At 70.3% G+C, this 45,789-nt stretch carries 41 protein-coding genes, 1 tRNA gene, 1 pseudogene and 2 riboswitches; of the genes and pseudogenes, 23 read left to right on the forward strand and 20 right to left on the reverse strand.

Annotated features, from left to right (window positions below; translation table 11 throughout):
• Window positions 1–144: 144 nt before the first annotated feature.
• Complete coding sequence (locus ABT130_RS30545) at window positions 145–1,092, forward strand: PLP-dependent cysteine synthase family protein (RefSeq protein WP_343975498.1); 948 nt, start codon at window positions 145–147, stop codon at window positions 1,090–1,092.
• A gap of 237 nt (window positions 1,093–1,329) precedes the next feature.
• Here the strand turns inward: ABT130_RS30545 and ABT130_RS30550 are convergent, their stop codons facing one another.
• Window positions 1,330–3,180, reverse strand: coding sequence for a DUF3352 domain-containing protein (locus tag ABT130_RS30550; protein WP_350961127.1), 1,851 nt, complete (start codon window positions 3,178–3,180; stop codon window positions 1,330–1,332).
• A gap of 376 nt (window positions 3,181–3,556) precedes the next feature.
• On the opposite strand from ABT130_RS30550, the gene ABT130_RS30555 reads away from it, so the two are divergent.
• The 6 genes from ABT130_RS30555 (at window position 3,557) to ABT130_RS30580 (ending at window position 9,526) form a co-directional block, all read left to right on the forward strand.
• Window positions 3,557–4,348, forward strand: a complete 792-nt coding sequence (locus tag ABT130_RS30555) for a thioesterase family protein (protein WP_350924795.1) — start codon at window positions 3,557–3,559, stop codon at window positions 4,346–4,348.
• A gap of 188 nt (window positions 4,349–4,536) precedes the next feature.
• A complete protein-coding gene (gene murI / locus ABT130_RS30560; RefSeq protein ID WP_451935711.1) occupies window positions 4,537–5,283 on the forward strand; it encodes a glutamate racemase in 747 nt (248 codons plus the stop codon).
• 105 nt (window positions 5,284–5,388) lie between these two features.
• Entirely contained in the window at window positions 5,389–6,141 is a 753-nt protein-coding gene (locus ABT130_RS30565; protein WP_350924800.1) for an MBL fold metallo-hydrolase, read from the forward strand.
• A gap of 5 nt (window positions 6,142–6,146) precedes the next feature.
• On the forward strand, window positions 6,147–6,863 hold the full coding sequence (rph, locus tag ABT130_RS30570; RefSeq protein WP_350924802.1) for a ribonuclease PH: 717 nt from the start codon (window positions 6,147–6,149) through the stop codon (window positions 6,861–6,863).
• Window positions 6,864–6,919: 56 nt separating this feature from the next.
• The gene (gene rdgB / locus ABT130_RS30575) at window positions 6,920–7,558 is read left to right on the forward strand and encodes an RdgB/HAM1 family non-canonical purine NTP pyrophosphatase (RefSeq protein ID WP_350961132.1); all 639 of its coding nucleotides are present in this window, start codon (window positions 6,920–6,922) and stop codon (window positions 7,556–7,558) included.
• Between the two features lie 258 nt (window positions 7,559–7,816).
• Entirely contained in the window at window positions 7,817–9,526 is a 1,710-nt protein-coding gene (locus ABT130_RS30580; protein ID WP_350961135.1) for a molybdopterin-dependent oxidoreductase, read from the forward strand.
• 420 nt (window positions 9,527–9,946) lie between these two features.
• On the opposite strand, the gene ABT130_RS30585 is transcribed toward ABT130_RS30580, so the two are convergent.
• Complete coding sequence (locus ABT130_RS30585) at window positions 9,947–11,350, reverse strand: serine hydrolase domain-containing protein (RefSeq protein WP_350961137.1); 1,404 nt, start codon at window positions 11,348–11,350, stop codon at window positions 9,947–9,949.
• A 630-nt stretch (window positions 11,351–11,980) separates the two neighbouring features.
• Here ABT130_RS30585 and ABT130_RS30590 point away from each other — a divergent pair.
• The 4 genes from ABT130_RS30590 to ABT130_RS30605 all read left to right on the forward strand — a co-directional run bounded on the left by ABT130_RS30590 (window position 11,981) and on the right by ABT130_RS30605 (window position 14,488).
• Entirely contained in the window at window positions 11,981–12,526 is a 546-nt protein-coding gene (locus ABT130_RS30590) for a hypothetical protein (RefSeq protein ID WP_350961139.1), read from the forward strand.
• A gap of 86 nt (window positions 12,527–12,612) precedes the next feature.
• Window positions 12,613–12,996, forward strand: coding sequence for a hypothetical protein (locus ABT130_RS30595; RefSeq protein WP_350924813.1), 384 nt, complete (start codon window positions 12,613–12,615; stop codon window positions 12,994–12,996).
• A 479-nt stretch (window positions 12,997–13,475) separates the two neighbouring features.
• Complete coding sequence (locus tag ABT130_RS30600; RefSeq protein ID WP_350924815.1) at window positions 13,476–14,222, forward strand: toxin glutamine deamidase domain-containing protein; 747 nt, start codon at window positions 13,476–13,478, stop codon at window positions 14,220–14,222.
• Window positions 14,219–14,488 carry an SUKH-4 family immunity protein gene (locus tag ABT130_RS30605; RefSeq protein WP_350924817.1) on the forward strand — a complete coding sequence of 90 codons (270 nt, stop codon included), beginning with the start codon at window positions 14,219–14,221 and terminating at the stop codon, window positions 14,486–14,488. Before ABT130_RS30600 ends, ABT130_RS30605 begins: the two co-directional genes overlap by 4 nt.
• Before the next feature lie 268 nt (window positions 14,489–14,756).
• Here ABT130_RS30605 and ABT130_RS30610 read toward each other — a convergent pair whose 3' ends face one another.
• The 8 genes and pseudogenes from ABT130_RS30610 to bcp all read right to left on the reverse strand — a co-directional run bounded on the left by ABT130_RS30610 (window position 14,757) and on the right by bcp (window position 22,576).
• Window positions 14,757–17,267 (reverse strand): ABC transporter permease, encoded by a 2,511-nt coding sequence (locus ABT130_RS30610; protein WP_350961141.1) that lies wholly within the window; start codon window positions 17,265–17,267, stop codon window positions 14,757–14,759.
• A gap of 1 nt (window position 17,268) precedes the next feature.
• Window positions 17,269–18,036: an ABC transporter ATP-binding protein gene (locus ABT130_RS30615; RefSeq protein WP_451935086.1), complete on the reverse strand. Its 768-nt coding sequence runs from the start codon at window positions 18,034–18,036 to the stop codon at window positions 17,269–17,271.
• A 246-nt stretch (window positions 18,037–18,282) separates the two neighbouring features.
• On the reverse strand, window positions 18,283–18,837 hold the full coding sequence (locus tag ABT130_RS30620) for a DUF1707 SHOCT-like domain-containing protein (protein WP_350924824.1): 555 nt from the start codon (window positions 18,835–18,837) through the stop codon (window positions 18,283–18,285).
• 9 nt (window positions 18,838–18,846) lie between these two features.
• Window positions 18,847–19,512, reverse strand: coding sequence for a response regulator (locus tag ABT130_RS30625; protein WP_350961187.1), 666 nt, complete (start codon window positions 19,510–19,512; stop codon window positions 18,847–18,849).
• 106 nt (window positions 19,513–19,618) lie between these two features.
• The gene (locus tag ABT130_RS30630; protein ID WP_350961147.1) at window positions 19,619–20,815 is read right to left on the reverse strand and encodes a sensor histidine kinase; all 1,197 of its coding nucleotides are present in this window, start codon (window positions 20,813–20,815) and stop codon (window positions 19,619–19,621) included.
• Window positions 20,816–21,497: 682 nt separating this feature from the next.
• Window positions 21,498–21,570 (reverse strand) — tRNA-Leu (locus ABT130_RS30635).
• Window positions 21,571–21,598: 28 nt separating this feature from the next.
• Window positions 21,599–22,006 (reverse strand): annotated as a pseudogene (locus ABT130_RS30640) (HNH endonuclease signature motif containing protein); the annotation flags it as partial.
• A gap of 105 nt (window positions 22,007–22,111) precedes the next feature.
• Window positions 22,112–22,576: a thioredoxin-dependent thiol peroxidase gene (gene bcp, locus ABT130_RS30645; protein ID WP_350924828.1), complete on the reverse strand. Its 465-nt coding sequence runs from the start codon at window positions 22,574–22,576 to the stop codon at window positions 22,112–22,114.
• Window positions 22,577–22,687: 111 nt separating this feature from the next.
• On the opposite strand from bcp, the gene ABT130_RS30650 reads away from it, so the two are divergent.
• Complete coding sequence (locus tag ABT130_RS30650) at window positions 22,688–23,020, forward strand: DUF3618 domain-containing protein (RefSeq protein WP_350924830.1); 333 nt, start codon at window positions 22,688–22,690, stop codon at window positions 23,018–23,020.
• 90 nt (window positions 23,021–23,110) lie between these two features.
• A complete protein-coding gene (locus ABT130_RS30655; protein ID WP_350961150.1) occupies window positions 23,111–23,587 on the forward strand; it encodes a hypothetical protein in 477 nt (158 codons plus the stop codon).
• A 138-nt stretch (window positions 23,588–23,725) separates the two neighbouring features.
• Here ABT130_RS30655 and ABT130_RS30660 read toward each other — a convergent pair whose 3' ends face one another.
• Window positions 23,726–24,919 carry an amino acid deaminase/aldolase gene (locus tag ABT130_RS30660; RefSeq protein ID WP_350924834.1) on the reverse strand — a complete coding sequence of 398 codons (1,194 nt, stop codon included), beginning with the start codon at window positions 24,917–24,919 and terminating at the stop codon, window positions 23,726–23,728.
• Between the two features lie 149 nt (window positions 24,920–25,068).
• Between ABT130_RS30660 and ABT130_RS30665 the strand changes: the two genes are divergently transcribed.
• On the forward strand, window positions 25,069–25,707 hold the full coding sequence (locus ABT130_RS30665; protein WP_350961152.1) for a DUF6286 domain-containing protein: 639 nt from the start codon (window positions 25,069–25,071) through the stop codon (window positions 25,705–25,707).
• 224 nt (window positions 25,708–25,931) lie between these two features.
• On the opposite strand, the gene ABT130_RS30670 is transcribed toward ABT130_RS30665, so the two are convergent.
• The 5 genes from ABT130_RS30670 to ABT130_RS30690 all read right to left on the reverse strand — a co-directional run bounded on the left by ABT130_RS30670 (window position 25,932) and on the right by ABT130_RS30690 (window position 31,671).
• A complete protein-coding gene (locus tag ABT130_RS30670; protein ID WP_350961155.1) occupies window positions 25,932–27,725 on the reverse strand; it encodes a hypothetical protein in 1,794 nt (597 codons plus the stop codon).
• A gap of 137 nt (window positions 27,726–27,862) precedes the next feature.
• Window positions 27,863–29,239 (reverse strand): L-serine ammonia-lyase, encoded by a 1,377-nt coding sequence (locus ABT130_RS30675; RefSeq protein WP_350924841.1) that lies wholly within the window; start codon window positions 29,237–29,239, stop codon window positions 27,863–27,865.
• 70 nt (window positions 29,240–29,309) lie between these two features.
• Entirely contained in the window at window positions 29,310–29,699 is a 390-nt protein-coding gene (gcvH, locus tag ABT130_RS30680) for a glycine cleavage system protein GcvH (RefSeq protein ID WP_030906360.1), read from the reverse strand.
• Window positions 29,696–30,787: a glycine cleavage system aminomethyltransferase GcvT gene (gcvT, locus tag ABT130_RS30685; RefSeq protein ID WP_350961158.1), complete on the reverse strand. Its 1,092-nt coding sequence runs from the start codon at window positions 30,785–30,787 to the stop codon at window positions 29,696–29,698. Before gcvT ends, gcvH begins: the two co-directional genes overlap by 4 nt.
• Before the next feature lie 40 nt (window positions 30,788–30,827).
• Window positions 30,828–30,912, reverse strand: a riboswitch (glycine riboswitch).
• Between the two features lie 2 nt (window positions 30,913–30,914).
• Window positions 30,915–31,013: riboswitch (glycine riboswitch) on the reverse strand.
• 70 nt (window positions 31,014–31,083) lie between these two features.
• Window positions 31,084–31,671, reverse strand: coding sequence for a PadR family transcriptional regulator (locus ABT130_RS30690; protein ID WP_350961161.1), 588 nt, complete (start codon window positions 31,669–31,671; stop codon window positions 31,084–31,086).
• Window positions 31,672–31,736: 65 nt separating this feature from the next.
• On the opposite strand from ABT130_RS30690, the gene ABT130_RS30695 reads away from it, so the two are divergent.
• Both ABT130_RS30695 and ABT130_RS30700 read left to right on the forward strand, forming a co-directional pair.
• Complete coding sequence (locus ABT130_RS30695; RefSeq protein WP_350961163.1) at window positions 31,737–32,447, forward strand: ABC transporter ATP-binding protein; 711 nt, start codon at window positions 31,737–31,739, stop codon at window positions 32,445–32,447.
• Entirely contained in the window at window positions 32,444–35,224 is a 2,781-nt protein-coding gene (locus tag ABT130_RS30700; RefSeq protein WP_350961166.1) for an FtsX-like permease family protein, read from the forward strand. The genes ABT130_RS30695 and ABT130_RS30700 overlap by 4 nt, the downstream gene beginning before the upstream one ends.
• Before the next feature lie 39 nt (window positions 35,225–35,263).
• On the opposite strand, the gene ABT130_RS30705 is transcribed toward ABT130_RS30700, so the two are convergent.
• The 4 genes from ABT130_RS30705 to ABT130_RS30720 all read right to left on the reverse strand — a co-directional run bounded on the left by ABT130_RS30705 (window position 35,264) and on the right by ABT130_RS30720 (window position 39,585).
• Window positions 35,264–35,959, reverse strand: a complete 696-nt coding sequence (locus tag ABT130_RS30705; protein ID WP_350961168.1) for a gamma-glutamyl-gamma-aminobutyrate hydrolase family protein — start codon at window positions 35,957–35,959, stop codon at window positions 35,264–35,266.
• A gap of 139 nt (window positions 35,960–36,098) precedes the next feature.
• Window positions 36,099–36,863: a 3-oxoacyl-ACP reductase gene (locus ABT130_RS30710; RefSeq protein WP_350924856.1), complete on the reverse strand. Its 765-nt coding sequence runs from the start codon at window positions 36,861–36,863 to the stop codon at window positions 36,099–36,101.
• A 5-nt stretch (window positions 36,864–36,868) separates the two neighbouring features.
• Window positions 36,869–38,221 (reverse strand): aldehyde dehydrogenase family protein, encoded by a 1,353-nt coding sequence (locus ABT130_RS30715; protein WP_350961170.1) that lies wholly within the window; start codon window positions 38,219–38,221, stop codon window positions 36,869–36,871.
• Entirely contained in the window at window positions 38,218–39,585 is a 1,368-nt protein-coding gene (locus ABT130_RS30720; RefSeq protein ID WP_451935332.1) for a glutamine synthetase family protein, read from the reverse strand. Before ABT130_RS30720 ends, ABT130_RS30715 begins: the two co-directional genes overlap by 4 nt.
• A 64-nt stretch (window positions 39,586–39,649) precedes the next feature.
• Between ABT130_RS30720 and ABT130_RS30725 the strand changes: the two genes are divergently transcribed.
• From ABT130_RS30725 to ABT130_RS30755, 7 genes are all read left to right on the forward strand, one after another.
• Window positions 39,650–40,369, forward strand: coding sequence for a FadR/GntR family transcriptional regulator (locus ABT130_RS30725; RefSeq protein WP_350961175.1), 720 nt, complete (start codon window positions 39,650–39,652; stop codon window positions 40,367–40,369).
• A 39-nt stretch (window positions 40,370–40,408) separates the two neighbouring features.
• Window positions 40,409–41,161 carry a hypothetical protein gene (locus tag ABT130_RS30730; protein ID WP_350924864.1) on the forward strand — a complete coding sequence of 251 codons (753 nt, stop codon included), beginning with the start codon at window positions 40,409–40,411 and terminating at the stop codon, window positions 41,159–41,161.
• Window positions 41,124–41,525 carry a hypothetical protein gene (locus tag ABT130_RS30735; protein WP_350961177.1) on the forward strand — a complete coding sequence of 134 codons (402 nt, stop codon included), beginning with the start codon at window positions 41,124–41,126 and terminating at the stop codon, window positions 41,523–41,525. The genes ABT130_RS30730 and ABT130_RS30735 overlap by 38 nt, the downstream gene beginning before the upstream one ends.
• A 74-nt stretch (window positions 41,526–41,599) precedes the next feature.
• The gene (locus ABT130_RS30740; protein WP_350961180.1) at window positions 41,600–41,830 is read left to right on the forward strand and encodes a hypothetical protein; all 231 of its coding nucleotides are present in this window, start codon (window positions 41,600–41,602) and stop codon (window positions 41,828–41,830) included.
• 252 nt (window positions 41,831–42,082) lie between these two features.
• Window positions 42,083–42,331 carry an acyl carrier protein gene (locus ABT130_RS30745; RefSeq protein ID WP_084195145.1) on the forward strand — a complete coding sequence of 83 codons (249 nt, stop codon included), beginning with the start codon at window positions 42,083–42,085 and terminating at the stop codon, window positions 42,329–42,331.
• On the forward strand, window positions 42,328–43,548 hold the full coding sequence (locus tag ABT130_RS30750) for a beta-ketoacyl-[acyl-carrier-protein] synthase family protein (RefSeq protein ID WP_350961182.1): 1,221 nt from the start codon (window positions 42,328–42,330) through the stop codon (window positions 43,546–43,548). Before ABT130_RS30745 ends, ABT130_RS30750 begins: the two co-directional genes overlap by 4 nt.
• A 209-nt stretch (window positions 43,549–43,757) precedes the next feature.
• Window positions 43,758–45,485 (forward strand): ABC transporter ATP-binding protein, encoded by a 1,728-nt coding sequence (locus tag ABT130_RS30755; RefSeq protein WP_350961185.1) that lies wholly within the window; start codon window positions 43,758–43,760, stop codon window positions 45,483–45,485.
• The last annotated feature ends 304 nt before the right edge of the window (window positions 45,486–45,789 follow it).

Here is a 45,789-nt window from a genome sequence, read left to right on the forward strand (position 1 = left end):
TTCTGTTATTGTTTTTCTTTGTTTTGAACTTCGTGGCCGGCGGCTCCCGCTAGTGCGCGGTGCCGCCCGCCTCGCGAGATCTCGCGAGGCGGGCGGCACACCTCGCTGTCGTTGGTAGGACTACAGAGGCGGAAGCCGTACACCATGCGCTTTGACTCACTGATCGACTCGGTAGGCCGGACCCCGATGGTCGGCCTGCCCAGGCTCTCGCCCTCGGAGGACGTGCGGATCTGGGCCAAGCTCGAAGACCGCAACCCGACAGGTTCGATCAAGGACCGTCCGGCGCTGTGGATGATCGAGCAGGCGGAGAAGGACGGGCTCCTCTCACCGGGCTGCACCATCCTCGAACCCACGAGCGGCAACACCGGCATCTCGCTGGCGATGTCCGCCCGGCTCAAGGGTTACCAGCTGATCTGCGTGATGCCGGAGAACACCTCCGAGGAGCGCCGCCAGCTGCTGCGCATGTGGGGGGCGCAGATCATCTCCTCGCCCGCGGCGGGCGGCTCCAACGAGGCGGTCAGGGTCGCCAAGGGGCTGGCCGCCGAGAACCCCGACTGGGTGATGCTCTACCAGTACGGCAACCCGGCCAACTGGCGCTCGCACTACGAGTCGACCGGGCCGGAGATCCTGGAGGACCTGCCCTCCGTCACCCACTTCGTGGCCGGTCTGGGCACCACGGGCACCCTGATGGGCGTCGGCCGGTTCCTGCGCGAGCACGTCCCCGACGTGAAGATCGTCGCCGCCGAGCCGCGTTACGGCGAGCTGGTGTACGGCCTGCGCAACGTCGACGAGGGCTTCATCCCCGAGCTGTACGACGCCGAGGTCCTGACCACGCGCTTCTCCGTCTCCTCCGCCGACGCGCTGCGGCGCACCCGGGAGTTGCTGGCCGCAGAGGGCATCTTCGCCGGGGTCTCCACCGGAGCCGCGTTGCACGCCGCGCTCGGCATGGCGGCCAAGGCCGTCAAGGCGGGGGAACGGGCCGACATCGTCTTCGTGGTCGCGGACGGCGGCTGGAAGTACCTGTCCACCGGTGCCTACGAGGGGACGCTGGACGAGGCCGAGGAGCGGCTCGAAGGCCAGCTCTGGGCCTGATGTGAGGTTTCCGCGACGGGTCGGGGCGGCGGGTTCCGTGAGGCCTGTGGCGGGAACGGCACCGGGGCCGGTGGGTACGGGGCCGGGCTGAGGCCTGTCTCGGGAATCGGATCGGCGGGCGCGGGGCCGGATGACAGGTGAACGATGAAGGGCGGGCGTCCCGGTGGGACGCCCGCCCTTCATCGTCCCCGAGGGGAACCGGTTCCCGGCGGGAGCCCGCCGGGAACCGAGGGAGAGCTACTCGTTGAGCAGGAGCCGCAGCGAGAAGGTCGCCTCGCTGCCCGACTGGGTGCCGCTCACGCCCACGCCGCGCAGCACCTGGAGGTTGGCCTTCTCGTCGCCCTGCAGGCCTTCGAGATAGAGCTTCTCAATCTTGTCCAGGTCGACGAAGACGGCGAAGGTCGCCTCGTCGGCGTTGGGGATCGCGAGCTGGAAGGTCTCGCTGTCGCCCAGGGCGCCGTCCTTGTCGAGCTCGGCGGCGTACTCCTGCGAGCTGGCCAGGACGAAGGTGCCGTCACCGGGGACCTTGGCGAGCTGCGGGACGGCCGTCCCGGTGGCGGCAAGGTACTTCTCGATCTTGCCGACGACCTCCTGCGCCTTGGCCGGGTCGGTGACGACCTTCGCGCCGAACTTCGGCTGGTCGCCGTCGAGGCCGCCTGCGTCCAGCGCGAAGGTGATGTTCTTGCCGAGCAGCGTCACCAGATCGTCGGGGAGCGACAGTCCGGCCTGCTGCTTGGCCTGGTCGACGAACTGCTGCACGCCGCCGCCACCGGCCGCGTCGGCCGACTTCATGAGCTGCGTCCACTGCTTGCCGATCACCTCGCCGAGACCGGAGATCGAGACCGCGCCGGCGGTGGAGGCCGGAAGCGTGCTGATCCGGGAGGCCTCGGGGGTGCCCATGTCCAGATTCTGGGCACCGCGGCTGATGCCCGCGAGCTCGATGTACCCGCTGTCGAAGCGGAGGGCGCCGGCCACCCGGACGTTCTTGATCTGGGCGAGGGTGGCGGGGTCCTGGGACGCCACTTCGGGAGTCAGCTGGGCGATCTTGCCGGCGTCCGCCCAGAAGGAGAGGACGCCGGTCTCGCCGAGGGCGCTCAGGTCCTCGGAGAAGGTGGCGTTCTCCGACAGCGGCGCGGCGGCCGCGGCCTGGTCGGCCTCCGCCTGGGTGGGGCTGAGCAGCGCGTAGTCGTCGCGGAAGGCGATGCCGTACTTCTCCTTGCCCATCAGCTTGGCGATGCCGGCCTTGGCCTTGTCCTGGTCGGTGACCTGGACGGCCACCACGGCACTGGGCTCCTTGGCACCCTTGGCGGCCGGCACCGCGGCCACGCCGACGCGGACGCCGAGCCACGGCTCGATGTCGGTGGCGTAGTTCACCTTGCCGAGGCTGCCGGACTCCTTCTTCAGCAGGTCGAAGATGGCCTGGCGCGGGTCGTCGCCGGTGAAGGAGTCCTTGGTGACGGTGAACTTCCTGGCGATGCCGAACAGCGCCAGCTTCTGGTTCGCGGCCGGGTCGAGGTCAAGGCGTACGTAGCCGATGGCGTTGGCGGGCAGCACGTCGTGCGGCTGCGTGCCGCCGCCGCTGAGCAGGCTGACCGCGAAGACGCCGCCGCCGCCCACGAGGACCACGACCAGCGCGGCGATCGCCGCGAGCAGCCAGCCCTTACCGCCCTTGCGGGGCGGGGTTCCGGTCGGCTGTCCCGGGCCCAGGAAGTCGGGGCCCTGCTGCCAGTTCCCCGCCTGCTGCGGATAGGTCTGCTGGCCGTAGTTCTGCTGCTGATAGCCGGGCTGCTGCTGGCCATAGGACTGGCCGGCCGGCTGTCCGTAGTTCTGCTGGCCGGCCGGCTGTCCGTAGTTCTGCTGGCCGTACGCCTGCTGGGGGTTCTGCTGGGGCTGGCCCTGCTGCGGGTAGGGCTGCCCCTGCTGGTAACCCTGCTGGGGCTGGGGGTATCCGGGCTGGCCGTTCTGGGGGTAGACCTGCGTGTGCGGTTGGTCGCTTCGCTGCGCGCCCTCGTTCCAACGGTAGGCGATCGTCCTGTCGGGCTGCTGATCCGGCGTGGGCGACTGGTCTGGGGGATTGTTGGCAGGCATGATCACTCACAATGTGGACTTCGTGGATATGGAGAAGTTAGTGCACTTTGCTAGCAAGCCGCTTGCATTGAACTAACCATGTGATTGGTGCATCTAAGCGGGATTGAGCTCGCTTGCTAGGGATTCGTCAGGTCTTACCACGCTGTTTCCGCAGGTGATCGTCATGTCCTTCTCCCTGTGGGCTTCGACCTTTCCGCCGCCCTGGGCGGCTCGGGAAACCGCGGGGAATCTTGCGACTCGGGTGCCCTCGGCCTTATTTCGGGCCCGGGTCCGGCTCGGGTCCGGCCCAGGTGGTGGAGCGTCCGGGGGGCCGGGGAGGCGAAGGCGGCGGGGAGTAGGTAAAGTGAGCCGTCTAGAACAAGGTTCGGGAGCGTGCATGACGAAGTTCGACGAGGCGACAGGGGCCATTCGGGTGGACGAGACCACCTACGACGTGTGTCTCGACCCCGGATACTCGATCGGCGGCCCACTCAACGGCGGCTACCTGATGGCCGTGCTGCTGCGCGCGGTCGTGGACGCCTCCCCCCATGAGCACCCGGTGACCACCAGTGCCCAGTTCCTGCGCGCCGCCGTCCCCGGCCCCGCGCAGGTGCGCCTGGAGCAGATCAAGACCGGCCGCACCGCCACGATGACCCGGGCCAGCCTGGTCAGGGACGGCGACTCCATCATCGAGTGCCTCGTCACGACCGCGACCCTCGGCGGCGCCGCCCCCGACTGGACGGACGGCCCCTCGGTGGCGATGCCGCCGATGGAGCAGTGCCTCCGGCTGCCCGCCCCCAAGACCGAGTCGAACATGACGCTCAACGCCCAGATGGACCTGGCGTTCGACCCTCCGACCATCGGCTGGCTCGACGGCAGGCCCAGTGGCCGCCCCGAGGCCCGCGCCTACTTCCGGATGGCCGAGCCGCAGGATCCCGATCCGTACGTGCTGGCGCTGGCCGTGGACTGCCTGCCGCCGGTGGTCTTCTCCGCCGGAGAGCGCGGCTGGGCCCCCACCGTCGACCTCACCTGGCACCTGCGCGCCCTGCCCGCTCCCGGCTGGCTGACCCTCATCGCCGGAGGCAGGCTGATCAGCGACGGCTGGTTCGACGAGGACGTCGAGGTCTGGGACTCCACCGGCCGCCTGGTCGCCCAGTCCCGCCAGCTGGCCCGGGTCGGGCGGGGCTGACCCTCGCGGAGCCGGTCGGGCGAGATCGGAAAAGTACCCGGCCGAGTCGGCAATCGGCGGTGTGAGGATTCTTACCGTGTTCGATCGACCCAGGTCGCCTAGCCTTGGGAACTGTGTCGCAAGCAAGCGTTGGAATCTTTGACAGTGGTGTCGGCGGCCTCACGGTGGCTCGGGCGATCATCGATCAGTTGCCCAACGAGTCGGTCCTCTACGTGGCGGACACGGCGAGGCAGCCGTACGGCCCCAAGACCATCGCGCAGGTCCGCGCCTACGCGCTGGAGGTGATGGATCACCTCGTCGAGCACGACGTGAAGATGCTGGTGATCGCGTGCAACAGCGCCAGCGCCGCGGTGCTCCGCGACGCCCGCGAGCGCTACGACGTGCCGGTCGTCGAGGTGATCCAGCCGGCCACCCGCCGTGCCGTACGCGCCACCCGCAACGGCAGGGTCGGGGTGATCGGGACCAGGGCCACCATCGAGTCGATGGCGTACCACGACGCGTTCGCCGCGGCCCCCGACGTCCGGCTGACCGGGGTGGCGGCGCCGCGCCTGGTGGAGTTCGTCGAGCGCGGGGAGACCATGAGCGAGGAGCTCATCGCCGTCATCCGCGAGTATCTGGAGCCGGTGCTCGCCGACCGGTGCGACACGTTGATCCTGGGATGCACGCACTACCCGCTCCTCGTCGGGCCGATCTCCTACGTGGTGGGGGACGGCGTCACGCTGGTGTCCAGCGCCGACGAGACGGCCAAGGACGTGTACCGCATCCTGCACGACCGGGGTCTGGCCGCCGTAGGGGGCGCGCCCAGACACCGTTTCCGCGCCACCGGAGACGCGGACCTCTTCGCCGACCTCGGACGACGGTTCCTCGGACCGGAGATCGAGGCGGTCGAGGCGGCGTTGGTGGGGGATGTTTCAAACAACGGGCATCGTGCGTGACGGTGCTCCGGCGCTCCGTAGGGGGAGCGCCGGAGAGGGGCGGGGCGGCCATCGGCGCCCGCGCCGTGCCGCGCGGCGCCGCAACGTGAATCGTAGGAGGCCGCCGTGAAACTGACGATCATTGGATGCTCGGGGAGTTTTCCCGGTCCTGACAGCCCCTCCTCCTGCTACCTGCTGGAGGCGGAGGGGTTCCGCATGCTGCTGGACTTCGGAAACGGCGCGCTCGGCGCACTCCAGAGGTACATCGGCCTGTACGACGTGGACGCGATCTGCCTGTCGCACCTGCACGCCGACCACTGCCTTGACATGTGCCCGTACCACGTGGTCCGCACCTACTCGCCCGAGGGGCCGCTGCCCAGGGTGCCGGTGTACGCGCCCGCCGACGCGCGCCGGCGCCTGAACTCGGCCTACGCGATGCCGGACGAGCCGCTGCTGGAGTCGGCCTTCGACTTCGTGGGGCTGACGCCGGGAACGTTCGAGGTCGGCCCGTTCGAGGTGACGGCCGCGCTGATGAACCACCCGGTGGAGACCTACGGCTTCAGGGTCTCCTACGGCGGGCGCTCGGTGGCCTACTCGGGCGACACCGGTGAGAGCGCCGAACTGGTCAAGCTCGCCTCGGGGGTCGACGTGTTCCTGTGTGAGGCGTCACACCTCGACCGGCCAGGACTCCCCGTCGACCTGCACCTGAGCGGCCGCCAGGCGGCCGAGCACGCGGCCAGGGCGGACGTGGAGACCCTGGTACTGACCCACCTGGTGCCCTGGAACGACCACGACCGGGTCAGGGAGGACGCCTCTCGCGGCGGGTTCGGCGGGCGGATGGAACTCGCACGAAGCGGGGTCCGGTATGACCTAGGGTGAACTGCATGGCTCGTGCAGATGGACGTTCTCCCGATCAGCTCCGCCCCGTCACCATCACCCGCGACTGGATCACGCACGCCGAGGGTTCGGTGCTCGTCGAGTTCGGCGGCACCAGGGTGCTCTGTGCCGCCTCCGTGCAGGACAGCGTGCCGCGCTGGCGCCGGGGCAGCGGTCAGGGCTGGATCACCGCCGAGTACGCCATGCTGCCGCGCGCCACGAACACCCGCAACGACCGCGAGTCGGTACGCGGCAAGATCGGCGGCCGTACGCACGAGATCTCCCGTCTGATCGGCCGCTCGCTGCGCGCCTGCGTCGACTACAAGGTCCTCGGCGAGAACTCGATCGTCATCGACTGCGACGTGCTCCAGGCGGACGGCGGCACCCGCACCGCCGCCATCACCGGCGCGTACGTGGCGCTGGTCGACGCGATCGCCTGGATGCGCAAGCGGAAGATGTGCGGCGCCGACCCGCTGGTCGACTCGGTCGCGGCGGTCTCCGTCGGCGTCGTCGGCTCGACGCCGCTGCTCGACCTCTGCTACACCGAGGACGTCGCCGCCGAGACGGACATGAACGTGGTGATGACCGGCTCCGGCGAGTTCGTCGAGGTCCAGGGCACCGCCGAGGGCAAGCCGTTCAACCGCGCCGCCCTCGACGAGCTGCTCGACCTCGGCGCGGCCGGCTGCGCGGAGCTCACCCGCCTGCAGCGGGAGGCCCTGGCATAAGCGTTTTCCGCCTGGGTGGGTAGGGTGTGACCGAATTCGAGGCAAGGGGATTGGTCATGAGCGGGGCCGTTATGCACGAGAGCGATACGGGCAGGCCCCGCGTGGTCCTCGCCACCCGGAACGCCGGGAAGATCGCTGAGCTGCGCCGGATCCTGGCCGACGCCGAGGTCCCGGTGGAGATCGTCGGTCTTGAGGAGTTCCCCGAGATCGGCGACGTCGCCGAGACCGGCCTGACCTTCGCGGAGAACGCCCTGCTCAAGGCCCACGCGGTCGCTCGGCAGTCCGGCCTGCCCGCGATCGCCGACGACTCGGGCCTCTGCGTCGACGCGCTGAACGGCATGCCGGGCATCTTCTCCGCCCGCTGGTCCGGAAAGCACGGCGACGACCTGGCCAACCTCGACCTGCTGCTCGCCCAGGTCTCCGACGTGCCCGCCGAGCACCGGGGCGCGCACTTCGCCTGCGCCGCCGCGCTGGCGCTCCCCTCCGGAGAGGAGCGGGTGACCGAGGGCGCGCTGCACGGCGTGATCATCGACACCCCGCGCGGCGTCAACGGCTTCGGCTACGACCCGATCCTGCTGCCCGAGGGCGAGACCCGGACCACCGCCGAGCTGTCCGCCGCGGAGAAGGACGCCATCAGCCACCGGGGCCGCGCCTTCCGCGCCCTGGCCCCCATCCTCGCCGAGATGCTCGTCTGACGCTCCTTCGCTGAAGCCCGCACCGGAAAGAGCTGCGGCTTCAGTGAGGCTCGTGCTGGGGCCCCTGGCGGAGCCCGTACGAGAGAGCCGCGACGACGATCTCGTGGTTCGCGGCGCGGCTCACGCTGGGGGCGACGATCTCGTGCTCCTCGGCGGAGCCCGTCCGGGGAGCAGACGATGACCAGGGGCGACTGTTCGAGTCGGCCTGTAATCGTGGCGTAAGATCCCCCGCTCGCCGATGGGCGTAGCGTCGGAGGTATGCAGAGCAACAGGCGCATGCCCTCGTGGGCCGCGGCGCTGATCGGCCTGGTGTCCGGTGCGGTGGCGGTCGGGGTCTCCCTGCTCGTCGCGGGCCTGGTGAACCCCTCCGCCTTCCCGATCGTCGCGGTGGGCAACGCGGCGGTCGACCTCACCCCGGCCGTGCTCAAGGAGTGGGCGATCCGCACCTTCGGCGAGAACGACAAGGTCGTGCTGCTCGGCGGGATCTTCGTGGTCATGGCGTTCATCGCCGCCGCGCTGGGCATCGCCGCCGCCCGCGACGTCCGGTACGGCCTGGCGGGCCTGGCCGCCTTCGGCCTCGTCGGAGTCGTCGCCGTGCTGACCCGGCCGGAGGCCGGGCTCGCGGACGTCCTGCCGACCGTGGTCGGCGTCGGTGCGGGCATGTTCGCCCTGAGACGGATCATCCGCCGCTCCCTCGTGCCCGTCGAAGAGCTCGCCGGCGCCTCGACCGGTCCGTACGGCGACCGGGGGCACCCGACGCCCGGCGGCGCCGCGGGCGCGGCGGGGGCCGCGCACGGCGCCGGACCGTGGGAGATCACGCCGGGTTCATCGCCGGAATCCGAGGAGCGGCCCGAGGCGCCCATGCCGCCGGTCATGCGGGCCGGGAACGACCTGCGCGCGTTCGACCGCCGGGGCCTGCTGACCGGTGTGCTCGGCGGCGTCGCCGTCGCCGGAGTGGCCGGGGTCGCCGGGCGGATGCTGTCCGGGCGGGCCGAGGTGAGCGTGGCGCGCAACGGCATCACGCTGCCCAGGCCCGCGACCCCCCTCGCGCCGCTGCCCGCCGGGGTCGACCTCAGGATCAAGGGTCTGTCGCCGTTCGTCACCCCGAACAGCGACTTCTACCGGGTCGACACCGCCCTGGTCGTCCCCCAGGTGGACCCGAGCAGCTGGACCCTCAAGATCCATGGCATGGTCGACCGCCCGGTCGAGCTCACCTTCGCCGACCTGATGAAGCGCACCGTGGTCGAGGCCGACGTCACGCTCTGCTGCGTCTCCAACGAGGTCGGCGGCCCCTACATCGGCAACGCCCGCTGGCTGGGCGTCAGCCTGGCCGACGTGCTGCGCGACGCGGGCGTCCACAAGAACGCCGACATGCTGCTCAGCACCTCCGCCGACGGCTGGACCGCCGGAACCCCGGTCGACGTCGTCCTCGACGGCCGCGACGCCCTGCTGGCCTTCGGTGTGAACGGCGAGGCGCTCCCCGTCGACCACGGCTTCCCGGTCCGCCAGGTCGTTCCCGGCCTGTACGGCTACGTCTCGGCCACCAAGTGGGTCACCGATATCAGGGTCACCCGCTTCGACGAGGACGAGGCCTACTGGACGCCCAGGGGCTGGTCCGCCAAGGGGCCGATCAAGACCGAGTCCCGCATCGACCTGCCCAGGGACGGCGCGAGCATTTCCGCAGGCCGCACTGTCGTCGCGGGCGTCGCCTGGGCGCAGCACAAGGGCGTGGACGCGGTCGAGGTCCGCGTCGACCGGGGCCAGTGGCGTCAGGCCCGCCTCGCCGAGGCCCCCACCGCCGACACCTGGCGCCAGTGGGTCCTCGACGACTGGGACGCCACCCCCGGCGACCACACCATCGAGGTCCGCGCCACCGACGCCACCGGCTACACCCAGACCGCCGACCGCGCCCCGGTAGCCCCGGACGGCGCCACCGGCTGGCACACCATCCAGGTACGGGTCGGCTGACTCAGGCCGTATTCAAACCATCTCGGTGGTTCTCAATCGTTGACAGGGGTGGCTCGTTATCGTGGAGACGCCGCGCAGTCGCGAGGAAGGCACCGAGATGACCGGGCAGGACTGGAATCCCGGCCTGACGTACGCCGAGCGTAGCGAGCACGCTGGGGAGCGGATAGCCGGGGCGCGGAAGCTCCAGAACCTTACCCGGGAAGGCTTGGCAGGGCTCGCGAATGCCTCTCGGTGAACCGCCCCAGCGAAGACATGGATCTGTTCACTTCCAACGTCCGGAACGATTTCGCCGACTGGCGCACAGCGCTTGCCCCGGCCCGGCCTGTCCGGACGGTGGCAAGGATCAACCGCGGAGCGTTCTGTCCTGGCTCGGGTGGGTACTTCCGCTCGCAGGTGGACAGGAAGGGAATGCCGGTCAGGTCAGGGCCGCCGGAGCGAGGCGGGCCAGACGACGATGTCGGGCTGCAGGGGGTGGTCGGCGTTCTGGAGGCCGATGGCCGCGAGACCGCCCGCGAGTTCCGTCGCCGTCGTACGGTGCAGCCAGAGGGCCGGGGCGTGCGGTCGTGCGGCCAGGTCCGGGGTGTCGACCAGGCCGTCGAGCTCCACGGTGACGGAGGAGGCGGTGACGCGCAGCCCGGTGATCGCATGTTCGGTGGAGTTCCACCTGGCGGTGCCGGAGGCGTCCGGGGCGATCGACAGGAACAGCGGCACCGCCCCCGAGGGCAGGTCGAGGCTCCCCGACCACTCGCCGCCGACCTCGGTGGCCGGTGCGGAGAGCAGGTCGCCGTCGGGTGAACCGTCGGCGCGTGTCAGCGGGGTGAAACCCGGCAGCAGGGCGGACAGGATGTCGTTGGCCACCGAGATCAGCAGTTCCCTGCCGCTCTGCACGTTGGCCAGGGCCGCGATCACGATCCCCGCGGTGGGGACCGCGACCAGGTAGGCGGCCACCCCGCCCATGCTGCCGCCGTGGAAGGCGAGGGACAGATCACCGTGGCGCCGCACGCCCCAGCCGATCCCGTAGCCGTCGGCGCCGGGCCACGGCGCGGTGGGACGGTGGCTCGCGGCAAGCGCCTCGGCGGGCAGGGCGCTCGTGCCGCCCGCGTGCGCGAGCCCGAAACGGAGCAGGTCCCGGACGCTGCACCAGGCCTCCTCCGCCGCGCCGTGCCCGGTGACGTAGGGCGGGTACGCCGAGCCCGACGAGGTGTGGCGCCGGGCGGCGCCGAGGCCGCCGTCCGGCTCACCGAACCGGGCCGACCGCATCTCCAACGGTTCGAAGACCAGCTCGGACAGCGCGTCCGCCAGCGGAGAGCCGGTGACCTCCTCGATGATCGCGCCGAGCAGCTCGTAGCCGACGTTCGAGTACGTCTGCCGGACTCCCGGTGGGAACACGACGCGGGCGTAGGCTCGCAGCAGGTCGTTCTTGCTCGGCGCCCGATCGATCTCGTCGCCGTAGAAGAACCTGAGGAACGTCGGGAAACCGCCGGTGTGGTTGGCGACCTGCCGGAGGGTGGGGACCGTTCCGTGGCCGGGCGGCGGCCGGTAACGCGACACCGGGGCGTCCAGATCGAGCACGCCACGTTCGGCCAGGACGGCCAGTGCGGTGCCGACCATGGGCTTGGTGACGGAGGCCAGGCTGAAGGGGGTGTCGACCGTGGCGGCAACGCCGTCCTCGACCGACGCCAGCCCGAACGCGGCTTCGAGCACGGTCGTCCCACCGGCCGCGACGGCGAGCGCGGCTCCGGGTACCTCGCCCGAGTCGCAGGCATCGCTCAGCCGGCGAGATGCCTGAAGGACGAGGGCGCTGATCCGGTCATCGGGTGTCATCGTCTCCCGTTCCTGCGTTGCGGCCCGTGTCAGGGCGACATCGGGCAAACCAACCTATCGATCTACCCGGTCGGTCTTGTGGGCCGGTCCGTTCGATCGCGAAACGCGGCGCCGGGGAGCCGGTCACGATCGAAGAGCGCGGCGTCTGACTCCGCCTCACACCGGTCGCGTTCGCGGGTTCACCGGCGGGCAAGAAGCTGTTGTTGCGGCGGCGACCCGCCAGGTCCGCCGGGCGTTGCGCAGGGCAGCGGATGGATGGGATACCCGGCACGACGGGGCAGGGGATGACCCTCCACGTGGGAGGGGAACAGGTGGTCGTGCGGTGGAGCTACGCCTCGGCCCACTTCATCCGTGACGCCGTGAAACACCACTCCGAGGGAGACGCGTACATAAAATCCCGACCACGATGCTTTCAATGCAACACGAATAAGACATTCTTGTTGCTATTTTTAGGTCCACTTTTACGCTCATCTTGGCGATGCAATAAAATGGGATTGATATAGCAAAACGGCAGGTCGGGCGGCATCTAAAAGGTTCGGTTTCGCGAATATGGCCCATTGGGCGTGGGTACGGCTCGTATGGCTCTTACGAAAACGGTGCGCGCACCGCAAACGCTGAAGGGGAAACCATATGACGACAACCACGGAGCGCCCCGCACCCACCGAGGCACCCGAGCGCGAGGGCGAAGAGCGCGCCTTCGGGGCGCTCCTGCTCGCCGCACTCATGCGCCGCCGCGAAGAGGTGGAGGAAGGCGGCCTCGACCACCCGCTCCTGCTTGCCGCGCTCATGCGCCGCCGCGAAGGGGGCGAAGAGGGCATCATCGATAATCCGCTCCTGCTCGCGACGTTGATGCGTCGCCGCGAGGAGGGCGGGGAAGGCGGCCTCGACCACCCGCTCCTGCTTGCCGCGCTCATGCGCCGCCGCGAAGGGGGCGAAGAGGGCATCATCGATAATCCGCTCCTGCTCGCGACGTTGATGCGTCGCCGCGAGGAGGGCGGGGAAGGCGGCATCGGTCACCCGCTCCTGCTCGCGATGTTGATGCGTCGCCGGAGGCAACACGGTAGGAGTCTGATTGGCCACCCGCTCCTGCTTGCCGCGCTCATGCGCCGCCGCGAAGGGGGCGAAGAGGGCATCATCGACAACCCGCTCCTGCTCGCCGCTCTCGCGTGCCGGTAGCGGTCACAGGTAAGGACACCGTCCCCCAGTCGCCGGCGAAACCGGCAACTGGGGGACGGTTCACATCAACCGCAAAGGAGCACACCATGGCGACGGAGGACGCTGACAAGTCAGCCGGACATGAGCCGGTGGAGTCATTGATCGACGACCTCATCCGCGACATATTCAGCGAGGCCGGCCAGTCCACGAAGGCCCGCGTACTCGGCGGGGACTCCATGGCGACCCTGATCGAAACGGCTATCGCGTCGGCACCGCGCACGATGCCGATGGCGTCGATCGTCGAAAGACTCCTGGTCACCCAGGCTCTCGCGTCCGCCTTGGCCGATGCTCTGGCGCCCGCGCTGGCAGAGGCACTGGCTCCCGAGATCATGAAAGCCTTGGAGAACTATCCCACTGGAGAGCGAGCCAGTGGTGAGATGACCCCGGCAGGCAGGCAAGCCCAGCCCAGAGCCGGCAGAAGAAAGGCATGAAATATTCATCGCGCGGTCAGAACAATGCCTCCGGCGGGGGCGCTCTGGCTCCGGGATGAGAAGGAGTGCGCGGCGCGCGGATTTGATGGTGGCTGGGGTAGGGGAAAGACGCGCGGGAAGAATGTGCCATCTGCCCCGGCCGTCACACCGAGCAGGAGCAGGGAAAACCACGCGGGCCACTGGCCCGTGTATGGCCCGCCGCTGGTCGGCGTTGGTGATCCACAGCGAGACGCCGTGAAACAGTCCCCTCAAAGGCGAAATCGTATTTCGCCAGGTCAGAGCATGAATCAGCCCCCTGGCCTGCGAGTGTCCCGGGGGAAGCTACGTTCTCTGGGGGATTTAGCACGCTGTCAGCGTGCTAAATCCCCCAGAGGACAGAAAGTCCTTGGTCGCCGCCCCTGTAAATGGTCAACTCCGCCGTGCCGTGTTGGGAGTCGCTCTACTATCTGGCTCCCAGGGGTTGGGGGACGGGGGAGCCGGTGAGTGAGTGGAGTTTGGCCTCGGGGATGTACAACCCCGTGGTGACCGTGGACGGGCAGCGGTGGCGGGACTTCGAGCTGGAGTTTCAGGTGCCGGCGGCGGCGGTGCCCCGGGAGCGGGAGCGGATGCGCTGGGGGCCGGCCCGGCTGGACCAGTGCCGGCCGTACGGGGTGGCGGGCGGCCTGGCCAGGCCCGACCCGCAGACCGAGGAGGACATGCTGCGGGCCGTCCCCCTCACCGAGCAGGGCACCCCGCGCCGCTTCCCCGACCCGCGCGGCATGTGGATCAGGCTGATCAACGGGACCGGGCCGGCCGACGACCCGTTCCGGGCCACCAATGCGATCGACTGCGCGCTGTCGGTGCTCTCCACCTGGTACGGAGCCCCGGCGGTGGCCGCGCCCCGGCGGCCCGAGTACGACCGGGTCGGCAGGCCGCTGCTCAGCGGCGAGGCCGGGGGAGTGGCCAGGGCGGAGCGGTGGCTGGGACAGCGCTTCCAGTACGTGGGGCAGGGGCGCCACGCCTACCTCCCGATCGCGCAGGCGCTGCTGGCCGGGGGGCACGGCTCCTCGGCCATGGTCGTCAACCGCTGGCCGGCCGGGGGCAGCCACGCATGGAACGCGGTGAACTTCGACGGCGAGGTGATCTGGATCGACGGGCAGCGGGGGCACATGGCGGTGGAGCCGCCGTACGAGTCGGTGACCGGTGTGTTCTGCGTCGTGATCGACAGGGAGGGGCGGCGGCTGTGAACCCGGACCAGGCCAGGGCGGTGGCGGAGGAGTACTTCAACGGCGTCCGTAGCGCGGGCGCCGCCGTCGAAATCAGGATTTATGCCTTTCAAGAGGGCTATGTCGCCTGGGCGAATGAGCCCGACTCCGACGATCCCAGCGTGCTGCCCGACACCGTCGGCTCCGGGTGCGTGGTCATCGACCGGGCCACCGGCGAGATCGTCATCCGGCCGCTGCTCAACCCCGAGACGGTGGCGGAGCAGTGGCCGGGACGCCGCCCCCGATAACGAAGACGTCCCGGCCACCATGCTCACCCCGTCCTGCCACGCCGGGCCGGATGAGGGAGTGTCGGGCTCGGCTCATCCGGCTCAGGCTGCCCGGTAGCGCTCCGGGCTCACCCTGTCCTGCCACGCCGGGCCGGATGAGGGAGTGTTCGGTTCGGTTCATCCGGCTCAGGCTGCCCGGTAGCGCTCCGGGCTCACCCTGTCCTGCCACGCCGGGCCGGACCGGAAAGCGCACTGTTCGGCTCATCCGGCCCGGGTCGCCCGGCCGCGCTCAGCCGCTCGCGAGCGAGCCCACCACCGAGGCGCGGGCCGCGCGCCGGGCGGGCAGGACCGCGGCGAGCACCCCGGCCAGGCCGGACAGCGCCACGAACGACAGGATCTGCGGCACCGGCAGCTGGAAGATGACGTTTTCGGTCATCGTCCGCGCGGCGGCCCAGCCGAACCCGATGCCCAGCACCACGCCGACCAGCGCGCCGATGAGCCCCAGGACCAGCGCCTCGACCGAGAGCATCCGCCGCAGCTGGGGTCTGGTCAGGCCGAGCGCCCGCAGCAGCGCTGACTCGCGGGTGCGCTCGTGGACCGACAACGAGAGCGTGTTGGCGATGCCCAGCAGGGAGATGAGCACCGCCAGGCCGAGCAGCCCCGTGATGATCATCAGCATCATGTCGAGCGCCTCGTCGAACTCGCCCCGCACCTCCGTCGAGCTGGCGACCTTCGCCGTCGGGTACGGCCGCGTCGCCGCCTCGACGGCCAGCAGCGCCCGGTCGGGATCCACGCTGTCGGAGCGGTTGACGATCACCCGGCTGTCGCCCACCTCGCCGAAGTAGCGGTCGAACTCCCGCTCCGGCACCGTCACGCCGGAAAGGCCCGACTCCCGGTTGGAGACGCCCACGATCGACAGCTCGACCGCACCCGCCTTCGCCGTCCGCACGGTGACCCGGTCACCGACCCCGACCTTGAGCCGCTCGGCGACGTGGTCCGCGACCAGCGCCGTACCCGGCACGAGCCGGCCGACCGAGCCCGCGTCCAGCTTCGGGACGAAACCCGGAGCCGGGGTGAACGTGCCCACCTCGTATTTCTCGTCCCCGGTCGCGAGCCTGGCGGTGCTTGACCGGAACGCGACGACCGCGGTCAGCTCCGGCCTGGTCCGCAGGTCCTCGGCGATCGCCCGGGGCAGCTCCGAACTGCGATCCTGGCTCTGCACCAGGTAGTCGACCGGGAACTGCTCGTCGAGCTGATGGGCGTAGGTCACCCGGATGGTGCCGGTGAGGACGGAGATGACGGTCATCAGCGTCACGCCCACGGTGAGCGCCACCGTGGTGGTCGCCGACCGCTTCGGATTACGCCGGGAGTTGTCCACGGCCAGCCTGCCCGGCACCCCGAAGAGCCTGGCCGGAACCCAGCCCGCGAAGGCGGACAGCGGCTTCACGATCACCGGGCCGAGGGTCAGCACCGCCAGGAAGATGAGCGAGCAGCCGGCCATGACCACGACGAGCGCGGTCTCGCCGGGCTCCATGGCCATTCCCGCCGCGGTGATCCCCGCGCCCGAGACCAGGAAGAGCGCCGCGAAGATCATCCGTACCAGGCCGGCCCTGAAGGTCTGCTCCTCGGCCTGCGAGCGCAGCGCCGCGATCGGCGCCACCCGCGTCGCCGACCTGGCGGGCAACAGCGCCGCGCCGACCGTGACGGTCAGGCCGATGACCAGACCCAGGACGATCGTACGAGGCGTCAGGGAGGCCGCGACCGACGGCAGCGGCGCGCCGACCGCGGTGAGCACGGCCAGCGCCCCCGCCCCCATCCCGTAGCCGAGCAGCAGGCCCAGCACCGACGACAGCAGGCCGACCACCGCCGACTCCAGCACGATCGAGCCGAAGACCTGTCCGCGCGTCGCCCCGATACAGCGCAGCAGCGCCATCTCACGGGTCCGCTGGGCCACCAGGATGTTGAAGGTGTTGTAGATGACCAGCGCGGCCACGAACATCGCCACCACGCCGAACAGCAGCAGACCCAGGGTGAGGAACTCGCTGCTGGCACCGTTGGCCTTGGCCAGGTCCGCCGCGTACCGCTCACCGGTCTTGACCTGGTGACCCGTCCCCACGACCGCCGCGACCGAGGCGCGCAGCGTCTCCTTGGAGACGCCCTCGGCGGCGGCGACGTCGACCTCCCGGAACCCCTGCTGCCCGGTCATCTTCCTGGCCGTGTCGGTGGTGTAGCCGACCGCGCCGCTGTACCCGATCTCCTGGTCCAGGCCGATGTCGAACAGGCCCACCAGGGTGAACTCGTGCCTGACGTTCTCCGAGTCGAGCACCGCGATGGTGTCGCCGACCTTGAAACCACGAGTCCTGGCCGTACCCTCGTCGAGCACCGCCTCCTTCGCGGTCCTCGGCGCCGCGCCGCTGACGATCGAGGTACGGTTCAGCGCGCCCTCGGGCAGGGAGATCCCCACCGTGGGATAGTCACCGGCCGCCTTGCCGTCCTTGCCGATCAGGGCGGACGTGCCCCGCACCAGCCCCTGGGCGTCGGCGACACCTTCCGTGGCGCGGATCCTCTCCAGGGTCGCGTCGGAGACGACCGGTGCCTCACCGCCCTTGTCCGGCAGCGGGAGCACCGCGACGTCGATCCGGTCGGCCGCCGCCGCGAACTTCTGGGTGAAACCCGCCTCGATGGTGTCGGTCAGTACGAACGTCCCCGCGATGAAGCCCACCCCCAGCGCGATCGCCAGCGACGTCAGCATCAGGCGCAGCCGGTGCGCGCGCAACCCGGCCAGCGTCGTCCTCAGCACCTCACGCCTCCAGCTTCATCAGCGTGTCCAGCACCGACTGCGGCGTCGGCCCCACCAGCTCACTGACCAGCAGGCCGTCACGGAGGAAGACCACCCGGTCGGCGTAGGAGGCCGCCACCGGGTCATGGGTGACCATCACGATCGTCTGGTCGAGCTCACGCACCGACGTACGCAGGAACGACAGCACCTCGGCGCCGCTCCGCGAGTCCAGGTTGCCGGTGGGCTCGTCGGCGAAGATGACCTGCGGCCCGCTGATCAGGGCGCGGGCGACCGCGACCCGCTGCTGCTGGCCGCCGGACAGCTCGGCGGGCTTGTGCCCCAGCCGGTCGCGCAGCCCCACGGTCGCCACGACCAGGTCGAACAGCTCCGGGTCGGCCAGCCGCCCGGCGATCTCCAGCGGGAGCCGGATGTTCTGCTCGGCGGTCAGCGTCGGCAGCAGGTTGAACGCCTGGAAGACGAAGCCGATCCGCTCGCGGCGGAGCAGGGTGAGCTGCCTGTCGTTGAGACCGGTGAGCTCCACGTCCCCGATGCGCACCTGCCCGCCGCTCACCGTGTCCAGCCCGGCCAGACAGTGCATCAGCGTGGACTTACCCGACCCCGAGGGCCCCATGATCGCGGTGAAGGCGCCGGACGAGAACGAGACGTCCACGCCGCGCAACGCGTGCACGGCGGTGTCCCCCCGGCCGTACACCTTCGTGAGACCCCTGGCCGTCACGGCCGGCTCCGCGCCTTTTCCAGGCGCGCCCCACGCGCCGACCTCTCCGGTGATGGTCACGGCAGTTCTCCTCAACAACGTATGGCGTTATGACGCACCAAACGCTATTGGTGGGGAAAGTGGGATCCATCAGGCTTTAGGCCTGACCTGCGGTGCGGTGAAGGGCGTCCAGAGGGGGACATGCGCCACCTTTGTCGTAGTACGACCTCGGCCATTCGGCCGAGACGACCGGGGCCTCACGCGTGCCCGAGATCACTTCCATCGGGGCCCGCCCACGCCGGAGGTCGTTTCCGTTGACGGTTACTTCCGCGGGTATCTGATCTTGAAGCTGCCCAGGCCGACCTTGCCGGTGACGCGCAGCGTCGGCGCGTCCGGAAGGCCCGGATCGGTGGCCTTGTTGCTGATCGTGCCCATGTTCGTCGCCAGCGTGTCGACCCACACGGTCCACCCGCGCGGCACGATCACCCGGATCTCACCCATCCCGCAGGTCACCTCCAGCAGCACCTCACGGTGCGAGCACACCGCCCCGGTGAAGTCGATCTTCACCCTGCCCGAAGCGCAACTCGCCACGATGTGCGCGGGCACCACCCAGTGACCCGTCCGCTGCGCCAATCCGTGCTTCGTCCGCAGCTCCAGAACCCCGCTGACACCCGGTACGGCAGGCGACGAGTCTCCCGGCAGATCCGAGGTCAGCGCCCTCAGGTCGTCGTACGTCCTGGCGGACTGCGCCTGCTCGATCCGCTCCTCCAGCTCCTCCAGCGTGAGCCGCCCGTCTCCCGCGGCCACGCGTAACCGCTCGATGACCGCGTCACGGTCGGCATGCGATGCGCGGAGCCGACCATTGAGATCCGTCATGTGACGATGCTAGTCGGCCGAATGTGGAGTTACGAGCCCGGACTCATAGGCATACACAACGACCTGTGCCCGATCCCGCAGGCCCAGCTTGGCCAGCACCCGGCCCAGATGCGTCTTGACGGTCGCCTCCGCCAACTCCAGCCGACCGGCGATCTCCATGTTCGACAACCCCCTCGCCACCAGCACCAGCACCTCACGCTCCCGCGCCGTCAACCCCGACAGCACGGCCGGCTCGGCCACCCCCGCCGAGGGAAGATGCACCGCGAACCGCTCCAGCAACCGCCGCGTCGTGCTCGGCGCCACCACCGCGTCCCCGCTGTGCACCGAATGGATCGCACTCACCAGATCAGCGGGCGGCACATCCTTCAGCAGGAACCCCGACGCCCCCGCTTTCAACGCCGCGAACGCGTACTCGTCCAGATCGAACGTGGTCAGGATCAGCACCCGAGGCCCCCCGGCCATCGAACAGATCAACCGCGTCGCCTCCACCCCGTCCATGACCGGCATCCGCACATCCATCAGCACCACGTCGACCTCGACCGCCCGCACCGCCTCCACCGCGGCGGCCCCGTTGCCCGCCTCCGCGACGACCTCGATACCGGGATGGGCACCGAGCACCATCCGGAACCCGGTACGCAGCAACTCCTGATCGTCGACCAGCATCACCCGAATCACCCGGTCGCTCACCGCTCCACACCCGTCCTGCTCTCCACGGGACACGCCCGGCCGTTCTCCACCGAACGCACCCGACCGCCACCACACCCGACCCGGACGCCCACTCTCAAGCCGCCCGACCCGTCCCGGCCTCACCGATCGGCAGCCGCGCCACCACCCGGAAACCGCCACCGGGACCGGGCCTCGCCTCCACACTCCCACCGAACAGCGCGACCCGCTCCCGCATGCCGACCAGGCCGTGCCCGCCCTCACGCTGCGGCGCCGCGGCACCACGACCGTCGTCGGTCACCCGCAACAGCAACTCCCGCACGCCGTACTCCATCTCCACCACGGCCCTGCTCTCCGGACCGCCGTGCTTGAGAGTATTGGTGAGCGCCTCCTGCACGATCCGATAGACGGTCAGCTGCTCCCCCTCAGGAAGCTCCAGAGGAACACCGGACACCCGCAGCTCCACCGGCAGCCCGGACCCGCGCACCCGCGCCACCAGATCGTCCAGCTGTGACAGGCCCGGCTGCGGAGCGTACTCCTCCTGCACCCCGTCGGCCCGCAACACCCCCACCATCCGCCGCATCTCCGCCAGCGCCCTGCGCCCCGTGGCCGAGACCGCCCGCATCGCCTGGCGAGCCTGCTCCGAATCATGCTCGATCGCATACCCCGCGCCGTCGGCCTGAACGATCATCACGCTCACGTTGTGCGCGACCACATCGTGCAGCTCACGGGCGATCCGAGCCCGCTCCGCCGCCGCCGCCAACCGGGCCTGCTGATCACGCTCCCACTCGGCCCGCTCGGCCCGCTCCTCCAACCCCTCCAGATAGCGGCGACGGGTGTTCGCGTAGATCCCCGCGATCCAGATCGCGGCCACGAACGCCGAGGCCGAGGCAAAGGTGTCCAGGTCGAGTTCCAGCCCCGGGCGCGCGAGTGCCAGCGCCAACCCCAACTCCACCACCAGGCCCGCACCGACCGCCCAGCGCAACGGACGGCGCGACGCCACCCCGTACATGGCGACGAGCACCGAGACATTGAAGAACAAGGGCTGCACACTGAGCAGCCACTGCAGGAAACAGGTCAGCGAGATGATCACGAAGACCGTGACGGGACGCTGCCGCATCCAGAACAGGGGCACGAACAGCAGCAGCCACAGCCCCGCGAACCCCCAGAGCCCGAGCCTCGCCGCCCCCCATGTCTCCAGGCCACCCGTCAGGGGCCAGACATTGAGCACGGAGAGCAGCAGGAACGGGCTCAGCCACAGCGCGTCCGTAATCCCGGGATGGCGCCTGCCCCAGGCGCGTAGTCTGCCGAACACACCACCACGATACGTATACGCAGATCACCGCCCTTCCCCCGGAAGGTGGAGCCCGATGTACGACCCAGGTCGCACATCCGGCGAGACTTACAGAGCCTTTACGGCCCGTACGGCACCATGGTTTATGGGAGCACCCTCCGGGGTGAGTAAAGGGAGACAGTTTGTGATGATCAGTCACAACGACGCCGGGTCGCGCGGCATTTAGACCACGCCGCGCGACCTGACGTTTTCCCCCGTCCCCCCGCCGTGACGGATAGTCGCCACACCGGATACCGCTCCGCGCCCGCTCGGATGCTTCGGTGATCTCACCCGAATCACCCGCTTACCCGCGCGGATCCACAAGGTTTTTCCCGTCCAGCGGTGGACATCGTGCCGTTCCGGGCGACGCCGGTCCCACGAGCGGTCGACCGGAGCTCACGCGGGTGACTCACCGAAGCCGTCACCCACGGCGAAGCCACCCGAACGTGCATCCCCGGCCTCACCCGCCACACCGGACGCGGCGGCACGGTCTTCCGCGAGGACGGATTCGCGCAGTAATTGAATGGCTCTGCGAATGACCGCAGATCTCGACGCGAATCGTCTTTCGGTCCGGCAATACTCTATGAAGAATGAATCCTGGGCCGATATTGTTATGCTGGTGTCTATCGACTTCATGTCGACCGGTTGGCTTTGAATTGTTTTGTGGGGTCGACGGGATTCGAACCCGCTCTGGACGGTACCTAAAACCGTGGCCTCTGCCGTTGGGCTACGACCCCTATTCTTGCCTGCGAAATTCTCTGTCTGTGAATGGCAATTGGGGCAGAGAAAGCGCAGGTTTTCTTTTCTGTTGTCCAGCCAGTTGCCATTGATGTGGTCAACGTGCAGTGTCAATGCCTGACCTTGCCAGGCGCCCTCGATCCTACAGCCCGCGCAGCGGTATGGCATCCCGATCTCGATCAAGCTGCGCCTGAGCTGCCCGGGGTCTGGGCGAGGGCTGCCCTCCGATCGTATGGCGAGAACCTGTTCCGGGCGACTGCGTCGTGGTGAGGGCTTCCCTCTGTTGGGGGAGACCCCGCGAAAGTGCGACGTGTCGATTCCGAAGCGCTTCAGCTGGCGACTGATGTGGGCGTGGTTGCCGCCCGCGATGGTGATGCCGAGGCGGCGGAGGACATCGGCGATGCTGAGGGAGTCGGCTGCGGCCTCCGCCAGCATTTCGGGGGTGTATTTGTATTTGACGGGCACGCGTCAAGTCTAGGTAACGGGTACGACAATTCTCGACGCGTGCCCACGTCATGATAAATGGCTAAAAAAAGGGATTTAATCGACGCCGAGTTCGCGGCGGAGCCGGGCCACGTGGCCGGTCGCCTTCACGTTGTAGAGAGCTTTCTCGATCTTGCCGTCGGCGTCGATGACAAAGGTGGAGCGGATGACCCCGACCGTCGTCTTGCCGTACATCATCTTCTCCCCGTAGGCGTCGTAGGCCTTGTGGACCTCCAGCGCGGGGTCGGACAGGAGCGGGAAGGTCAGGGCGTCGCGCTCGACGAACTTGGCGAGCTTGGCGGGGGTGTCCTTCGAGACGCCGAGCACGGCGAGGCCGGCCGAGCCGAGCGAGGCCAGGCTGTCGCGGAAGTCGCAGGCCTGTTTGGTGCAGCCCGGGGTCATCGCGGCGGGGTAGAAGTAGAGGATGACGCGCCTGCCGCGGTACTGCTCAAGCGACACGGTGGTGCCGTCGGCGGCCGGAAGCGTGAAGTCCGGGGCGGCGTCGCCCGGCTCGAGTTTCATGATGTCCCTCCGAGGAATGGTTCCCAGGTCAACTTACCGGCCTGTCCGAAGTGCCGTGGGTAGGCCGGACCTGACAGACTGATCGGTGTCAAGGAGTAGGGGAGGAGAGCCATGGCGGACACCGATCCCGCGGAGTTGGAGCGGCAGATCGAGCGCACGCGCGCGGAGTTGGCCCAGACGGTGGACGCCATCGCGGACCGGGTGAGCCCCAAGCGGGTCGCGGAGCGTGGCGTGGCGAAGGTCAGGGCGAATGCCGAGCATTTTGTCGCCCAGGTGGGTGATCTGGTGGGCGGTGTGGCGGGGCCGAGGCCGGTCAGGGCCGAGGGCGAGCCTGAGGACCTGTGGGCGGACGATCGGCCTGAGCTGGCGCCGATCCTGATCGGCGTGGGCGCGGTGCTGGCGGTCAGTGCGGTGATCATGTTGTGGCGGCGCCGTCGCCGGTGATCGGCGGCCCCGAATTGAGTAGGGGTTTACTCATGTGCCCTTTTCCTTGCTCGCGGAATATTGCGAGCAGGGAAAAGGGAGGGTAAATCCGTGAAAAGCATCATTCGCGCTGCGGTCGCGGTGGCGGCGACCACCGGTCTCATGCTGACGGTGGCTCCGGCCGCCTTCGCGGCGGCGGCGCCGGCGTCGGCCGCGCGTGACTTCGACGACAGCTTCGACCAGGAGTCCAGGAACGGGCTGGCCACGGTCGAGGCCGAATACTCGGTCGAGGGCGACGACGAGGACGAGAACACGTTCGTGCTGGGGGGCGGGCTGTACGACGGTGACCGGCGTTCGCTGGCCCGGGGCGGGCGGTGTGCCTACTTCGAGGTGCAGGCCGCCTCGTCCGATGACGAGGACTGGAATGTCATCAAGCGGGTGAAGCAGTGCGGCTATGACGACACCAAGTACTTCCGCGTCACGGCGCACGACGTCAGCGAGGTGCGGGTGAAGACCTGCCAGATCAGCTACCGGGGTTGGTCCACCTACAAGTGCAGCAGGTGGTACGAGCTCGACCTGGGCTTCTAGAGGTTTCCGCTGAGCCCCGTACGGGGGCCTCTCCGGGCGCGGGCAGCGCGGGCTGCCGTGGCCGGAGGGTGGGGGATGAGACACGAGCGGGCACCCGCCGGTGGGCGAGGTGCCCGCTCCGCGTGCACGGGTGGCGGGTCAGAGGAAGGTGCGGCCCTCGCCCCGGTAGGTGGGGACCTCGTCCACGACCCTGTCCCCGTCGATCAGGTACAGGCCGGCGAAGCGCTCGCAGAGCTCGCCGGCCTTGGCGTGCCTGAACCAGACCCGGTCGCCGGTGCGCAGGTCCTCGGCGGCCTGTCCGACCAGGGGGGTCTGTACCTCGCCGGCTCCCTCGTTGGGGTCGTATCGCAGCCCGCACGGCAGGTAGGGCTGGGGCAGGCGGTCGGCGCCGGGGGCGCCGGAGGCCGGGTAGCCGCCGCCGAGGACCGTGACGACGCCGGGTGCGGGGCGGCGTACGACGGGCAGGGCGAAGAGGGCGGCGGGGTGGCCGCCGAAGCCCCGGTAGAAGTCGAACAGGCGGGGGTGGAAGAAGCCGGAGCCGGCGGCGATCTCGGTGATGGCTCTTTCCCTGGCGGTCTTCTCGATGCTGCCGGTGCCGCCGCCGTTGACGAACTCCAGGTCGGTGATCTGGCGGACGGCCTGGACGATCCGGCCCCTGCGGGTGATCAGCTCGCGCTGGGACCGGGTCTGCATCAGGCGGATGGCCCGGGTGAGGGCGGGCTTGCCGGGAGGGTCGTCGCCGACCCCGGCGATCTGCGCCTCGTACGCCATCACGCCCACGAGGCGGAATCCGGGGCGTTTGGCGATCTGGGTGGCCAGGTCGGCGGCCTGGTCGCTCTCGCGGATGGGGGAGCGGCGGACGCCCGCCCGGAACCGGCCGCCGAAGGCGAGGTAGCCCGCGTCGATGTCGAGGCAGACCCGGATCTCCTGGCGGTCGTGGACGCCGGCGACGGCGGAGTCGACGAGGTCGAGGTGGTCGATCCGGTCCACCATGATGGTGATTTCCCGTGCGGCGAGCGGTTCGGCGGCCAGTTCGGCGAGCGCGGCGCGGTCCACCGTGGGGTAGGCGACGAGCACGTTCCGCATTCCGGTGGAGACCAGCCAGAGGGCTTCGGGGAGGGTGAAGGCCATGATCCCGGTGAAGCCGTCCATGGCGAGGATCCGTTCGAGCACGGCCCGGGACCTGATGGACTTGCTCGCGACCCTGATCGGCTTGCCGTGAGCCCGGTGGAGCATTCCCTCGGCGTTGGCGCGCAGGGCGGGCAGGTCGAGGACGGCGAAGGGGGGATCCAGGTGTGCGGTGGCCCGGTTGTAGCGCTGGAGGTCGTCCATGTTCGCAGGATAACCCGGCTCGAAAGAATATGAGTACTGTTCATGTTGCTGGAGAGGTGCTCAATGCTCCCGCCAGGAGGGCCCCAAGATCGCGCAAGAGGGCGGTTGATCCCGGCCTCGACCTCGCCGGAACGCGTACACCTGACCGAATGACGACTACTCTCCAGGACGTCCTGGCGGGCTCGGGGAGCACCGGGAGCGCGGGAGGCAGGGCGGCCGAGCAGTTTCAGGACGTCCGCCGCAGGTCGGTGCGGCTGCTCCGGCCGGGGAGGACCCCGGCGGGCGTGCCGGCGGCGCTGGTGGCGTCCGTCGTGCTGTCGGTCTCTGCCTCGGTGACCGTGGGCCTGCTGATGGAGTCGCCCGTCGCGCGAATGCCCTACCGGCGGCTCGTCAACGGGGCAGGCTCGTGGAGCTGGTCGGACCCCGTCCTGTTCGCCATGGCGGTGCTCGCCATGGCGGCGGGCCTGCTGATGCTCGGGCTCGCGGCCCTGCCGGGACGACCCAGGCTGGTGCCGCTGGAGTCGGGAGACCCGCACATGGTGATCGGGATCACCAGATCCGGGCTCTGCCGCACGCTGGGGGAGGCGGCGGCGTCGGTGGAGGAGGTGAGCGGGGCACGGGTCCGGCTCGCGTCGCGGATCGTCGAGGTCACCGTGTTCACCGAGGCCGAGCGGACCGGGCCGGTGCTGCGCGGGGTGGGCGCGGCGGTGGGCGACCGGATGGCGGGCCTGGGCGCGATGTGCGCGGGCGACGTCGTGGTGCGGCTGCGCAGGCGGAGGGTCAGATGAGACCGTATCTCGGCAACCGGATCGGCCTGGCCGTCACCGGCGCGGTACTGGTCTGCGCCGGTCTCTACGCCTTCCTGCGGGGACGTGGCGACCTGCCCGGTCAGCCGCCCGGGGCCAGGCTCGTGCACGGGGGGTTCCCCGGCTGGCTGGCCGCGCATCCGTGGCTGGGCTGGCTGGTCGCGCTGCTGCTGGTGGTGCTCGCGCTGCTGGCAGTGCGGTGGCTGCTACACGCCCTGGGCTGGGGACGGTGGGGCAGGCGGACCGGAACGGGGACCGCCATGCTCGCTGTTGCCCTTAAAGAAGTCGAAGGGCTCGTCCGGATTCGGGTCAGGTACGTAAGGCACGAGCGGTTGCGAATCAGTGTGGGCTGCGCGCCGGGGACCGATGTCGGCAGACTCGTGGCGCGGCTGAACAAGGACGCGGTGGGGAAGGTCAGACGGGCTCTCGGGGAGGTAGAACTCGGCGCGATGGTTCGTCTGCACGTCCGCCGCCGCTGACCTGTCGTACGCCGGCTCCGCGACGGGGCTCGCGTACACCGGCCGCTCGACGGTCCTGCCGTAGTCCGGTTCGGAGTCCGGTTCGAAGTCCGGTTTCTCCTCCGCCGGTTCCTCGGGGGCACTCTCCTGGTGCCGGACGCCGAAGGCCAGTCCGGCGGCCAGGCAGACCAGCGGGAGCGCGGGCACCACGTAGCGGTGGTCGAAGGCCGCGATGAAGGGCGGCAGGATCAGCAGCATGGTCCCCGCGGCCCAGGGCAGCAGCACCGCGCCGCCGAGCCGCCGCAGCCGCATCAGCACGCCGACCAGGCCGACCAGGCAGATCACCGCGAGGAACGGGCCGCGCACGAAGCCGTACTCCTGGTAGCCGCGCAACCAGCCCGCGTACGGCTCGGCCATCGTCGGCGCTCCCGAGGCGCCCTGGTAGGCCACGGTCAGCTGCTCGGCGGTCTTCCCCTGCGAGGCGGCCCCGGTGGGGAAGGGGCGCAGCGTGTCGGGGAAGACGTAGGCGCTCTGCGGTCCGGGGGTCGGGTAGACGCGCCGGGTCCAGTCGAAGATGTGGACCGCGTCGTCGAGGCCCGCCCGCAGGAAGTCCAGCGGCTGGGCCTTGATGGCCTGGGTGGCGAAGGCGCCGGCGAGCGCGTCGCGCTCGGCCCAGCTGCCCTTGACCTTGTTCAGCGGTGAGGCGCCGTCCCAGATGTAGACCGGCGGCGCCGCGCGCTGTCCCACCGGTTCGACGGGGCACAGGGCCGCCTCGGGGCCGGTCGGCTGGATCCTGGCGCAGTCGGCGAAGGTCATCGTCCGCGCCCACAGGAAGGTGCTGCCCCGGGTCAGCGCGTAGCTGCCGTGCTCGGATTCGAACCAGGCGGCGTACGAGCCCAGGCCGATGGCGGCGGTCAGGGTCGCGGAGACGACCGCCCGCCACCCGGCCCGGCGGATCACCAGGCAGACCAGCGCCACGGCGATCAGCGGCAGCCCGATGGTCCGGGTGACCGTCGCGGCGGCCAGCAGCAGGCCGGCCAGCGCCGCGACCCAGGCGGCCGGGCGTTGCCGCCACAGCAGCAGGGTGACCGCCAGCACCGCCAGGAACTGGAAGAGCAGGTCCGCCATGACGAGGTGTTCGAGCTGGATCTGGTGGGCGTCCAGCAGCACCGGCAGCGCGGCGAGCGTCGCGCCCCATCCCGGCAGGCGGCCCAGCCTGCGCAGCAGCAGGTAGACGCAGAGCGCCACGGCCAGCCCGAGCAGGTGCTGGACGACGACCACGGCCTGGACGCTGGCCAGCGGCTTGAGGATCCACAGGAACAGCGAGTAGCCCGCGGGACGGGACTCCAGGGGGCGAGGGTCGAGCCCGGCGTTCAGGTAGACGAAGGAGTCGGCCCAGAACCACAGGGCGGGCCGGTAGCCGAGCACGGCCAGGGCGCGCAGGCAGCCGCCGGCCAGCAGGGCGGCGATGAAGAGCCAGTGTGCCCCGAAGAAACGGAGCACCCGCGAGGTACGGTTCGCCGGGTGCGTTCCCGTTGCCACCACGACCTCCCGAGTCCCGCGGACATGGCCACCCAGCATAGGCGCGGGACGGGAGGGGCCTATACGTGATGCGAAATTTGGTGGCGATCGAGTTCTATGCGGTGTTCCTCATCTGAAGCGCGGTTCCGGGGAGGCGTTCAGCACTCGATGACGTTCACCGCGAGCCCGCCGCGGCTGGTCTCCTTGTACTTGTCGAGCATGTCGCGGCCGGTGTCGCGCATCGTCTTGATGGCCTTGTCCAGCGAGACGAAGTGGCGGCCGTCGCCGCGCAGCGCGATCCTGGCCGCGGCGATGGCCTTGATCGAGGCGACGGCGTTGCGCTCGATGCACGGGATCTGCACCAGGCCGCCGATCGGGTCGCAGGTCAGCCCCAGGTTGTGCTCGATGCCGATCTCGGCGGCGTTCTCGACCTGCTCGGGGGTGCCGCCCATCACCTCGGTGAGCCCGGCGGCGGCCATCGAGCAGGCGGAGCCGACCTCACCCTGGCAGCCCACCTCGGCCCCGGAGATGGAGGCGTTCTCCTTGAACAGCACGCCGATCGCCCCCGCGGTCAGCAGGAAGCGGATCACCCCCTCGTCATCGGATTCGCGGACGAAGCGGTCGTAGTAGGTGAGCACGGCGGGGATGATGCCCGCGGCGCCGTTGGTGGGCGCGGTGACGATCCGGCCGCCGGCGGCGTTCTCCTCGTTGACCGCGAGGGCGAACAGCGAGACCCAGTCCATCGTCTGCAGCGAGTCCTTCTCTCCCGGCTCGCTCCGCAGCTGCCGGTGGAGCTGGTGGGCGCGGCGGCGGACCTTCAGGCCGCCGGGCAGCACGCCCTCCTTGCCGATGCCCCGCCGCACGCACTCGCTCATGACCTGCCACAGGACGAGCAGCTGGGCGCGGATCTCGGCCTCGGTGCGGCCGAACGCCCGCTCGTTCTCCAGCATCAGCCCGGAGATCGACAGCCCGGTCTCCGCGCACTGGGCGAGCAGCTCCGCGGCCGTGGTGAAGGGGTGCGGCAGGACCGTGTCGTCGGGTTTGATCCGGTCGGCGCCGGTGGCGTTCTCGTCGACGACGAAGCCGCCGCCCACCGAGTAGTAGACCTTCTCGCGCAGCGTCTCGCCGGACTCCGACAGGGCGGTGAAGCGCATGCCGTTGGGGTGGTGGGGGAGCGAGATCTTGCGTTCGAAGACGAGGTCCTCGCCGATGACGAAGGGGATCTCGTGGGAGCCGTACAGGCGGACGGTGCCCGAGGCGCGCATGGCGGCCAGCCGCTCGTCGACCGTGTCGACGTCGACCAGCTCGGGTTTCTCGCCCGACAGGCCGAGCAGCACCGCCTTGTCGCTGCCGTGGCCCTTGCCGGTCAGCCCGAGCGAGCCGTACAGGATGGCGCTCACCCGCGCGGTCTTCTCCAGCAGCCCGTCCCGGTGCAGGCCCCGGGCGAACTTGTGGGCGGCGGCCATCGGGCCGCCGGTGTGCGAGCTGGACGGGCCGATTCCGATCTTGAAGAGATCGAAGACACTGATCGTCATCTGAATCCTTCCAGCGTGGACGGTCACGCGCGCCCGGGGACGCGCGTGACCGCGACGCGAGGCGTCGAACTTATGACTCACCCGAGGTGAGCGCGGTGTACTCCTCCGGCGACAGCAGGTCGTCGGCGGAGCCCTCAAGACGTACCCGGAACAGCCAGCCGTCGCCGTAGGAGTCGCTGTTGACCAGCGAGGGGTCGTCCACGACCGCCTGGTTGACCTCCACGACCTCGCCGGTGACCGGTGCGAAGATGTCACTCACCGACTTGGTCGACTCGACCTCGCCGACGGCGTCACCGGTGGCGATCGACGCGCCGACCTCGGGTACCTGCACGTAGACCACGTCGCCCAGCGCCTCGGCGGCGTAGGCGGTGATGCCCACGGTGAGGGTCAGGCCGTCGTCGACGCCGCCGATCCACTCGTGTTCCTTGGTGTAGTGCAGGTCCTCGGGAATGCTGCTCATTTTTTCCTCCTGTAGAAAGGCAGTTCGACGACCTCGACCGGCTCGCGGCTGCCCCGGATGTCGACGGCCAGCCCCGACGACAGGCCGCTGTCCACGTAGGCCATGGCGATGGGCCTGCCCAGTGTCTGGGAGGGCGCCCCGCTGGTGACCTCCCCGGCGACCGTGCCGTCATCGGCGACCACCACCGGATACCCGTGCCGGGGCACCCTGCGGCCGCTCGCGACCAGGCCGACCAGACGACGGGCCGGCGGGACGTCCCTGAGCGGTTCGAGGGCGGCCCGGCCGACGAAGTCGCCCGGCTTGTCAAACCTCACCACACGGCCGAGCCCGGCGTCGAACGGAGTGAGGTCCGCGGAGAGTTCGTTGCCGTAGAGCGGCATGCCCGCCTCCAGGCGGAGGGTGTCGCGCGCGGACAGGCCGGCGGGGACCAGCCCGTGCGGCGCGCCCGCCTCGGTGAGGGCGGTCCAGAGGGATTCCGCCGCCGAGGCCGCGACGAACAGCTCGAAGCCGTCCTCGCCGGTGTATCCGGTGCGGGCGACGAGGACCTCGTGTCCGGCCACCACTGCGGGCAGGCCCGCGTAGTACCCGAGCCCGTCCAGGTCGGCGTCGGTGAGAGTGCTCAGGATCTCCACCGAGCGCGGCCCCTGGACGGCGACCAGCGCGTACTCCTCGGAGCGGTCCCGCACCGCGGCGTCGAAGTCCTTGGCGCGCTCGGTCAGCTCGGCGGCCACCCGGGGGTAGTTGGAGGCGTTGGCGACGACCATGAACTCTTCGGGGGCCAGCCGGTAGACGATCAGGTCGTCCAGCACGCCGCCCCCGGCGTCGACGATCATCGTGTAGCGGGCGCGGCCGGGCGCCAACGCGGAGAGGTGGCCGACCAGCGCGTAGTCGAGTGCCTCGGCGGCCTGCGGGCCGGTCACGAAGATCTCACCCATGTGGGAGAGGTCGAACAGGCCGGCCGCCTGGCGGACCGCGTTGTGCTCGGCGGACTCGCTGCCGTAGCGGAGCGGCATCAGCCAGCCCGCGAAGTCGGTCAGCGTCGCGCCGAGGGACTCGTGCACGCCGCACAGCGGCGTAGGTCGGGACATGTTCGCACCTCAGACAAGGGACAGATGAGATCATCCTCCCCCTCTGTCATTGGTGCCTGAGAGTTTCATCCGGGTTTTACCGGACTTTCACCTTCGGCGAGGTCGTGGGACCTGCTTTCCAGAGGCACCTACCCGCACGGTCCTTTGCCTTGAGAGGTTCGCGGGGAGGGCTTGCTCCTTCAGGGGTCCTGGCCTGGATGTCAGGACACTCTCCCGCGCGGGGTTCATCGGTGTCGCAGGCCAGCCTAACCGCCCGCACCGGCCGAGCGAAATCCCCTCGCGCCTGCCGGCCGGGATCAGGCCCCCTCGCCCAGTGCCCGGAGATCATCGCCCTCGGGCCTTACGGTGTGCACGTCCGCGCCGGCGGTGGCCATCGCCGCCAGGCGCTCCTCGGCGCCGTCGACGATCTGCAGGTCGGCTCTGCTGTGCGCGATGGCCGCGTCGATGAGCAGGGACACCAGAGGGTCGTCCTGTTCGCGGCGCAGGCGTGTCAGCGCCGCCAGGTCCGAGAGGTAGGCCTGGCGCTGAGCGGACACGAACGAGCCGAGCGCGTCCGTGCCCAGCCGGGTGGCCGCGAGCAGCTTGAGGAACAGTTCGTCCCGGAACCCCGACGAGCGGACCCAGGGAGCGCCCGCCCACTCCCGCAGCTCACCGGCGCCGCTCTCGGTCAGCCGGTACAGCGTCTTGTCCGGGCGGTCGCTCTGGGTCACGTGGCTGCGGGTCACGTGGCCGTCCCTGACCAGCCGGTCCAGGATCTGGTACAGGTGCCCGATGTTGAGGCCGCCCCACTGGGGGCCGACCGCCGCCTCGAACCGGGCCTTGAGTTCGTAGCCGTGGCTGGGCCCGTCGGCCAGCAGGGTGAGCACGGCATGGCTAAGTGGCATGATTCCTACATTGTCACAAGATAGGAACTTCACGGACCCTCGTACATTGTGACAATGTATCGGTCATGAGCGTTGAAGTCAGCCTGCGAGGCGTCAGCCGCATCCACGGCTCCACCAGGGCACTCGACGAGGTCGGCCTGGAGGTCGAGGCAGGTCAGGCGGTCGCGTTCACCGGGCCCTCGGGAGCGGGCAAGTCCACGCTCCTCCATCTTGTCGGTGCGATGGATCTCCCCGACGGGGGCGAGATCCACGTCGGAGGGAAGCGCGTCGACGATCTCGGGCGCCGGGGTCTCGACCGGCACCGGCGCGCGGTGGGCTTCGTCTTCCAGCGCTTCCACCTGCTCCCGGCGCTGAGCCTGCTGGACAACGTGCTCGCCCCCGTGCTGCCGCGCAGGGTGGGCTTCGACCGTCGGGCCCGCGCCAGGGAACTGCTGGCCGCGGTCGGGCTGGCCGACCGGGAACGGGCGCTGCCCGGCGAGCTCTCCGGCGGGCAGCAGCAGCGGGTGGCGATCGCCCGGGCGCTGATCGCCCATCCGCCTCTGCTCCTGGCGGACGAGCCCACCGGCAACCTCGACAGCGTCACCGGCCAGGAGATCGTGGACCTGCTGTTCTCCCTGCGGGAGGAGTACGGCATGACCATGCTGGTCGCCACCCACAACCCCGAGGTGGCGGCGGCGTGCGATCGGGTGGTTCGGATGCGTGACGGCCGGATCACCGGCGACGACCGGGTGACGCCCGCCCAGGACGTGCTCGGCCGGATCGGGCGGCTCGGATGACCCGCCTGGTCTGGGCCCAGCTTCGCCACCGGCTCGTCCGGGCACTGGTGCTCCTGCTCGGCATCGTGGTCGCGGCCACCGGGTTCACCGTGCTGACCGGCACCGCCGAGACCCAGCGTCTGGAGATCATCGGCACCGTCGGGGAGAACTTCCGGGCGCAGTACGACATCCTGGTCCGCCCGGAGAACTCGGCCACCGCCATCGAGCGGTCGCAGGGGCTGGTCCGCGCCAACTACCTGTCGGGCATCTTCGGGGGGATCACCTTCGACCAGTACGAGCGGATCAAGCGGGTCAACGGCGTCGAGGTCGCCGCCCCGATCGGCATGATCGGTCATGTCGTGCACACGGCAGGTGTCAGGGTCGACGTGACGGACCTGCTGCACGAGGGCGACCGCACGATGCTGCGCGTGGAGCGCACCAGGGTCACCGACCGGGGCCTCACCCGGATCCCGTTCCTGCAGCCCCAATACGAGTACGTCACCCGCCGCCCCGTCACGCTCGACTTCACAGAGGTCGCGGACGGGGGCGAGTTCGTCGAGGCGGCCGAGGAGGAACTGCCCGGCGGCCGGCGGGTCCGGTTGGCGACCTCGCTCGGCTGGTCGCAGGACCCGGCGAGGACCAGCCCGTTCCCCTCCGAGCGGATGCTCCCCGACCGCGGCTACTGGTCCACGCGGACCGGTCTGGGCGACGGTGGCGGATACTTCTGGAACGGATTGAAGCCCGGCCAGGCGGGCGTGCCGCTCTACCAGGAGTTCCCGTTCGTGCTCGCGGCCGTCGACCCGGATGCCGAGGCCCGGCTGGCCGGGTTGGCGGGGGCGATGGTCGAGGGACGTTACCTCACGGCGAAGGCGGCCAGGGACGATCCCAACGAGATCCCGCTGATCGCGGCCTCGGTGCCCTACGCGGACCAGCGGGACGAGGTCGTGATCCGGCGGCTGCCCGCCGAGGCGGCCGAGAAGGTCACCGAGGGTGTGCCGGCCAAGAGGCTTCTGCCCTATCTCGCCGCGAACCGGGGCGAGGAGGTCAGGCGTCTCACCCTCGACGCCGGACAGGTCTACGAGTCGATGCTCGACCGGTGGTCGGACCTGTCGGACGGGCACTACGTGCCGTTGACGAGGTACTGGGCATCCGGGCCCGTCGAGTACCGGCAGCGGGGAGCGCGTGAGCTCGCCGCGCTCCCGGTGCGGAACGGGTCCGGTGTCTGGAAGGATCCGTGGTTCTCGGGGGTGGCGGGCGTGGCCAAGGACTTCCCGGGCGCGACGGTCGGGGCATCCGACACCCAGTTCCGCACGCTGAACCGCAGGGCGATCTCCAGACGCTACACCGGGGACCTCAAGTCCCGCGTCGTCGGACGGTTCGACCCGGCCAGGCTGCCCGGTTTCAGCGAGCTGACCCGGCTCCCCATGGAGACCTACAACCCACCGGTCGCCACGCCGGGCGACGGCCGGACCGCCGCGCTCCTCGGCGGCCGGGCTCTGCTGCCCAACGACAACGTCGCCGGATACCTCCAGACGCCGCCCCTGCTCCTCACCAGCCTGCAGTGGCTGGAGGAGATCGCGGAGAGGACCGAGGGGCGGCCCGCGGCGCGGGCGCCGCTGAGCGTCATACGGGTGCGGGTCGACGGTGTCACCGGGCCCGACCCGGTCAGCCGGGAGCGGATCAGTCAGGTGGCCAGGGACATCGTGGCGGCCACCGGACTGAAGGTGGACATCACGGTCGGCTCGTCGCCGTCGCCGATGACGGTGGACCTGCCCGCCGGGTCCTTCGGGCGTCCCGCGCTGACCCTCCGGGAGGACTGGGTGAACAAGAACGTCGCCTACCGGATCCTGAACGCCGCCGACCGCAAGTCGCTCGTGTTGTTCGTACTGGTCCTGGCCGTCTGCGGGTTGTTCGTGCTCAACGGTGCGGCGGCGATCGTGCGGGCCAGGAGGTCCGAGCTCGGTGTGCTGGCCTGCCTGGGCTGGTCGCGGCCGAAACTGTTCGGGACCGTGCTCTGTGAGGTCGGCGCCATCGGCCTGCTGGCGGGCCTGCTGTCCGTCGCGCTGGCCTGGCCTGTCGCCCTGTGGTCGGGGGGCGCGCCGCCGGGGCAGCGGGCGTGGCTGGCGGTCCCGGCGGCGGTGATGCTGGCGCTGTCGGCGGGCCTGCTCCCTGCCTGGCAGGCCTCGCGGGTGCCGCCCGCGGAGGCGGTGCGGCCAGCCGTGCGGCTGCCGCGCAGGGCGCGCTCGCCGCGCGGGGTGGCCGGGCTCGCGGTGAGCGGGTTGACCAGGTCCCCCGGGCGGACCCTGCTGGGCGCGGCGACGCTCGCGGCCGCGGTCTTCGGGCTGACGGTGCTGCTCGGCGTCACCTACGGCTTCCGCGGCCGGGTGGTGGGCTCGCTGCTCGGCGACGCCATAGTGGTGCAGGCCCGCCCGGCCGACTACGCGGCTGTCGCGGTGATGTTCGGGCTGGCGGTGCTGGCCGTGGCCGATGTGCTCTACCTGGGGGTACGGGAGCGCGACACCGAACTGGCCGCGCTGCGCGCCTCGGGCTGGTCGGGGGGCTCGCTGGCCCGGCTGATCGTCCTGGAGGGGGCCGGTATCGGCCTGCTCGGCGCCCTCGCCGGGGTCCTGGGCGGGGTGACGGCCGCGTTCGCGCTGGCGGGCGACCTGCCGAGTGCGGTGGTCGTGGGAGCGGCGGTCGCGGCGGTGGTGGCCGTCACGTTCGCGGCCCTGGCCTCCGCTGTTCCCGCCCTGCTGGTGCAGCGGCTCCCGCTGGCCCTGATCCTCACGCGGGAATGAGCCCGGCTCCGGTGCTCCGCCCCACGGTGAGCGGGCCGCTCAGGAGCGGGCGTGCCGGACCAGTGCCTCGAACAGGGCCGGCTCGTCGTCGGTCTCGGGATGCCACTGGACGGCGAGGGCGAACGGATGATCCTCCACCTCCACGGCCTCCACCGTGCCGTCCTCGGCGTGGGCGGTCACGGTCAGGCCCTCGGCGAGCAGGTCAACGGCCTGGTGGTGGTAGTGGGCCACCTCCACGGTCTCGGTCCCGAAGACCTTCGAGGTCAGGCTGCCGGGGGCGAGCCGCACCGGCATCCTGCCGTAGCTGCCGGGGGCCGGGGCGTGCCCCTGGTGGCCCACCACGTCGGGCAGGTGCTGGTGGAGGCCGCCGCCGAGGGCGACGTTCAGGATCTGCATGCCCCTGCAGATGCCGAGGAAGGGCAGGTCCCGCTCCAGCGTCGCCCGGACCAGTCCCAGTTCGGCGTCGTCGCGGAACGGCCGGACGTAGCCGGTCCGCTCGTGCGGCTCCTGCCCGTACCGCTCCGGGCCGACGTCCCCGCCGCCGGCCAGGATCAGCCCGTCCAGGCGCTCCACGAGCGTCGCGGGGTCGCCCGCGGGCGGCAGGATCACCGGCTGCCCGCCCGCGCGGGCCACGTGGTCGACGTAGTCGTACGGCAGCAGCGCGGTGGTCGTCTCCCAGACGGTGAACCTCGCGGGCTCGACGTAGCAGGTGATGCCGATGACGGGACGGGACATGATCTCTTTCTCACGCGGACGCCGGGGACATGGGACATCCGCCCACGTCCTCGCACGTTATCGGGGCCAGGGTATGGCCTGGGCAAATCCCGCCACCGCCGGTCGCGAAGGTGGCGGGGGCGGAGACGGCGGGGAGCGGTCAGAGCGGCGTGACGTAGGCGCCCGAGATGCCGCCGTCCACCAGGAACTCCGCGCCGGTGACGAAGCTCGCGTCGTCCGAGGCGAGGAACGCCACCGCGGCGGCGATCTCGGTCGCCTCGGCGAAGCGGCCGATCGGGATGTGCACCAGGCGGCGCTGTGCCCGCTCGGGGTCCTTGGCGAACAGCTCCTGCAGCAGCGGGGTGTTGACCGGGCCGGGGCAGAGCGCGTTGACCCGGATGCCCTCGCGGGCGAACTGCACGCCCAGCTCGCGCGACATCGCCAGCACCCCGCCCTTGGAGGCGGTGTAGGAGATCTGGCTGGTCGCCGAGCCCATCACGGCCACGAACGACGCGGTGTTGATGATCGATCCCTTGCCCTGCCGCCGCATGTACGGGATGGCGTGCTTGCAGCACAGGTAGACGGAGGTGAGGTTGACCTCCTGGACCCGGCGCCAGGCGTCGATGCCGGTCTCCAGGATCGAGTCGTCCTCCGGCGGTGAGATGCCCGCGTTGTTGAACGCGATGTCCACGCTGCCGTAGCTGTCGAACGCGGTCTGGAACATCCGGACGACGTCGTCCTCGCTGGTCACGTCGGCCTTCACGAACAGGCCGCCGACCTCGGCCGCGGCCGCCGCGCCGGTCGTCTCGTCCAGGTCCACGCACACGACGCGGGCGCCCTCCTCGGCGAACCGGCGCGCGGTGGCCAGGCCGATCCCGCTACCGGCGCCGGTGATGACGGCCACCCGGTCCTGCAAACGCAGCATCGCTTCTACTCCTCGGAAATGAAGACGTTCTTGGTCTCGGTGAACGCGGACAGGGCGTCCGGTCCCAGCTCGCGGCCGAGGCCCGACTGCTTGAAACCGCCGAACGGGGTCCAGTAGCGGACGCTCGAATGCGAGTTGACGCTCAGGTTGCCCGCCTCGACGGCCCTGGCCATCCGGAGCGCCCGGCCGACGTCACGGGTCCAGATGGACCCGCTCAGGCCGTACGGGGTGTCGTTGGCGATCCGCACGGCGTCCGCCTCGTCGTCGAACGGCAGCACCGACACCACCGGTCCGAAGATCTCCTCGGTGAACGCCCGGTCGTCGGCCGAGGTCGGGGTCAGGACCGTCGCCGGGAACCAGAACCCCGGCCCCGACGGGCACGTGCCCCGCAGGTGGGGCGGCTCGGTGACGTAGGAGGCCACCCGCTCCCGGTGTTCGGCGCTGATCAGCGGGCCCATCTCGGTGCTCTCGTCGCGGGGGTCGCCGACCCTGACCTTCAGCACGGCCTCGCCGAACCGGGCCAGGAACTCGTCGTGCACCGAGCGCTCGACCAGGATCCGGGAGCGCGCGCAGCAGTCCTGGCCCGCGTTGTCGAAGACCGCGTACGGCGCGGTCGCCGCCGCCCGTTCCAGGTCGGCGTCGGCGAAGACCACGTTGGCGCTCTTGCCGCCCAGCTCCAGGGTGAGCCGCTTGACCTGCCCGGCGCAGACGGCGGCGATCTCCTTGCCCACCTCGGTGGAGCCGGTGAACACGATCTTCGCCACGTCCGGGTGTTCGACCAGCCGGGCGCCCGCGACCTCTCCGGCGCCGGGCAGGACCTGGAACACCCCCTCGGGCAGCCCGGCGGCCAGGGCCAGCTCGGCCAGGCGCAGGGCGGTCAGCGGGGTCCACTCGGCGGGCTTGACGATCACGGTGTTGCCCGCGGCCAGCGCCGGGGCCGTCCCCCAGGTCATGATGACCATCGGGAAGTTCCACGGCACGATCACGCCGACGACGCCCAGCGGTTCCTTGAAGGTGACGTCCAGGCCGCCGGGCACCGGGATCTGCAGGCCGTGGTCACGCTCGGGCGCCCCGGCGTAGAAGTCGAGCACGTCGGCGACGTTGCCCGCCTCCCAGCGGGCGTTGCCGATCGTGTGCCCGGCGCCCGCGACCTCCAGCAGGGCCAGTTCCTCGGCGTGCTCGCGCACCAGCGAGGCGAATCGGCGCAGCAGCCGGGCCCGGTCGGAAGGGCCGACGCTCCGCCAGGTGGCGAAGGCCCTTCTCGCGCGCTCCACCGCCCTGTCGACCTCGGCGGCGTCCGCCATCTCGACCTCGGCGAGCACCTCTTCTGTCGCCGGATTTATGATCTTCACCGTCACATCCGTTCGAATCCTCGGAACAGCTCCCAGTCGGTCACCGCCGCGTCGAAGGCGGCCAGCTCGGTCCGGGCGTTGTTCGCGTAGTGCGCCACGACGTCCTCGCCGAAGACGGAGGCCGCGAACGCGGAGCCCTCCCAGAGCTCCAGCGCGTCCCGCAGGGTGTGCGGGACGGTCTCCGCGCCCGAGGTGTAGGCGTTCCCCGTGACCGCCTCCTCAAGCGGCAGTTCGTTCTCGATGCCGTGCAGCCCGGCCGCGACCAGTGCCGAGACCGCCAGGTAGGGGTTGACGTCGCCGCCGGGCACCCGGTTCTCGATGCGCAGCGAGGGGCCGTGGCCGACCAGGCGCAGCGCGCACGTCCTGTTGTCCACGCCCCACTTGACGGCGGTGGGGGCGAAGCTGCCCGGCACGTACCGCTTGTAGGAGTTGACGTTCGGCGCGTACAGCAGGGTCAGCTCGCGCATGAGGGCGAGCTGACCGGCGATGAAGTGCTGTCCCGTCGCGGACAGTCCGTGCGCCTCGGAACCCGCCATGACCGGCTCTCCGGCGGTGTCCCTGAGCGAGATGTGGATGTGGCAGGAGTTGCCCTCGCGCTGGTTCGGCTTGGCCATGAAGGTGATCGACATGCCCTCCTGGGCGGCGATCTCCTTGGCGCCGTTCTTGTAGACGGCGTGGTCGTCGCAGCTGGACAGGGCCTCGCCGAAGCGGAAGGCGATCTCGTGCTGGCCGAGGTTGCACTCGCCCTTGGCCGACTCGACGTACATGCCCGCGCCCTCCATGCCGAGCCTGATCCTGCGCAGCAGCGGCTCGACCCTGGCGGTGCCGAGGAGGGAGTAGTCGACGTTGTAGAGGTTGGCGGGCGTCAGGTCACGGTAACCGCCGCGCCAGGCGTCCTCGTAGCTGTCGTTGAAGATCACGAACTCCAGCTCGGTCCCGACGAACGCCCCCCAGCCCCGCTCGGCCAGCCGGGCGAGTTGCCGGCGCAGGATCTGCCGCGGCGAGGCGGCCACGTCGGAGCCGTCCTCCCAGAGCAGGTCGGCCATCACCAGGGCCGTCCCTTCCTGCCACGGCACCCGGCGCAGGGTGGACACGTCGGGTTTCATGACGAAGTCGCCGTATCCCCGCTCCCAGGAGGACATCGCGTAGCCGTCGACCGTGTTCATGTCGACGTCGACCGCGAGCAGGTAGTTGCATCCCTCGGAGGCGTGCCCCAGCACCTCCTGCAGGAAGTAACGTGCCGACAGGCGTTTCCCCTGCAGGCGGCCCTGCATGTCGACGATCGCCAGCAGCACGGTGTCGATCCGTCCTGCCCGCACCTCGTCGTGAAGTTCGCGGACGTCCACACGCCCTCCTCGCCGGAGTCTTATTGGGCTAGTGTCAGACCATTGACGTGTAGCGGGGGGAGCATTGTCAAGGGTCGGAGGAGATCAATTGGACGAGGTGTCGCGACTGGCGACCGTGCTGCGGCCGGTGCGCGCGGGTAACGCGTTCGAGGAGACCGTGGAGCGCCTGCTCCAGGTCATCAAGCTGGGGCTGGTAGCCGAGAAGCTGCCGCCCGAGCGGGAACTCGCCGCCCAGCTCGGGATCAGCAGGGTCACCCTGCGCGAGGCCATCCGCGCCCTCGCGGAGGCGGGCTACCTCACCGTGCGCCGTGGCAGGTACGGTGGCGCCTTCCTCACCTACGTCCCACCGCGCCCGCGCCGTGACGACCTGCGCAGGGCGGTCGTCGACATGGGCACCGACGACCTGGGCGACGCGCTCACCTTCAGGATGGCCGTGGAGTGCGGTGCCGCCCAGGTGCTCGCCACCACCGCGCTCACCGAGGAGCGGCGCGACGCCCTGCGGGAGCGGCTGCGTGAGGTCAACTCGGCGGGGCCCGACGACTACCGCCGTCTCGACACGGCCTTCCACCTGGCCATCGCCGAGCTGACCGGCTCCCCGCTGCTCGCCGCGGCCTGCGCCGACGCCCGGCTGCGGGTCACCGACCTGCTCAACGCCATCCCGGTGCTCCGGCGCAACATCGAGCACGCCGCGATCCAGCACGAGGCGATCGTGACGGCGATCCTGGCCGGCGACCCCGAGGGCGCGCGCCGCGCCGTGGCCGAGCACCTTGAGGGCACCGCCGCGCTGCTACGGGGCTTCCTCGCATAGCCTGATGAAACGGTGGGGGATTTGTTCCGAGATCGGATCATGGAAACAGGACGGCTGCCGCTGTTCTGTTTCTTTGTCGCGCTGATCGTCGCCTTCGTGTTCACCAGGATCAACGTCCGGCTCATCCGGGCCAAGATCGGCTGGTTCCGTAACGTCAACGTCGGCGAGATGCACATTCACCATGTGGTGTTCGGCGTGGTGCTGACCCTGCTCGGCGGGGTGTCCGGCCTCGTCGTCTCCGGGGTCTCCGAGGGCTGGTACGCGGTGACGGCGGCGATCTTCGGCATCGGCGCCGCCCTCGTCCTCGACGAGTTCGCGCTGATCCTGCACCTGCGCGACGTCTACTGGGAGGAGGAGGGCCGAGCCTCCGTGGACGCGGTGTTCATCGCCGTCGCGATCACCGGCCTGCTCCTGCTCGGCCTGCGCCCCCTCGGCTGGGAGAACTCCGACGGCACCCCCAGGGGCACCTGGCTGACCGCCGGTCTCATCGTGACCAACCTCGGGCTCGCCGTGGTCACGCTGCTCAAGGGCAAGATCTGGACGGGCCTGGTCGGGCTGTTCGTGCCGATCCTCCTGGTGCCGGGGGCCGTGCGGCTGGCCCGCCCGGGATCGCCCTGGGCACACTGGTTCTTCGCCCCGGGCGCCCGGCACCCGCGGCTCCGCAAGATGGCCAGGGCCGAGCGCCGCGAGGAGCGCTGGCGCCGCCCGGTGATCCGCGGCAAGATCGCCTTCCAGGAATTCGTCTCCGGCCGTCATGACCTCCCCTCCACCCGCCGCCGCTCCCGCCGCTGAACCGCCGATGCCCTCGCCGTCGCCGGGTGGACCGGGAGCCGAGGTCGGCCCGCGAGTGTGGGCACTGCACGAGCGCGGTCTCGCCCGCGACGTCATCGACGTCGCCTCGGTCTCCGAGCCGTACGGTTTTCGCGAACTCGAACACCTCGCCCGCCGGTACGACGAGGGGTTCTCGCTCGCCGAGCTGGTGATGCGGCTGGAGTTCGTCGCCCTGATCGCCGACGAGGACTTCGAGGCCCACGGCGTGCGGGGCGAGCGGCTCTGGGAGATCCGCCGGTTCGCCGGCGCCTGGGTGGAGGACATCGGGCTGCGCCGCGCGGAGGAGGGCGACATCGACTACGACGACGTCCCCGACCCCGACTGAGGGACGAGGGGAAAGCGGCGGCACGGTCGTGGTGAGCTTTCGAACCCGTGCATATCCGGCCGCGCGCCGGGCAGATGACGGCCCTGCCTGCCGAAGGGGTGCTGATCATGGGTCTGATGGAGAAGTTCAACCTGCGCGAACTGAAGGCCAGGGTCAAGCGGAGGACGGCCGGACGGACGGGCGACCGCCGGCCGGCGGCCGAGGCCAGAACCGAGGAGGCCGAGGCGAGGCTGCTGAAGACCCAGGACGAGATCCTGGACACCGTCGCGGAGATGCGCAGGGAGTACGGCGTTCGCCGCCACTGACCCCGCTCGCCGGTGTTCCGCCGATGGGCTCCTTGCCGAGCCGGCTCCGGATCGGCGGGGCGCCGGTACGCGGCGGCCGCTCCTCGGACCGGCCCCGGGAGGGGTGGTTTTTCCCCGCACCGCTCATCACTTAATGAGTAGAAATTTCAAGAATTCCGCCTGGTCGTACATAGACAGAACATATGTCTGTTTCGCTATAGTCCGAAGGCATTGTAGGGGCGCGAGTGGACCAATCCTTTTAAAGGTGGGCGAATGACAAGCCTCGATTCAGCGACATCCGTGGTCCGGTCGGCGATCGCCGAGGTGCTGAGCGTACCGAGCGATCAGGTGAAGCCGGGGGCCACCATCGCCGACCACCAGATCGACAGCCTGGAATGGGTGGAGATCTCCGTCATCATCGAGGAGAAGCTGGGCATCCAGCTCGACCCCAGTGACTTCGCCGGGGCGCAGACCGTCGCCGACATGGCGGGCGTACTGCACGCCGCGCTGGCGGCCCGGTGACGCGCGTCGTCGTCACGGGTCTGGGGGTCAAGAGCCCGGCGGGCAACACGGCGGGGGACGCCTTCGCCACGGTGCTCGCGGGCAAGTCGCTCGCGACCGCCATCCCCGAACTGGCCGACGCCCGGGTGCCGGTCTCGATCGGGTGCCCGCTGGCGCCGTTCGAGCCGGATGACTACTTCGGCGGGCGCGAGCTCCGGACCCTCGACCGGACCTCCCAGATCGGCCTCGCCGCGGCGATCGACGCCGTCGCCGACGCGGACGGCCTGCCCGCCGAGGGCTGCGGGGTGTACGTGGGCACCGGCGGCGGCGGGTTCGCCACCCTGGAGAACCTGATCGTGGGGCACACGCTCGGCAGGGAGAAGGTGCCGGTCCACGCGGTTCCGACGCTGATGTCCAGCTCGACGGCCTCGCGCGTCGCCATCAGGTACGGCTTCAGGGGGCCGTGTCTCACCTTCAACACGGCCTGCGCCAGCGGGGCCACCGCGATCGGCGAGGCGCTGCGCGCGATCCGCTCGGGCGTGGTCGGCTCCGCCGTCGCCGGGGGCCTGGACGCGCTGCTCTCCCCGCTCGCGATGGAGGCCTTCGCCCGGGTCGGCGCCCTGTCGGAGCGGACGCACGCCCCCTCGGAGGCGTCCCGCCCGTTCGACGCCGACCGTGACGGCTTCGTCATGGGGGAGGGCGCGGCCTTTCTGGTCCTGGAGCGCGCCGACCTCGCCGAGGCGCGGGGCGCCCGTGTCTACGGCGAGGTCAGCGGCTACGCGGCCAACTGCGACGCCAACCACATCGTGGCGCCGCTCAGGGACGGCTCGGTGGCGGCCGGGTGCATGCGCGCCGCCCTGCTCGACGCCGGACTCGACACCGGAGACGTCGGGCACGTCAACGCCCACGGGACCTCGACCCCGCACAACGACAGCGCCGAGGCCGCCGCCCTGTACGCGTGTTTCGGTGGCCGTACGCCCCCGGTGACCTCGACCAAGGGCGTGACCGGCCACCTCGTCGGCGGCGCGGGCGCGCTGGAGGCGGTCATCGCCCTGCTGTCGGCCCGAGAGGGCCTGATTCCCCCAACCGCCAACTTCGCGGGCGGCCCCGAGGCCGACCTCATCGACATCGTCTGCGCTGAGCCCCGGTCCGTGGCCGTCGCCCCCGTCCTGTCCAACTCCTTCGGCTTCGGGGGCAGCAACGCCTGCCTGGTCCTCACCCCCTCCCTGGATTCCTGACATCCCGTACGGCCCCGCCGGCCCGCCGTGAAACGGCGCCGAACCGACGGGGCCTTCGCCGACCCCCTGATGTCAACTTTGGTTAACAAGATTGGTGACGTCACCGACTTTCACTACGAAATATGGCGAAGGCGCTCGGGGTGGACTCGTGCGAGGTAAACAGGAAAAGCGGCCGGAGGTCGATCGCGTCGTTTCGAAGGGGGATCGCATTGTCCGAGACCGCGTCCTGGCGGTTGCTGGTCGCCTATTTAGGTCCCCACCGGAAAACCCTGCTGCTGGGCGGGGCGCTCAGCCTCGTCGGCTCGCTGGCCGGATTGGCGATGCCGCTCCTGGCCAAGACGGTCGTCGACGCCTTCGGTGAGCAGCGCTCCCTGCTCGGCCCCGTGCTGGGGCTGACCGCCGCCGTGCTGGTGGGAGCCGGCCTCGGCGCGCTGGGCAGCTACGTGCTGGAGCGGATGGGGGAGAGCATCGTCTTCTCCGCCCGCCGCGGCCTGGTCGACCGGATGCTGCGGCTGCGCGCCTCCGAGGTCGACCGGCTCAAACCCGGTGACCTGATGTCCCGGGTGACCTCCGACACCACGCTGTTGCGCGCGGTGTTCGCCAACAGCGTGGTCGAGACGGTCAGCTCGCTCTTCATGCTCGTCGGAGCCGTGGTCATGATGGCGATCATGGACTGGGCGCTGCTGCTCATCACGCTGGGAGTGCTGGTCCTGGTCGGCGGGCTCGTCGGCCTGGTCCTGCCCCGTATCCAGCGGGCCTCGACGCAGGCCCAGATCGCGGTCGGCGAGATGGGCGCGGTCCTGGACCGGGTGCTCCAGGCGTTCCGTACCGTCAAGGCCAGCGGTGCCGAGGAGCGGGAGATCGCCGCGGTGACCGAGGCGGCCCGCGAGGCGCGTGACCGGGGCATCGCCGTCGCCTGGCTGACCTCGATCGCCGGTATCTCGGCGTGGGTCTCCGCGCAGCTGGCCTTCGTGGCCGTGCTCGGCGTGGGCGGCGCGCGCGTCTCCTCGGGCACGCTGGAGGTCTCCTCGCTGATCGCCTTTCTGCTCTACCTGTTCTACCTGGTCGCCCCCATCGGCCAGCTGGTCCAGGGCTTCACGCAGTTGCAGAACGGTCTGGCCGCGGTGCGGCGGATCCGCGAGATCGAGGAGCTTCCCGCCGAGCAGACGGGCGGCAAGGTCTACGAGGTCGGGAGCACTCCGGCCTGGGTCTCCTTCGAGAACGTCGTCTTCCGCTACGGCGACGACAGGCCGATCATCCACGACGACGTCTCCTTCGAGGTGCCCGCGGGCGGGCTGACCGCCCTGGTGGGGCCGTCGGGCGCGGGCAAGTCCACTGTCTTCGCCCTGCTGGAGCGGTTCTACGAGCAACAGTCGGGGACGATCAGGATCGACGGCCGAGACATCGCGGACTGGCCGCTGGCCGAGCTGCGCGCCTGCCTCGGCTACGTCGAGCAGGACGCGCCGGTGCTGGACGGCACGCTCAGGGAGAACCTCGTCTTCGCCGCGCCGGGCGTGGAGGAGGCCGACATCAGGCGGGTGCTCGCCCGCACCCGCCTGGAGGACCTGGTCTCCAGGCTCCCCGAGGGGCTGGACACCAGGGTCGGCCATCGAGGGATCCTGCTCTCCGGCGGTGAGCGCCAGCGGGTCGCCATCGCCCGTGCCCTGCTGCGCAGCCCCCGGCTCCTGCTGCTCGACGAGGCCACCTCCCAGCTCGACGCGGTCAACGAGCTGCGGCTCCGCGAGGTGATCGCGGAGGTGGCGGCGGAGACGACGGTGCTGGTGATCGCACACCGTCTCTCCACGGTGACCGGTGCCGACCGGATCGTGGTGATGGAGGCGGGCCGGGTGCGGGCCGTGGGCACCCACGACGAGCTGCTCGGCGACGACGCCCTCTACCGCGAGCTGGCCGCCACCCAACTCCTGCTGCCCGGCTAGTCCCGCCGCTCGGCGGCTGTCCGGCATGGTGAAGGCAGCGCGGTGGTTCTGGCGCGGTTGTGTAAATTCATATCGTTCACAAAGGAATAATTCGGACACCGGGCCGATGGTCTGATTCGCCATCCGGCGAACCGGGCATCCCCGCCTGTGCGAAGCCTCTCCTTCGCACCGGGGGTGCCCATCGGGCGCGCGCCGCATTCGATCTCCCGATCCCGTCCGTGCGGGACGAAGATCGGGGCGCGACGATCGTTACGGCCACCACCGGGGGGGGGTGGGGGTGGGGGGGGGGGGGGCCGCCGCCCGC

The sequence above is a fragment of the Streptosporangium sp. NPDC001681 genome (assembly GCF_040298085.1).
Classification (GTDB): Bacteria; Actinomycetota; Actinomycetes; order Streptosporangiales; family Streptosporangiaceae; genus Streptosporangium.

Coding starts and splice junctions, on each gene's coding strand:
- ABT130_RS30650 (WP_350924830.1), top strand. CDS start 22,688: ATGGCGGACACCGATCCCGCGGAGTTGGAGCGGCAGATCGAGCGCACG.
- ABT130_RS30730 (WP_350924864.1), top strand. CDS start 40,409: ATGGAAACAGGACGGCTGCCGCTGTTCTGTTTCTTTGTCGCGCTGATC.
- ABT130_RS30590 (WP_350961139.1), top strand. CDS start 11,981: ATGACGACAACCACGGAGCGCCCCGCACCCACCGAGGCACCCGAGCGC.
- ABT130_RS30700 (WP_350961166.1), top strand. CDS start 32,444: ATGACCCGCCTGGTCTGGGCCCAGCTTCGCCACCGGCTCGTCCGGGCA.
- ABT130_RS30660 (WP_350924834.1), bottom strand. CDS start 24,919: ATGGACGACCTCCAGCGCTACAACCGGGCCACCGCACACCTGGATCCC.
- gcvH (WP_030906360.1), bottom strand. CDS start 29,699: ATGAGCAGCATTCCCGAGGACCTGCACTACACCAAGGAACACGAGTGG.
- ABT130_RS30595 (WP_350924813.1), top strand. CDS start 12,613: ATGGCGACGGAGGACGCTGACAAGTCAGCCGGACATGAGCCGGTGGAG.
- ABT130_RS30620 (WP_350924824.1), bottom strand. CDS start 18,837: ATGACGGATCTCAATGGTCGGCTCCGCGCATCGCATGCCGACCGTGAC.
- ABT130_RS30675 (WP_350924841.1), bottom strand. CDS start 29,239: ATGACGATCAGTGTCTTCGATCTCTTCAAGATCGGAATCGGCCCGTCC.
- bcp (WP_350924828.1), bottom strand. CDS start 22,576: ATGAAACTCGAGCCGGGCGACGCCGCCCCGGACTTCACGCTTCCGGCC.
- ABT130_RS30710 (WP_350924856.1), bottom strand. CDS start 36,863: ATGCTGCGTTTGCAGGACCGGGTGGCCGTCATCACCGGCGCCGGTAGC.
- ABT130_RS30555 (WP_350924795.1), top strand. CDS start 3,557: ATGACGAAGTTCGACGAGGCGACAGGGGCCATTCGGGTGGACGAGACC.
- ABT130_RS30745 (WP_084195145.1), top strand. CDS start 42,083: ATGACAAGCCTCGATTCAGCGACATCCGTGGTCCGGTCGGCGATCGCC.
- ABT130_RS30690 (WP_350961161.1), bottom strand. CDS start 31,671: ATGCCACTTAGCCATGCCGTGCTCACCCTGCTGGCCGACGGGCCCAGC.
- ABT130_RS30585 (WP_350961137.1), bottom strand. CDS start 11,350: ATGACACCCGATGACCGGATCAGCGCCCTCGTCCTTCAGGCATCTCGC.
- ABT130_RS30665 (WP_350961152.1), top strand. CDS start 25,069: ATGACGACTACTCTCCAGGACGTCCTGGCGGGCTCGGGGAGCACCGGG.
- ABT130_RS30735 (WP_350961177.1), top strand. CDS start 41,124: ATGACCTCCCCTCCACCCGCCGCCGCTCCCGCCGCTGAACCGCCGATG.
- ABT130_RS30740 (WP_350961180.1), top strand. CDS start 41,600: ATGACGGCCCTGCCTGCCGAAGGGGTGCTGATCATGGGTCTGATGGAG.
- rph (WP_350924802.1), top strand. CDS start 6,147: ATGGCTCGTGCAGATGGACGTTCTCCCGATCAGCTCCGCCCCGTCACC.
- ABT130_RS30705 (WP_350961168.1), bottom strand. CDS start 35,959: ATGTCCCGTCCCGTCATCGGCATCACCTGCTACGTCGAGCCCGCGAGG.
- ABT130_RS30545 (WP_343975498.1), top strand. CDS start 145: ATGCGCTTTGACTCACTGATCGACTCGGTAGGCCGGACCCCGATGGTC.
- ABT130_RS30695 (WP_350961163.1), top strand. CDS start 31,737: ATGAGCGTTGAAGTCAGCCTGCGAGGCGTCAGCCGCATCCACGGCTCC.
- gcvT (WP_350961158.1), bottom strand. CDS start 30,787: ATGTCCCGACCTACGCCGCTGTGCGGCGTGCACGAGTCCCTCGGCGCG.
- ABT130_RS30550 (WP_350961127.1), bottom strand. CDS start 3,180: ATGCCTGCCAACAATCCCCCAGACCAGTCGCCCACGCCGGATCAGCAG.
- ABT130_RS30580 (WP_350961135.1), top strand. CDS start 7,817: ATGCAGAGCAACAGGCGCATGCCCTCGTGGGCCGCGGCGCTGATCGGC.
- rdgB (WP_350961132.1), top strand. CDS start 6,920: ATGAGCGGGGCCGTTATGCACGAGAGCGATACGGGCAGGCCCCGCGTG.